At 51.4% G+C, this 57492-nt stretch carries 53 protein-coding genes, 2 tRNA genes and 1 riboswitch (1 of these 56 only partly in view); of the genes, 20 read left to right on the top strand and 35 right to left on the bottom strand.

The genetic code is table 11. The features are described 5' to 3' along the window. The 3 genes from nqrF to nqrM form a co-directional block, all read left to right on the top strand. Window positions 1-297, top strand: partial view of an NADH:ubiquinone reductase (Na(+)-transporting) subunit F gene (gene nqrF / locus BBP27_RS00275; RefSeq protein WP_003748808.1) — the 3' portion only. Its footprint begins 921 nt before the window's first position; the window shows 297 of its 1218 coding nt (coding positions 922-1218); its start codon lies off the left edge, out of view; the stop codon is at window positions 295-297. A gap of 132 nt (window positions 298-429) precedes the next feature. Continuing rightward, window positions 430-1500 carry an FAD:protein FMN transferase gene (locus tag BBP27_RS00270; RefSeq protein ID WP_003748810.1) on the top strand — a complete coding sequence of 357 codons (1071 nt, stop codon included), beginning with the start codon at window positions 430-432 and terminating at the stop codon, window positions 1498-1500. 17 nt (window positions 1501-1517) lie between these two features. Then, window positions 1518-1739 (top strand): (Na+)-NQR maturation NqrM, encoded by a 222-nt coding sequence (gene nqrM, locus BBP27_RS00265; RefSeq protein WP_003680888.1) that lies wholly within the window; start codon window positions 1518-1520, stop codon window positions 1737-1739. A gap of 227 nt (window positions 1740-1966) precedes the next feature. On the opposite strand, the gene rpmG is transcribed toward nqrM, so the two are convergent. The 6 genes from rpmG to BBP27_RS00235 form a co-directional block, all read right to left on the bottom strand. After that, window positions 1967-2122, bottom strand: coding sequence for a 50S ribosomal protein L33 (rpmG, locus tag BBP27_RS00260; protein WP_003684373.1), 156 nt, complete (start codon window positions 2120-2122; stop codon window positions 1967-1969). A gap of 30 nt (window positions 2123-2152) precedes the next feature. After that, entirely contained in the window at window positions 2153-2386 is a 234-nt protein-coding gene (gene rpmB / locus BBP27_RS00255) for a 50S ribosomal protein L28 (protein WP_002216391.1), read from the bottom strand. A 250-nt stretch (window positions 2387-2636) separates the two neighbouring features. Beyond that, complete coding sequence (gene brnQ / locus BBP27_RS00250; protein WP_003748813.1) at window positions 2637-3965, bottom strand: branched-chain amino acid transport system II carrier protein; 1329 nt, start codon at window positions 3963-3965, stop codon at window positions 2637-2639. A gap of 1 nt (window position 3966) precedes the next feature. After that, window positions 3967-4863: a segregation and condensation protein A gene (locus tag BBP27_RS00245; RefSeq protein WP_003748815.1), complete on the bottom strand. Its 897-nt coding sequence runs from the start codon at window positions 4861-4863 to the stop codon at window positions 3967-3969. A gap of 92 nt (window positions 4864-4955) precedes the next feature. Beyond that, complete coding sequence (locus BBP27_RS00240) at window positions 4956-5423, bottom strand: hypothetical protein (RefSeq protein WP_003748817.1); 468 nt, start codon at window positions 5421-5423, stop codon at window positions 4956-4958. 13 nt (window positions 5424-5436) lie between these two features. Further along, window positions 5437-6213 (bottom strand): tRNA threonylcarbamoyladenosine dehydratase, encoded by a 777-nt coding sequence (locus BBP27_RS00235; RefSeq protein ID WP_003748819.1) that lies wholly within the window; start codon window positions 6211-6213, stop codon window positions 5437-5439. A gap of 186 nt (window positions 6214-6399) precedes the next feature. On the opposite strand from BBP27_RS00235, the gene BBP27_RS00230 reads away from it, so the two are divergent. Further along, the gene (locus BBP27_RS00230) at window positions 6400-6864 is read left to right on the top strand and encodes a universal stress protein (protein WP_003748822.1); all 465 of its coding nucleotides are present in this window, start codon (window positions 6400-6402) and stop codon (window positions 6862-6864) included. A 78-nt stretch (window positions 6865-6942) separates the two neighbouring features. On the opposite strand, the gene hemL is transcribed toward BBP27_RS00230, so the two are convergent. Further along, window positions 6943-8226 carry a glutamate-1-semialdehyde 2,1-aminomutase gene (gene hemL, locus BBP27_RS00225; RefSeq protein WP_188211888.1) on the bottom strand — a complete coding sequence of 428 codons (1284 nt, stop codon included), beginning with the start codon at window positions 8224-8226 and terminating at the stop codon, window positions 6943-6945. 198 nt (window positions 8227-8424) lie between these two features. On the opposite strand from hemL, the gene BBP27_RS00220 reads away from it, so the two are divergent. The 3 genes from BBP27_RS00220 to BBP27_RS00210 all read left to right on the top strand — a co-directional run bounded on the left by BBP27_RS00220 (window position 8425) and on the right by BBP27_RS00210 (window position 11754). Further along, window positions 8425-8820: a hypothetical protein gene (locus BBP27_RS00220; RefSeq protein WP_188211889.1), complete on the top strand. Its 396-nt coding sequence runs from the start codon at window positions 8425-8427 to the stop codon at window positions 8818-8820. 71 nt (window positions 8821-8891) lie between these two features. Then, window positions 8892-10214 carry a tRNA (N6-isopentenyl adenosine(37)-C2)-methylthiotransferase MiaB gene (gene miaB, locus BBP27_RS00215; protein ID WP_188211890.1) on the top strand — a complete coding sequence of 441 codons (1323 nt, stop codon included), beginning with the start codon at window positions 8892-8894 and terminating at the stop codon, window positions 10212-10214. 229 nt (window positions 10215-10443) lie between these two features. Beyond that, the gene (locus BBP27_RS00210) at window positions 10444-11754 is read left to right on the top strand and encodes an NCS2 family permease (protein WP_188211891.1); all 1311 of its coding nucleotides are present in this window, start codon (window positions 10444-10446) and stop codon (window positions 11752-11754) included. 84 nt (window positions 11755-11838) lie between these two features. Here BBP27_RS00210 and BBP27_RS00205 read toward each other — a convergent pair whose 3' ends face one another. The 16 genes from BBP27_RS00205 to gcvT form a co-directional block, all read right to left on the bottom strand. After that, window positions 11839-12396 (bottom strand): ACP-like domain-containing protein, encoded by a 558-nt coding sequence (locus tag BBP27_RS00205; protein ID WP_003748832.1) that lies wholly within the window; start codon window positions 12394-12396, stop codon window positions 11839-11841. Window positions 12397-12789: 393 nt separating this feature from the next. Further along, window positions 12790-12864: transfer RNA gene (locus BBP27_RS00200), tRNA-Glu, on the bottom strand. A gap of 12 nt (window positions 12865-12876) precedes the next feature. Continuing rightward, window positions 12877-12953, bottom strand: a tRNA-Arg gene (locus BBP27_RS00195). Window positions 12954-13085: 132 nt separating this feature from the next. Next, window positions 13086-14444 (bottom strand): deoxyguanosinetriphosphate triphosphohydrolase, encoded by a 1359-nt coding sequence (locus tag BBP27_RS00190; RefSeq protein WP_150537236.1) that lies wholly within the window; start codon window positions 14442-14444, stop codon window positions 13086-13088. 57 nt (window positions 14445-14501) lie between these two features. After that, the gene (gene rho / locus BBP27_RS00185; RefSeq protein ID WP_003680905.1) at window positions 14502-15761 is read right to left on the bottom strand and encodes a transcription termination factor Rho; all 1260 of its coding nucleotides are present in this window, start codon (window positions 15759-15761) and stop codon (window positions 14502-14504) included. 244 nt (window positions 15762-16005) lie between these two features. After that, window positions 16006-16908: a DMT family transporter gene (locus tag BBP27_RS00180; RefSeq protein ID WP_188211892.1), complete on the bottom strand. Its 903-nt coding sequence runs from the start codon at window positions 16906-16908 to the stop codon at window positions 16006-16008. Between the two features lie 84 nt (window positions 16909-16992). Continuing rightward, window positions 16993-18681 (bottom strand): glutamine--tRNA ligase/YqeY domain fusion protein, encoded by a 1689-nt coding sequence (locus tag BBP27_RS00175; RefSeq protein WP_188211893.1) that lies wholly within the window; start codon window positions 18679-18681, stop codon window positions 16993-16995. Between the two features lie 105 nt (window positions 18682-18786). Then, entirely contained in the window at window positions 18787-19566 is a 780-nt protein-coding gene (locus tag BBP27_RS00170) for a DeoR/GlpR family DNA-binding transcription regulator (RefSeq protein WP_070836822.1), read from the bottom strand. A gap of 72 nt (window positions 19567-19638) precedes the next feature. Continuing rightward, window positions 19639-20352 (bottom strand): GntR family transcriptional regulator, encoded by a 714-nt coding sequence (locus BBP27_RS00165; protein WP_049348122.1) that lies wholly within the window; start codon window positions 20350-20352, stop codon window positions 19639-19641. A 259-nt stretch (window positions 20353-20611) separates the two neighbouring features. Next, the gene (locus BBP27_RS00160) at window positions 20612-21031 is read right to left on the bottom strand and encodes an OsmC family protein (RefSeq protein ID WP_003748849.1); all 420 of its coding nucleotides are present in this window, start codon (window positions 21029-21031) and stop codon (window positions 20612-20614) included. Window positions 21032-21142: 111 nt separating this feature from the next. Further along, a complete protein-coding gene (gene thiD, locus BBP27_RS00155) occupies window positions 21143-21952 on the bottom strand; it encodes a bifunctional hydroxymethylpyrimidine kinase/phosphomethylpyrimidine kinase (RefSeq protein ID WP_049328565.1) in 810 nt (269 codons plus the stop codon). A gap of 225 nt (window positions 21953-22177) precedes the next feature. Continuing rightward, window positions 22178-25030, bottom strand: a complete 2853-nt coding sequence (gene gcvP, locus BBP27_RS00150; protein WP_188211894.1) for an aminomethyl-transferring glycine dehydrogenase — start codon at window positions 25028-25030, stop codon at window positions 22178-22180. Between the two features lie 55 nt (window positions 25031-25085). Beyond that, window positions 25086-25637: a DNA-3-methyladenine glycosylase I gene (locus tag BBP27_RS00145; RefSeq protein WP_188211895.1), complete on the bottom strand. Its 552-nt coding sequence runs from the start codon at window positions 25635-25637 to the stop codon at window positions 25086-25088. Window positions 25638-25744: 107 nt separating this feature from the next. Next, window positions 25745-26131: a glycine cleavage system protein GcvH gene (gcvH, locus tag BBP27_RS00140; protein ID WP_070734733.1), complete on the bottom strand. Its 387-nt coding sequence runs from the start codon at window positions 26129-26131 to the stop codon at window positions 25745-25747. An 88-nt stretch (window positions 26132-26219) separates the two neighbouring features. Next, window positions 26220-26621, bottom strand: coding sequence for a hypothetical protein (locus tag BBP27_RS00135; protein ID WP_070774256.1), 402 nt, complete (start codon window positions 26619-26621; stop codon window positions 26220-26222). Between the two features lie 117 nt (window positions 26622-26738). Beyond that, window positions 26739-27839, bottom strand: a complete 1101-nt coding sequence (gene gcvT, locus BBP27_RS00130) for a glycine cleavage system aminomethyltransferase GcvT (protein WP_188211896.1) — start codon at window positions 27837-27839, stop codon at window positions 26739-26741. 210 nt (window positions 27840-28049) lie between these two features. Next, window positions 28050-28146: riboswitch (glycine riboswitch) on the bottom strand. A 206-nt stretch (window positions 28147-28352) separates the two neighbouring features. Between gcvT and ubiB the strand changes: the two genes are divergently transcribed. Beyond that, complete coding sequence (gene ubiB / locus BBP27_RS00125) at window positions 28353-29864, top strand: ubiquinone biosynthesis regulatory protein kinase UbiB (protein WP_107792191.1); 1512 nt, start codon at window positions 28353-28355, stop codon at window positions 29862-29864. 75 nt (window positions 29865-29939) lie between these two features. On the opposite strand, the gene BBP27_RS00120 is transcribed toward ubiB, so the two are convergent. The 6 genes from BBP27_RS00120 to BBP27_RS00095 form a co-directional block, all read right to left on the bottom strand. Continuing rightward, entirely contained in the window at window positions 29940-31310 is a 1371-nt protein-coding gene (locus tag BBP27_RS00120; RefSeq protein ID WP_107792192.1) for a chloride channel protein, read from the bottom strand. A gap of 77 nt (window positions 31311-31387) precedes the next feature. After that, complete coding sequence (gene argJ / locus BBP27_RS00115; RefSeq protein ID WP_049348113.1) at window positions 31388-32608, bottom strand: bifunctional glutamate N-acetyltransferase/amino-acid acetyltransferase ArgJ; 1221 nt, start codon at window positions 32606-32608, stop codon at window positions 31388-31390. Window positions 32609-32651: 43 nt separating this feature from the next. Next, on the bottom strand, window positions 32652-33353 hold the full coding sequence (locus BBP27_RS00110; RefSeq protein WP_049322517.1) for an LrgB family protein: 702 nt from the start codon (window positions 33351-33353) through the stop codon (window positions 32652-32654). Further along, window positions 33353-33697: a CidA/LrgA family protein gene (locus BBP27_RS00105; protein ID WP_049322516.1), complete on the bottom strand. Its 345-nt coding sequence runs from the start codon at window positions 33695-33697 to the stop codon at window positions 33353-33355. The genes BBP27_RS00110 and BBP27_RS00105 overlap by 1 nt, the downstream gene beginning before the upstream one ends. A gap of 183 nt (window positions 33698-33880) precedes the next feature. Continuing rightward, on the bottom strand, window positions 33881-34627 hold the full coding sequence (locus BBP27_RS00100) for a HesA/MoeB/ThiF family protein (protein ID WP_188211929.1): 747 nt from the start codon (window positions 34625-34627) through the stop codon (window positions 33881-33883). 49 nt (window positions 34628-34676) lie between these two features. After that, the gene (locus BBP27_RS00095) at window positions 34677-35141 is read right to left on the bottom strand and encodes a cyclic pyranopterin monophosphate synthase MoaC (protein WP_107857350.1); all 465 of its coding nucleotides are present in this window, start codon (window positions 35139-35141) and stop codon (window positions 34677-34679) included. 187 nt (window positions 35142-35328) lie between these two features. On the opposite strand from BBP27_RS00095, the gene ppc reads away from it, so the two are divergent. The 4 genes from ppc to tyrS all read left to right on the top strand — a co-directional run bounded on the left by ppc (window position 35329) and on the right by tyrS (window position 42981). Further along, window positions 35329-38031: a phosphoenolpyruvate carboxylase gene (gene ppc, locus BBP27_RS00090; protein WP_188211897.1), complete on the top strand. Its 2703-nt coding sequence runs from the start codon at window positions 35329-35331 to the stop codon at window positions 38029-38031. 142 nt (window positions 38032-38173) lie between these two features. After that, window positions 38174-39265 (top strand): redox-regulated ATPase YchF, encoded by a 1092-nt coding sequence (ychF, locus tag BBP27_RS00085; RefSeq protein ID WP_188211898.1) that lies wholly within the window; start codon window positions 38174-38176, stop codon window positions 39263-39265. A 485-nt stretch (window positions 39266-39750) separates the two neighbouring features. Next, window positions 39751-41610, top strand: a complete 1860-nt coding sequence (locus BBP27_RS00080; RefSeq protein WP_188211899.1) for an acyltransferase family protein — start codon at window positions 39751-39753, stop codon at window positions 41608-41610. Window positions 41611-41685: 75 nt separating this feature from the next. Beyond that, complete coding sequence (tyrS, locus tag BBP27_RS00075) at window positions 41686-42981, top strand: tyrosine--tRNA ligase (protein ID WP_003748882.1); 1296 nt, start codon at window positions 41686-41688, stop codon at window positions 42979-42981. A 173-nt stretch (window positions 42982-43154) separates the two neighbouring features. Here tyrS and hslO read toward each other — a convergent pair whose 3' ends face one another. Next, window positions 43155-44051: an Hsp33 family molecular chaperone HslO gene (gene hslO / locus BBP27_RS00070; protein WP_188211900.1), complete on the bottom strand. Its 897-nt coding sequence runs from the start codon at window positions 44049-44051 to the stop codon at window positions 43155-43157. A 260-nt stretch (window positions 44052-44311) separates the two neighbouring features. Here hslO and BBP27_RS00065 point away from each other — a divergent pair, with 260 nt between their 5' ends. Together BBP27_RS00065 and BBP27_RS00060 are read left to right on the top strand one after the other, a co-directional pair. Beyond that, window positions 44312-44941 (top strand): C40 family peptidase, encoded by a 630-nt coding sequence (locus BBP27_RS00065; RefSeq protein WP_188211901.1) that lies wholly within the window; start codon window positions 44312-44314, stop codon window positions 44939-44941. An 8-nt stretch (window positions 44942-44949) separates the two neighbouring features. Further along, the gene (locus BBP27_RS00060) at window positions 44950-45171 is read left to right on the top strand and encodes a hypothetical protein (RefSeq protein ID WP_036492912.1); all 222 of its coding nucleotides are present in this window, start codon (window positions 44950-44952) and stop codon (window positions 45169-45171) included. 81 nt (window positions 45172-45252) lie between these two features. Here BBP27_RS00060 and BBP27_RS00055 read toward each other — a convergent pair whose 3' ends face one another. From BBP27_RS00055 to dxs, 3 genes are read right to left on the bottom strand one after another with little or no spacing between them, the layout of a single operon-like run. Then, entirely contained in the window at window positions 45253-46653 is a 1401-nt protein-coding gene (locus BBP27_RS00055) for an L-serine ammonia-lyase (protein ID WP_114926357.1), read from the bottom strand. 35 nt (window positions 46654-46688) lie between these two features. Further along, window positions 46689-47699, bottom strand: a complete 1011-nt coding sequence (locus BBP27_RS00050) for a glycosyltransferase family 2 protein (RefSeq protein ID WP_049336384.1) — start codon at window positions 47697-47699, stop codon at window positions 46689-46691. Window positions 47700-47735: 36 nt separating this feature from the next. After that, window positions 47736-49625, bottom strand: a complete 1890-nt coding sequence (dxs, locus tag BBP27_RS00045; protein WP_188211902.1) for a 1-deoxy-D-xylulose-5-phosphate synthase — start codon at window positions 49623-49625, stop codon at window positions 47736-47738. Between the two features lie 133 nt (window positions 49626-49758). Between dxs and orn the strand changes: the two genes are divergently transcribed. From orn to BBP27_RS00015, 6 genes are all read left to right on the top strand, one after another. Next, a complete protein-coding gene (orn, locus tag BBP27_RS00040) occupies window positions 49759-50316 on the top strand; it encodes an oligoribonuclease (protein WP_188211903.1) in 558 nt (185 codons plus the stop codon). A 63-nt stretch (window positions 50317-50379) separates the two neighbouring features. After that, window positions 50380-50802, top strand: a complete 423-nt coding sequence (queD, locus tag BBP27_RS00035; protein WP_188211904.1) for a 6-carboxytetrahydropterin synthase QueD — start codon at window positions 50380-50382, stop codon at window positions 50800-50802. Between the two features lie 73 nt (window positions 50803-50875). Continuing rightward, a complete protein-coding gene (locus BBP27_RS00030; RefSeq protein ID WP_101755813.1) occupies window positions 50876-51247 on the top strand; it encodes a DUF1304 domain-containing protein in 372 nt (123 codons plus the stop codon). A 108-nt stretch (window positions 51248-51355) separates the two neighbouring features. Further along, complete coding sequence (locus BBP27_RS00025; protein ID WP_188211905.1) at window positions 51356-51991, top strand: 7-carboxy-7-deazaguanine synthase QueE; 636 nt, start codon at window positions 51356-51358, stop codon at window positions 51989-51991. A 332-nt stretch (window positions 51992-52323) separates the two neighbouring features. Further along, window positions 52324-53910, top strand: a complete 1587-nt coding sequence (locus BBP27_RS00020) for an L-lactate permease (protein ID WP_188211906.1) — start codon at window positions 52324-52326, stop codon at window positions 53908-53910. Between the two features lie 297 nt (window positions 53911-54207). Continuing rightward, entirely contained in the window at window positions 54208-54570 is a 363-nt protein-coding gene (locus BBP27_RS00015) for an ACP-like domain-containing protein (RefSeq protein ID WP_188211907.1), read from the top strand. A gap of 140 nt (window positions 54571-54710) precedes the next feature. Here BBP27_RS00015 and dnaN read toward each other — a convergent pair whose 3' ends face one another. Continuing rightward, a complete protein-coding gene (gene dnaN, locus BBP27_RS00010) occupies window positions 54711-55814 on the bottom strand; it encodes a DNA polymerase III subunit beta (RefSeq protein ID WP_004520410.1) in 1104 nt (367 codons plus the stop codon). A 106-nt stretch (window positions 55815-55920) separates the two neighbouring features. Continuing rightward, entirely contained in the window at window positions 55921-57492 is a 1572-nt protein-coding gene (gene dnaA, locus BBP27_RS00005) for a chromosomal replication initiator protein DnaA (protein WP_070584752.1), read from the bottom strand.

The raw sequence follows: 57492 nt of genomic DNA, 5'->3' as shown, positions 1-57492 counted from the left end.
GCACGCTCCAAACGCGAAATGTTCTATGTCGAAGACTTCGACCAACTCGCGGCAGAGTACCCGAACTTCACATGGCACGTTGCCCTGTCCGACCCATTGCCTGAAGACAACTGGGACGGTTACACAGGATTCATCCACAACGTGGTTTACGAAAACCACCTGAAAAACCACGAAGCACCGGAAGACTGCGAATTCTACATGTGCGGCCCTCCAATCATGAACCAGTCCGTGATCAAAATGCTCAAAGACTTGGGCGTGGAAGACGAAAACATCCTCTTGGACGATTTCGGCGGCTAACCAACAAAAAGGAAGAAACTTCGGTTTCTTCCTTTTTTATTGCCAGGCCGTCTGAAAATCATACTTTCAGACGGCCTGAACCTTTCTTTTACGATACAATAAAGGCTTCAAAAAATAATCCGCAAATCCCTTATGCCGTTTCTTTCCAATTCGTTTTACCGTCCGATAATCGGTTGCACCGTTGCCATCTTTTCCGCATTCACACTCTCTGCCTGTCAACCTGAAAAACAACAACAAACCATCACCCTGCAAGGCGAGACCATGGGCACGACCTATACCGTCAAATACCTTTCAGACGGCCAAGACAAACTCCCCTCCCCTGCCGAAATACAAAAACGCATTGATGACGCGCTTAAAGAAGTCAACCGGCAAATGTCTACCTACCAGACCGATTCCGAAATCAGCCAATTCAACCAGCTGCGTACCGTCAATCAGGCCATGCCCATTTCCCAAGACTTTGCCTATGTGACCGGCGAAGCCTTGCGTTTAAACAAACTAACGCACGGCGCACTGGACGTAACCGTCGGCCCTTTGGTCAACCTTTGGGGATTCGGCCCGCAAAAAGAAATCACGCACGAACCGACTGCACAAGAAATCCAACATGCTTCAGAAATGGTCGGTACGGACAAACTCAAACTTTCCCAAGATGGACAGCATCCCACACTTGCCAAAACCCATCCCGAAGTTTATTTAGACCTATCCTCCATCGCCAAAGGCTTTGGTGTAGATAAAACCGCCGCCGAACTTGAAAAACTCAATATCGGCAATTATTTGGTTGAAATCGGCGGCGAGTTGCATGGCAAAGGCCGCAATGCGCAAGGCAATCCTTGGCGTATCGGCATCGAGCAACCCAATATCGTTCAAGGCGGCGCCACTCAAATTACCATTCCATTGGACAATAAATCACTGGCCACGTCCGGCGACTACCGCATTTTCCATGTCGATAAGTCAGGCCGTCGCCTTTCCCATATCATCAACCCTAAAACCAAACAACCCATCAGCCACAACCTTGCTTCCATCAGCGTAGTAGCAGAAAACGCCACACTTGCAGACGGCCTTTCCACCGGATTGTTCGTTCTCGGAGAAACCGAAGCGCTTAAACTTGCCGAGCAAGAAAATCTCGCCGTTTTCCTTATCATCCGAACCCCGCAAGGCGGCTACCATACTAAAATGTCCAGCGCATTCAAAAAATTATTAAACTAACCTTCAGGAATACACACATGAAAACCCTCCTTCTGACTTTCGGCATCTTTATCATTGTCATCCTCGGCATGGCAGTCGGCTATATTTTCTCCAAACGCACCATCAAAGGCAGCTGCGGCGGCATTTCCTCTCTCGGTATGAAGAAAATGTGCGATTGCGACACACCATGCGATACCTTGCAAAAAGAGCTGGATAAAAAACAACATTCCGACAATCAAGGCATCAAGGTCGATCATTAAGTCTTTGTTGAATGTTTATTCATAACTCAAGGCTGTTTATCCCCCATCAGGCCGTCTGAAAAATAAAAGAGCGTAATCCCAATGGATACACGCTCTTTGTATTTTGTCTATTCCAAAGCAATCCAAAAATATCTTGCATACACATTTGAAACAAGCCCCCAAAAACCAATCAGAAAATAAAAAGAAAAGCTCCTGCAAAACAGGAGCTTTTCTTGGAAGAAACCGGATTATTTCAATTTAGTTTCTTTGTAAATAACGTGTTTACGGGCTACTGGGTCAAATTTTTTGATTTCCAGTTTGCCAGGCATAGTACGTTTGTTTTTAGTAGTTGTGTAGAAGTGACCAGTACCAGCGCTGGACTCCAGTTTGATTTTATCGCGCATTGCAGTAATCCTTAATTAATGGTGTTTAAATTAAGCTTCGCCGCGAGCACGCAAATCAGCCAATACGACATCAATGCCTACTTTATCGATGGTGCGCAATGCAGCGTTAGAAACGCGCAGGCGAACCCAGCGGTTTTCACTTTCTACCCAGAAACGACGTGATTGCAAGTTAGGCAAAAAACGACGTTTGGTTTTGTTGTTGGCGTGTGATACGTTATTGCCAGACATCGGGCGCTTACCGGTCACTTTGCAAACTCGTGCCATGGTTAGTCTCCAAACTTCTAAAATAGTAAAACGCGATTTATACCACGAAATCCGCCTTCAGTTCAAGTCGTTTACTGAAAAAACGGGATTTGTGGAAATAAATCTTCTCAATATGTTGCATCTGCGAAACGGTATCTCGCAAAGCCTTAACTTTTCAATTATAACGGATTTCTTCAAAAAAATCATCTGTCGTTTGCTTGGTCGGCGAAATAAATAGGCCGTCTGAACATTTCAGACGGCCTATTTATCATCATGCTTTTTTCTTCAACGCCGCATTCAAAATGCAGCCGAGTATAAAACAGGCTAAAGAAGGAACAACCCACCCTAAACCGATATTATAAAACGGCAATGCGCGCTCGATGGCGGCAGCGGTATCGGCATCCAATCCAAACGCAGCTTTATAGGCATCGAGCAAACCGACCATAAGGGCCGCCATCATGGTGCAGAAATAGACAATACGGCCGCCGCCGAACAGTTTATCCGTCAAAGCCAGCAGAATGATGACGATGGTCAGCGGATACAACAGCATCAGCATTGGGATGGAAAAATGCAAAATCGCTGACAGGCCTTTATTGGCCAACAGGATAGACACCACCGTATTCAGTATTACAAAGACTTTATAAGAAATACCCGGGCAAAGACGGTTGAAATATTCGGCGCATGAAGTAATTAAGCCAACCGCCGTACTCAGACAGGCAAGCAGCACCATGACGCCAAGCAACACAATACCGGCCGTACCGAAATAATGCTGTGCGGTTTTAGATAAAACCGACGCGCCGTTTTCCTGCAAGCCGATACCGGCCACGCCTGTCGCGCCCATATAACCGATAAACAGGTAAACCACTGCCAGGCAGGAAGCCGCCAACACACCGGAAATCGTCGTGGTCTTCAGCAAATCCGCACGGTTGTCCACGCCCATGGCGCGAACGGCATCAATGACGATAATGGCAAACACCAGCGAAGCCAGCGCGTCCATGGTGCCGTAGCCTTCCAAAATACCTTTAACCAACGGATGAGCGGCAAAATCGCCTTGTGCAGTCTGCGGCATACCCATCGGGTTAATAGCGGCATAGCCGACCAATATTGCAATTGCCAGCAATAAAACGGGCGTAAGGATTTTACCGATACGATCAACCAGTTTCCCCGGAGAAATCGACAGCCAATAAGTCATGCCGAAAAACACCAGACTGAATACGGCCAATGCGATGCTTTTCCAAGATTCATCAATGAAAGGAGAGATGGCGGTTTCAAAAGATACCGTTGCCGTACGCGGCATGGCAAACAAGGGGCCGATTGCCAGATAAAGCGCGGCGGCAAAAGTCACGCCGTACCAAGGCGCAACACGGGAAGCCAGCGCTTCCACATCGCGCGAGCCGGAATAGCCGACGGCAATCACGCCCAGCAATGGCAACCCCGCCCCGGTCAACAAAAAGCCGAACATTGCCGAAAGCCAGTTTTCGCCTGCCTGCTGTCCCAAATAAGCCGGGTAAATTAAGTTACCCGCGCCGAAAAACAGCGCAAACAGCATCAAACCCACCGCCCATAAAGAGGCCTTGCTGCGACTTGTCGTCGAATTCATTTTAGTTCTCTTTTTTCAAATACCCGTTATCGGCTTCATCGATTTCAAGGCCGTCTGAAAGCATTTCGGCTTCGTTTGTTTCCAAACCGTCTTTCAGGCTGATTTCGATTTCGCCATAATTTTCCGGCTGTACGATACGTACCAAGCCTTCTTTGGCCAATTCCAGCAATGCAATAAAATTGACCACCACATACGTCGCGCCCTGCTCCGGCTTAAACAAATCGCTGAATTTGCTGATGCCGCTTTCGTTCAAACGGCGCAAAATCGCCGTCATCTGCGCGCGCACGGAAATGGTTTCCCGCACCACTTCATGACTGCGCGTATGCTTGGCACGCGATAAAATACCCAACCAAGCCTGCGTCAAATCGGCAACGTACACTTCCGGCAACTTCGCTTCGACCGCAATTTCCAGCGGCAAATACGCCCAAGCAAAATCACGTCCGGCACGCGGCAACGCGTCCAAGCCTTGAGCCGCCAGTTTCATTTGTTCGTAAGCCAACAGACGGCGCACCAACTCGGCACGCGGATCCGCCTCTTCATCCTCAACTTCTTCAGGACGCGGCAACAGCAGGCGCGATTTAATTTCAATCAGCATCGCCGCCATCAGCAGGTATTCCGCCGCCAAATCAAACTGATACGCCTCCATTTGGGCAATATAGTGCAGATATTGCTCGGTAATCTTCACCATCGGAATATCGAGGACATCGATATTTTGCTTGCGGATAAGGTACAGCAGCAAATCCAACGGCCCTTGGAAGCTGCTCAATACCACCTTCAACGCATCGGGCGGAATAAACAAATCCTGCGGCACATCGGTAACAGGTTGACCGAACACCCACGCAACGGTATGTTCAGACGACGTTGCAGCAGTGGAAGAAATAAGGTGTTCTGAAGGCATGGTTAAAGGGTCTTTTTCTTTTTAAGTTTAGTAAGAAGTTTCATCAACAAAAGGCCGTCTGAAACGAGGACGACCTGTTTTTAATATAAAAATCAGCGTTTTTTACGATTGATTTGCAAAGAAACAATGGCAATGGCAAAGGTCTGCGCCAAGGCCATGCCCAACAACGGCAGGCTGGCGAAAACTGTACCCGTCAGTACCGAACCAATATCTCGGGACAACACAAAACCATCCCTCGCCAGCATCGCCACCATCAAAGCCGACAACAGCAAACTTTCGCAGCCGACCAAAAACCAAATCATTTTAACCGAACGGCGTTTGCGCCATTTCATGATACCGGCGTGCACAAGGCTGAAGATCACGATAGACAGAAACGGATAAAGAAAAGTGGTGAACGGGCGGGTATAACCGCTTTGCACACACAAATAATCGCCGGGCAGCGTATTGCATTCCATCACATCGAGAAACATCGGATCGACAGCATACATCAACACGCCGAACCATACCGCATAAATCAGGCTGGCGATAAAGTAGGCTTTAAAAAATCGGCTCTTCACCATCTTCCCCTACCCCTCACTTCCGCCCTGCGATATGCTCCACCGCAGCCTGCGCGCAATACAGCCCAAACGAAGCCGTCACCAGCATACTCGCCCCATAGCCCGCGCAGGACAAACCTTGCGGCGCGGCATCGGTCGAACACGCTTCGCCGGATTGCGGCGGCGTAATATTCTCGGTTGAATAAACGCAAGGCACGCGCATTTTTTCTTTGGTATCGCGGCTGAAGCCGTAGCGTTTGCGCAAGGTGTAGCGCAGGTTGGAAAGCAGCGGATCATGGGTAACGCGGCTCAAATCGGCGGTTTGAATCAACGCCGGATTTTTCTGTCCGCCCGCGCCGCCGCTGATAATAAACGGTTGTTTATGTTGCACGAAATACGCCGCCATCGCCGCTTTGACACGGATTTGGTCGATGGCGTCGATGACGAAGTCGAAAGGCCGTCTGAAAAGCTCGTCCAGATTGTCTTCGGTCACAAAATCTTCAATTTCCGTCACTTCGCATTGTGGATTGATTTGGGCAATGCGTTCGCGCAAAGCGGTAACTTTTGCCTTACCGAAATCATCGGTCAAAGCGTGCAATTGGCGATTGACATTAGACTCGGCAACATTGTCCAAATCAATCAGCGTTAAACGACCGATACCGCTCCTCGCCAACGCCTCCACCGCCCACGAGCCGACGCCGCCGACGCCGACCACGCACACATGCGCGCGCGAAAAGCGCGCCAGCGCTTCGTCTCCGTAAAGTCTGGCAATGCCGCCAAAGCGGCGCGAAGAAAGAAAAGCGGCGTCCTGCATAAGCAACCTTGTGATATATCAATAAATTAATGAAAAACGCGACAGGCGATTCGGACAGACATTATACTTGAAAGCAGATGGGCTGTTGTACCTGCCCGAAAGAGTTTATAATCGTTTCACATTCAGACAAGTTCTGATTTCATATTAAACGAAAGTGCCGCTACTCGGCGCAAAAGGAGAATGAATATGTACAAACATCTGGTTGTAGCCGTTGACGGTAGCGAGACCTCCCTCAATGCATTGAAACATGCCGCCGAACTGGCAAGCCTCAACAAAGCCCAACTGACTTTGGTTCACGTTGCCAACCCTGCCGAATACATGGCTTTGGCGCCTGAATTCCTGCAACACGAAAGCTACGAAGCCGCCGCCGTTGCCCAAGGTAACGAAGTTTTGGATTTTGCAGAAAAAACAGCGCGTGAAAACGGTGTTGAAAACATCGTGAAACACCTGTTGGTCGCCAACAAAGGCGCGCGCGAAATGGCGCAAGACTTGGTTGACTACGCCGACGAAAACGGCGCCGACCTATTGGTACTCGGCACACACGGCCGCACCGGCCTGATGCACCTGCTGATGGGCAGCTTCGCAGAAACCGTAATGCGCCAAAGCCACCTGCCTCTGCTGATTATCCGCAGCAAAGCCGAAGAAGCATAATCAAGCATTGATTTAAAATAGCGAAAGGCCGTCTGAATATTTTTCAGACGGCCTTTTTTCACATGACAGCTTCAGCTTTTATTTCGCCATTTCTTTGAACACTTCGTGTGCCGCAGCAATGGTTTCGTCAATCAGCTCGGGCGTATGCGCGGCAGAAACAAAGCCGGCTTCATAAGCGGACGGGCCGAAGGCAACATTGCGGTCAAGCATACCGTGGAAGAAATGTTTGAAACCTTCAATATTGGAACGCGCCATATCGGCGTAGTTTTGCGGTGCATGGTTGGCAAAATACAAGCCGAACATGCCGCCCACGCTGTCGGCCGTAAATTCAACGCCGTGCGCTTTAGCCGCGTCAGCGATACCGTTGGCGAGGCGTTGGGTCAGGGCAGTCAGGTTTTCATAGAAGCCTTCGCGCTGAATGATTTCCAGCGTTTTCAAACCGGCGGCAACCGCAATCGGATTGCCGGACAATGTACCTGCCTGATACACGCCGCCCAACGGGGAAATGCATTCCATGATGTCTTTACGGCCGCCGAACGCCGCCAAAGGCATACCGCCGCCGATCACTTTGCCCATGGTGGTCAAATCGGGTTTGATGCCGTGCAAAGATTGCGCGCCGCCCAGCGCCACGCGGAAGCCGGTCATCACTTCGTCGTAAATCAATACGGCACCGTGTTTTTCAGTCAATTCGCGCAAGGCTTTGACAAAGGCTTCAGACGGCCTAACCAGATTCATATTGCCGACAAATGGCTCCAAAATCACACAGGCAATGTCATTGCCACTTTGGGCAAAGGCTTCTTCCAGTTGGGCGATATTGTTGTATTCGAGTACCAAAGTGTGTTTGGTAAAGTCGGCAGGCACACCGGCGGAAGAAGGATTGCCAAACGTCAGCAGACCGCTGCCTGCTTTTACCAACAGGCTGTCAGAATGGCCGTGGTAGCAGCCTTCAAACTTGATGATTTTGTCGCGGCCGGTAAAACCGCGTGCCAGACGGATGGCGGTCATCGTCGCTTCCGTACCGGAGCTGACAAGGCGCAGCTGCTCGACCGACGGCATGATTTTGGAGATTTCTTCGGCAATGACAATTTCGCCTTCAGTCGGCGCACCAAACGACAAACCGCCCAATGCCGCTTCGCGCACAGCTTCAATAACTTCAGGATGGGCATGGCCGACAATCGCAGGGCCCCAAGAGCCGACATAGTCGGTATAACGCGTGCCGTTTTCGTCCCAAACATATGCGCCTTCTGCCTTTTTGATAAAGCGCGGCACACCGCCGACGCTGCCGAATGCGCGCACAGGAGAGTTTACGCCGCCGGGAATAATGGCTTTGGCGCGGTTGAACAAGCTTTCATTACGGTTCATGGTCAATTCTTTCGTAAGAGGTCGTCTGAAAATCAAATTGATGCCATTTTAACACCAAATCCTTTTCAGACGGCCCAAGCTTCAAAATAAGAATCGGGCGCAAAATCAAAATTATTCTTTAAAAACAAACACTCTATCCACATTTTTCCTGCTTGTGCTATAATCCGCGACCTATTGAAACAATAAAAGAAAAGCATCATGTTACGCGGATTCATACTCAGCCTCGCCCTTTTGGCGTCCTCCCTCGTCCATGCACAACGCAGCCTGCCCGACGATATGGACGTGGCCGTCTTAAAGACTGTCGATTTACCTTATCTGAAAGTCAGCAAAGGCGGTTTTTCTTGGACACGCCTGCTGACCTTGGGCATTGTGGACGGCAATGCGGCCAAACTGCAAATCACGCGCTTCACCAAAATCCACGATAAAAACGACCGTTTCATCCCCATGGGCCGCCTGCTGAATCAAACCGGCAAAGCCGTCGCGTTCAAATACAACGAAGAAAGCCGCCTCGTCCGCGAAATCTGGATTCTGACCGACGCCGAGGCCGACAGGTTTGCCGCACACGCCAAAGCGCAAAAACAGGCGGAAGAATAACTTTCAGACGGCCCGGGTATTCACAGGCCGTCTGAACCCTTTTACAACAAGCAAGTCAATCAAAACAAACCATGAAAAAAGTATTTATCCGCACCTTCGGGTGCCAAATGAACGAGTACGACAGCGAAAAAATGCTGTCCGTCCTCGCCGAAGAACACGGCGGCATCGAGCAGGTTACCCAACCTGACAACGCCGACATCATCTTGTTCAACACCTGCTCCGTGCGTGAAAAAGCGCAAGAGAAAGTCTTCTCCGACTTAGGCCGCGTACGTCCGCTCAAAGAAAAAAATCCCGACCTCATCATCGGCGTTGCCGGCTGCGTTGCCTCTCAAGAAGGCGAAAACATCGTCAAACGCGCTCCGTATGTGGACGTGGTTTTTGGTCCGCAAACGCTGCACCGCCTGCCCAAACTCATCGTCGATAAAGAAACCACCGGCCTGTCTCAAATCGACATTTCCTTCCCCGAAATCGAGAAATTCGACCACCTGCCGCCTGCGCGCGTAGAAGGCGGTTCGGCATTCATTTCCATTATGGAAGGCTGTTCCAAATATTGCTCTTACTGCGTCGTCCCTTACACCCGCGGCGAAGAATTCTCCCGCCCGCTCAACGACGTATTGACTGAAATTGCCGGTTTGGCACAACAAGGCGTTAAAGAAATCAACCTCTTAGGCCAAAACGTCAATGCCTATCGCGGCGAAATGGAAAACGGCGAAATCTGCGACTTTGCCACTTTGTTGCGCATCGTCCACGAAATCCCGGGCATCGAACGCCTGCGCTTTACCACCAGCCATCCGCGCGAATTTACCGACGCGATTATCGAGTGCTACCGCGACCTGCCCAAGCTGGTTTCCCACCTGCACCTGCCAATTCAAAGCGGTTCCGACCGCGTATTGAGCGCGATGAAACGCGGTTACACCGCTTTGGAATACAAATCCATCATCCGCAAGCTGCGTGCCATCCGTCCTGATTTGTGCCTCAGCTCCGACTTTATCGTCGGCTTCCCGGGCGAGACCGAGCGCGAGTTCGAGCAAACCTTGAAACTGGTCAAAGACATCGCCTTTGACTTGAGCTTCGTCTTTATTTACAGTCCGCGCCCCGGTACGCCTGCCGCCAACCTGCACGACGACACGCCGCACGAAGAAAAAGTGCGCCGCCTCGAAGCTTTGAACGAAGTCATCGAAGCCGAAACCGCACGCATCAACCAAACCATGGTCGGCACGGTTCAACGCTGCTTGGTCGAAGGCATCTCCAAAAAAGACCCCGACCAACTGCAAGCCCGTACCGCCAACAACCGCGTGGTCAACTTTACCGGCACACCCGACATGATCAACCAAATGATCGATTTGGAAATTACCGAAGCCTACACCTTCTCCCTGAAAGGCAAACCGGTATAAGCACACACAAACAAAGGCCGTCTGAAACTGTTCAGACGGCCTTTATCTTGGTTCGGCACGGCATTATCTGATTCATGTATTTTTATTACCCGAACAAAAGGCTTTTCAGTATAATACCGCCCGAAAATTCCCTTATCTGTTGAGAAGTTAAGGCCAAAAACCAAACTTTTTTCAGACCAATCCGACGATGCCGTCCCGCAAGCGGCTTTCCCAAAAGGAATATTTTTAAATGAGTTCTTCAAATCAAAGCGTTTTGGAACGATTGTTCAACCTGAGCGCCAATCAGACCAACGTCCGCACTGAAATCATGGCCGGTTTGACCACCTTCCTCGCCATGTGTTACATCATCATCGTCAACCCCCTGATTTTGGGCGAAACCGGCATGGATATGGGCGCAGTATTTGTGGCCACCTGTATCGCCTCCGCCATCGGTTGTTTCGTGATGGGCTTTGTCGGCAACTACCCGATCGCCCTCGCGCCGGGCATGGGTTTGAACGCCTACTTTACCTTTGCCGTCGTCAAAGGCATGGGCGTGGACTGGCGTGTGGCTTTGGGTGCCGTTTTCATTTCAGGCATCATTTTCATCCTGTTCAGCTTCTTTAAAGTGCGTGAAATGCTGGTCAACGCCCTGCCTATGGGCTTGAAAATGTCGATTGCCGCAGGTATCGGCCTCTTCTTGGCATTGATTGCGCTCAAAGGCGCAGGCGTGATTGTGGCCAATCCTGCCACATTGGTCGGCTTGGGCGACATCCATCAGCCTACCGCCCTGCTGGCGATGGCAGGCTTTGTCATGGTGGTTGCACTTGGCCACTTCCGCGTCAAAGGCTCCATTATCATTACCATTCTGACGCTGACCGCCGTCTCCACCGCCTTGGGCTTGAGCGAGTTCAAAGGCGTGGTCGGCGAAGTCCCGAGCATTGCGCCGACTTTCATGCAGATGGACTTCAAAGGCTTGTTTACCGTCAGCATGGTCAGCGTGATTTTTGTATTCTTCCTGGTTGACCTGTTTGACTCTACAGGCACCTTGGTCGGCGTTTCCCACCGCGCAGGCCTGTTGCAAGACGGCAAACTGCCGCGTTTGAAACGCGCCCTGTTTGCCGACTCAACCGCCATCGTCGCCGGTGCTGCCTTGGGTACTTCTTCTACCACCCCTTACGTTGAAAGCGCGGCAGGTGTTTCTGCCGGCGGCCGCACCGGCCTGACTGCCGTTACCGTCGGCGTACTGATGCTGGCCTGTCTGATTTTCTCGCCGCTGGTTCAAAGCATTCCTGCATTCGCTACCGCTCCTGCCCTGCTCTATGTTGGTGCGCAAATGTTGCGCAGCGCGCGCGAAATCGATTGGGACGACATGACCGAAGCCGCACCGGCATTCCTGACCATCGTCTTCATGCCGTTTACCTACTCGATTGCCGACGGTATTGCGTTTGGCTTTATCAGCTACGCACTCATCAAGCTCTTGTGCAACCGCACCCAAGACGTACCGCCTATGGTATGGATTGTTGCCGTATTGTGGGCATTGAAATTCTGGTTCTTGGGTTAAACCACCCCAAAAAAACAGGCCGTCTGAAAAGTTTTCAGACGGCCTGTTTTATTTTACCCAGCGTTTAAAGCTGTCGATAAAAAATTATTTTTTCACTTTTTTAGCGGCTGGTTTAGCGGCAGCTTTCGCGCCTTTGTCCAATACGCAGAAACGGGTAGCGATTTGGTCAACCACTTCTTGTTTGCCGTTTACTTCGGTAGTACCGCGGATAGTCAGCATGTTGCCGTCAACTTTGTCCACGTTGGCTGCAGTAGCTGCTTCAGCAATCCAAGCAACGTTGCCGCCCCAGAATGCGTTTACATCTTTGCTGCTGTCAGTGATACGGAACAGGTTTTCAGTAACTTGGCCTTTGTATTTTACTTGAGCGGCAACAACTTCATTGCCTTTGAAGCCGTACATGACGCTCAGAGGCTCTTTGCCGTCTTTACCGCATTTGTAGTGAACTTCTTTAGTACCGTCGATAGAGTCTACTTTCAAAGTATTAGGTACTGGAGCTTGAGCTTGTTGAGCCTGAGCTTGAGTTTGTTGTTGCGCAGTAGGAGCAGCTTTGGCTTCAGGTTTGGCTTTAGAACCGCTGCTACATGCAGTCAGGGCAACAGCCGCCAAAACGGCAGGAACGATTAATTTAACATTCATATTCATAATTGACTCCCAAATGGTTTCAATAAAAAACCGGCAAACGCCGGCTGACATTTACACATTAACAGAGATATTCCGTCTTGTCTTTATCTCAGACGGCATTTTTTAAGAAAAGTTCAAATAAATATTTTTATTTTCTAAAATCAAGAAATTATAAATATGAAATCATGTAAATTCAGGTTTGGAAATTTTTAAGATGAATACTATTGTCAATAAATCGGGTTTTGACAAGGGTAAAATAAGATTGAAAAACACATAGAACGACAAAAAGTCTGGGCAATTGATTTGACACACTTCTGTCTCTTGAGTTGCTAAGCGTTTCAGACGGCCTTAGAACACAAACAGTAAATGCAATAAAAAAACGCAATCTGAAACAGATTGCGTTTTTTTGAAAACTGGCACGCCCACGGGGAATCGAACCCCGGTTACCGCCGTGAAAGGGCGATGTCCTAACCGCTAGACGATGGGCGCGGATAAATCTTGTGGCGCACCCGGAGCGATTCGAACGCCCGACCCTCTGGTTCGTAGCCAGATACTCTATCCAACTGAGCTACGGGTGCATCCTCATCACTTCGCTAGTGCGTTGTGAATCAAGAAGACCGAATAATATAGGCTTTCCTAAAACCTGTCTACTCTTTTCACGAATATTTTTTATATTTTTATTTAACTATTTGAAATTAAACAATATAAGATTAACGTAAAATCCCTACTCCTGACAAATCCTGCGCCATTTTGGCGGCGGAATTATCGGTCATGCCGCCGACAAAATCCAAAATCTTCATATAGGCCTGATACAGACTGTCTTCAGGAAGAATCGGATTGTGCTTTTTCAATAATTCCAACGCCAAAGACTGACGCGTTGCCAACTGTTTTTCTGCAATCAGGGCATAAGCGGCAGGGACAAGCAAATCTAAGATAGAGCCTAAGCATGGGAACGTGGCGATTTCGGTCAAGAGCTTGGTGTGATGGCGGAAAATCCGTGTTTGCGCCAATTCTTTTGCTTTTGCCAAAGTATTTTGCACTTGCGGGCTACACAAAGCCAGCAAATCTTTGCCTTTGAATGTTCCGTCCAGTAAATCAGACTGATGCAGCATAAAGGTTTGTGCGACATCATCAATCGCCTTGCCGATCGCAATGCCGCGCAACATGGCGCAACGCTGACGGCTGGAGCTGGCGTGCCACGCGCTTTCGGCAAAGGTCAGCTCGGACAAAATACTTTCTACTTCCGTATCCGTGAGCAAATCCAATTCGACGGCATCTTCCAAGTCCAGCAAGGCATAGCAAATATCGTCGGCGGCCTCCATCAAATAAGACAAAGGATGGCGCGCCCAGCTATCTACTCCCGCGGAAACCAGCCCCAATTCGTCAGCAACTTGACGGATAAACGGCAACTCGGTTTGATAAATATTGAATTTCTTTCTGCCGTTTGGATGTTGCGTTGTCCACGGATATTTCAACAATGCGCCGATGGCTGCCGCAGTCAGGCGCATTCCACCCGCCTCCGGATACATTTCAAGGCTGGCGACGATACGCAGGCTATGCGCATTGCCTTCATAGGTTTGAATATCGTTGCGTTCCGCTTCATTTAATGTGTTCAGATAAATTTGATGTTCAGGCCGTCTGAACCAATCGCGCAAAGCATCTTCGCCGGTATGGCCAAACGGCGGATTACCCAAATCATGCGCCAAACAGGCAACCTGCACCACGGCACCAATATCGCTGGGCGTATTGCCCTGCGGCAAAAAACCGCCGTTGTGCAACATCACGCCCACGCGGTTGCCCAAGCTCCTGCCCACGCTGGCTACTTCAACACTGTGCGTCAGGCGGTTGTGCGTCAAGTCATGTTGCGCCAGCGGATGCACTTGCGTTTTTCGGCCAAGGCGGCGGAAGGCTCCGGAAAAAACGACCCGGTCGTAATCGATGTGAAAATCCGTACGCAAAGCATCAGCACCTTCCTGAGTCGAAGGGGTAACGGTGGGCACGATTTCGCCGTTTTTGGGACGGAAGCGTTGGGTGGACAATAAGTTTTGCCAATTCATTCGGGTATTCATAAGCGTTTCCTAAAATGAAGCAAAGGCCGTCTGAAACATATTCAGACGGCCTTATGTTTATTTACCGCGCATCAATTCAAAGAAATCGTCATTGTTTTTGGAGTCTTTGAGTTTGCCCACCAAAAACTCGGTCGCTTCGATTTCATCCATCGGATGGAGGAATTTACGCAAGAGCCACATGCGCTGCAACTGATCGTTCGGTACCAGCAATTCTTCGCGGCGCGTACCGGATTTATTGATGCTGATGGCCGGAAACAGGCGTTTTTCTGCCATGCGGCGGTCAAGGTGCAATTCCATATTGCCCGTACCTTTGAACTCTTCGTAAATCACGTCGTCCATGCGGCTGCCGGTTTCAACAAGCGCTGTCGCAATAATGGTAAGCGAACCGCCCTCTTCCACATTACGCGCGGCACCGAAGAAGCGTTTCGGACGGTGCAAAGCGTTGGCATCGACACCGCCGGTCAAAATTTTGCCCGAAGTCGGCACGACGGTATTGTAGGCACGCGCCAAACGGGTAATCGAATCCAGCAGGATGACCACGTCTTTTTTGTGTTCGACCATGCGTTTGGCTTTTTCAATCACCATCTCGGCCACTTGTACATGGCGTTGCGCAGGCTCGTCAAACGTAGAGGAAACCACTTCGCCGCGTACAGAACGGCTCATTTCGGTCACTTCTTCCGGACGCTCGTCAATCAACAGGACAATCAGCTCGACATCGGGATAATTGGCGGTAATGGCGTGTGCAATGTTTTGCAACATCACGGTTTTACCGGTTTTAGGCGGCGCCACCAACAATGCACGTTGGCCTTTACCGATCGGGGAAACCAAGTCGATGGCGCGGCCGGTCAGATTCTCTTCGGCTTTGATGTCGCGCTCGAGTTTGAATTGTTCGGTTGGAAATAAAGGCGTGAGGTTTTCAAAAAGGATTTTGTGTTTGCAGACTTCAGGCTGATCGCCGTTGATGGTATCGAGGCGGACAAGCGCGAAATAGCGCTCGTTGTCTTTAGGTACGCGTACGCTGCCTTCGATGGTGTCGCCGGTGTGCAGATTGAAGCGGCGGATTTGCGTGGGCGAAACATAAATATCGTCAGGACCGGCAAGGTAAGAAGTATCCGCGCTGCGCAAGAAACCGAAGCCGTCAGGCAGGATTTCGAGCGTACCGGAACAGGTAAAGCTGACATTCTGCTTCATCATCTGGCGGACGATGGCAAAAACGAGGTCTTGTTTGCGGAAACGGTTGGCATTTTCAATGCCATGTTCTTCTGCCATTTCCAAGAGTTTGGAAATGTGGAGGGTTTGGAGTTCTGAAACGTGCATAGTATTGATATATTTTGGATGGTATCAGAGAGATGGCACACAGGCCGTCTGAAAGTATGAAATCGTGCCGCAGGATACGGTAGATTTTTGAGAAAGTTGAATTTTAGGCAGTTGGAGGCAGGGTGTCAAATTTTTAAATCGAACGCTGAGCCGAGACCATAATCTTACCATGCAATAAGATTATGGCCGGCAACAGCTTGGCAATCGCAACCCTATCGCCAAAAATCCGAGTATTTACCCAACTTCAGACGGCCCTCTGCCCGTACCTCATCAGCGTCATGCCGCCGACCGCCGCCGCACAGCCTGCGACCAGCGAAATATGCAGTGGTTCGCCCAAAAACCACGCCGAAGACAGCACACCGAAAATCGGCACGAGCGTAATATATGCCGCCGCGCTGCCTGCGCCCAAAGTCTTTACACCTTCGAAATACCACGCATAGGCCAATACCGTCGCACCGATGACCAGCCACGCCAAGGCCGTCCAACCGCGCCCATCCATTGCCGCTATCGCTTCAAACGGTATTCCGTCCGTCCACAACGCCACCACCGACAACATCAACGCACCAATGAACGACGTTGCCGTCGTTACCGTCAGCGCGTCTATCCCGCGCAAAACCGCACGACCAATTAAGGTATAAGCCGCCCAACAGACCACGCAGCCGAAAATCAGCCACTCCCCCGCCTTGATGCCGCCCGACAATACCGTCAACGGCTGCCCTTGCGTTACCACCATAATGGCACCGCCGACCGCCAGCAGCATACCCGCCAAAATCTTCGCATTTAAACGCTCGCCGAAAAACCAAGTTGCCAACAGCAGCGTCAACACGGGGTTCACCGCCACAACCACCGCCGCTTTGCCTGCCGGCATAGTCTGCAAACCCAGCATAAAAAACACCGCATAGCCGCACACGCCGACGGAAGCGGCTGCCGTCAAACCCAGCCATTGCCGTGCCGACAAAGCCGCCAAAGTCGTGAACCTGCTACGCGCAAACAACCAGCCCAACAACAAAACCGAAGCCAAGACAAACCGAACCGCCCCGCCCGTCAGCGGCGGCAGCGACTGCCCCAACATCCGCCCCATCGGCCAGGACGCGCCCCACAACACCGCCATTCCCAGCAGTTTCAAATGTACAGAATAACGTTCCATCACATCCCTTTTATCGACAAAGGCCGTCTGAAAACCGGATTTCACGTTTTCAGACGGCCTTCCAGTATCGCTGTTACAAACAGATTACTTAGGCTGCCAAGAATCTTTCAGCGTTACCGTGCGGTTAAACACCGGCGTGTCTTTGCTGTGGTCTTTGCGGTCGGTGACGAAATAGCCGATGCGTTCAAACTGCCAACGGCTCTCCGCCGGCAAATCTTTTGCAACAGGCTCGGCGTAGGCAGTGATTTCCTTGATGGATTCAGGGTTGAGGAAATCGGTAAACGGCAGGTAGTTGCCGTCTTCGCCGCGCACGGCATCGGGACGCTCGACGGTAAAGAGGCGGTCATAGAGGCGGACTTTGATTTCTGCTGCGTGTTCGGCAGACACCCAGTGAATCACGCCTTTGACTTTTCGGCCTTCGGGATTTTTGCCCAAGGTATCGTGGTCGATGCTGCATTTGAGTTCGACTACATTGCCTGCCTCGTCTTTTACCACTTCATCGCACTTGATGACATAACCGTGGCGCAAGCGCACTTCACCGCCGGGAATCAGGCGTTTGAAGCCTTTGGGCGGATTTTCGGCAAAGTCGTCGGCTTCGATGTAGATGGTTTGTGAAACAGGTACTTCGCGATCGCCCATTTCTTCGTGGTTCGGATGGAACGCGGCACGGCGGCTTTGGGTTTTACCGGCTTCAAAGTTGGTCAGGGTGACTTTGAGCGGATTCAAAACCGCCATCAGGCGCGGGGCGGAGTTTTCCAGCTCTTCGCGAATCGCGCCTTCCAACACGCTCATATCGACCACGTTTTCAGATTTGGAAATACCGGCGCGTTTGGCAAACAGGCGCAGGCCTTCGGGCGTGTAGCCGCGGCGGCGTATACCGGAAATGGTCGGCATACGCGGATCGTCCCAGCCGGCAACGTGGCCGTCCGAAACCAGTTGGTTCAGCTTGCGTTTGGACGTGATGGAATACAGAAGCTCCAAACGGGAAAACTCGTATTGACGCGGACGGGTGGCGTGCAGCGCAGGAATGTTGTCCAACACCCAGTCGTACAGCGGGCGGTGGGCTTCAAATTCGAGCGTACACAAGGAATGCGTGATGCCTTCGATGGCATCGGAGATGCAATGCGTGTAGTCGTACATCGGGTAGATGCACCATTTGTCGCCGGTGTTGTGGTGATGGGCGCGGCGGATGCGGTAGATGACGGGGTCGCGCATATTGATATTGCCTGATGCCATGTCGATTTTCAGGCGCAGGGTTTTGCTGCCGTCCGGGAATTCGCCGTTTTTCATGCGCGTGAACAGGTCGAGGTTTTCTTCGACGCTGCGGTCGCGGTAAGGGCTGTTTTTGCCCGCTTCGGTCAGCGTACCGCGGTATTCACGCATTTCTTCGGGCGTCAAATCATCGACATAGGCCTTGCCGTCTTTGATTAAACCGACGGCGTAGTCGTAAAGCTGGTCGAAATAATTGGAAGCGAAACGCGGCTCGCCCGCCCAATGGAAACCGAGCCACTCGACGTCTTCTTTGATGGCGTTGACGTATTCATCGTTTTCTTTTTCGGGGTTGGTGTCATCGAAACGCAGGTTGCACAAGCCGTCATAAATATACGCCAAACCGAAGTTCAGGCAGATGGATTTGGCGTGGCCGATGTGCAGGTAGCCGTTAGGTTCGGGCGGAAAACGGGTTTGGATGGCTGTATGTTTGCCGCTTTTGAGGTCTTCTTCAATGATGGTGCGGATAAAGTGGTTGTCCGCGAATTGGTCTTTATTCAACATAATATTTCTTTGATGGGAAAATGATTTTCTGTTTTCAGACGGCCTAGGCATTCAATCAAGCCGTCTGAAAGGAATCGAATGATGGCTCAATTGTACCCGACTTGGCTACTTTGATACAGGGTCGGCAACCTGCCACGCTACGCCGCGCTCGTTTAGGGTTTTCTGCATGGCGGCGGATGGTGTGCGGTCAGTAAACAGCTTATCGAATGCGCCGATATCGCCCAGTCTGACCAAGGCATTGCTGTTGAACTTGCTGTGGTCGACGCCGAGATAGCGCACGCGGGCATTGTTCACCATTGCCTGCATGACGCTGACTTCCTTGTAATCGTCATCCAAAAGCGAGCCGTCGTTTTCTATGCCGTGGGTGCTCATGATGGCATAGTCGACTTTGAATTGGTTGATGAAATCGACGGTTGCCACACCCGTAATGCCGCCGTCCAACGGACGGACCACGCCGGAAGCGATGATGACCGTGTAGTCGGTACGCGCCGCAGTGATGGAGGCGGCGTAAATGTTGTTGGTGATAATCCGCAGGTTTTTACGCTGTCTGACCAACTCGGCGGCGACGGCTTCCATGGTTGTGCCGATGCTGATAAAGAGCGAGGCATTGTCGGGAATGGTGGAAGCAATCAGCCGGGCAATGGCGTTTTTTTCCTGCTGCTGATGGTTGCGCCGCTCCTGCCCTGCCGTTACGACTGAAACGTCGCCCAAAGATGCGCCGCCGTGATAGCGTTTGAGCTGTCCGGTTTCGCTCAATTCCTGCACATCGCGGCGTATGGTTTGCGGCGTCACATCCAAATTCGCCGCCAGCTCTTCCACCGTCATGAAGTTATGTTCGCGGATAAGGGTGAGGATATGTTCGTGTCTTTGGATTTTGGGTTTCATAGCGTTTTGCTTTGCAGGGATAAACCAATGGCCGTCTGAATATTTCAGGCGGCCTTTTTATTGTCAAACCGATTACATTTCGAGTTTCTGTTCCAAGCGTTCGATGCACGCGCTCAAGTGGCGGCGCATGACTTTGGTTACACGGTTGCGCTTGCCGGCCACCAACAAATCGAGGATTTCGCGGTGTTCATGGTGCGAATTGGAATTGATGGTGCGCTTTTCTTTGCGAAGCGGATCGGAAACGGCCACAATCAGTGAAGAACGCGCACACAAGGTATTCATGATTTCAAACAGGACGTCGTTGTCCAGCAACCTCGCCAATTCGACATGGAAGGCATTGGACAGGCGGTTCCAACCCACGCGGTCGCCGCTTTCGGAGGCTGCGGCCTCTTGCTCAATCATGGCGTAAAGCGGTTGCAGGCGCGTTTCCAAATCAGGCATATCAATGAGGACGCTCAAAATCATGCTTTCCATTTCGATACGCGTGTTGAACACGTCTTTCATTTCTTTCAAGTCCGGCACATGGACAAATGCGCCGCGATTGGGCTGCAAATCGACGATTTTGTCGTGCGCCAAAAGCGATAATGCGCCACGCACGGTATTGCGCGAGCAAACCATTTGCCGGCACAGCTCGGACTCGGTCAATTTTTTGCCCGGCAGCAGCAGATGGTCGGTAATCCCGTCCAAAATCAATGCATACACGCGGAAAAGCTCGGAATCGTGACGCTCTTCCAAAATAAGCGATGAAGTTGCAGGTGCAACGTTGGTATTATTTTCGTAATCCATAATGTTTCCCCAGTATTTGTGTTGAGGCGCAATGGCTTGCAGACCTGCATATTTCAGGGTTGGTTAAAATATAATTAAAAATTGTTGACAATGTTAAACGAAACTTGCACAATGAGGTCAACAAGCCAAGTTATAAAGGCTGATAGAGAGAGAGAAAAAGGAATAAAAAGCAAGCAGATATATTCATGTTAATGCGTGAATATATCTGCTTTTTTGTGGGCAGCCGTTTCACGCTCCGGCTTTTTCCTTGAAAACCGCCCTATTCTGCTTCGACGATTTCGAAGCTGTGGCTCATTTTTGCCGCTTTGCCCAGCATAATCGATGCGGAGCAATATTTTTCGGCGGACATCTGTACGGCACGTTCAATCGCACTTTCTTGCAAACCCCGGCCATACACTTTGAAGTGGATATGGATTTCGGTAAACACGCGCGGCGCGGTGTCGGCGCGTTTGGCAGTCACTTCAGCACGGCAGTCGGTGATTTTTTGGCGTTGTTTCTCGGCAATCATCACCACATCGATGCTGGAACAACCTGCTACACCCAACAACAGCATCTCCATCGGGCTCGGGCCGCGCTTGACTTCGCCTTCAGCCGCCGCGCCTTCCATCACAACGCTGTGTCCGTTTGCCGTTGTACCGACGAAGCACATTCCGTCTATCCATTTTGAAGTCACTTGCATGGTGTGTTTTTCATCCGTAAAAGCATTAATCCGATATTGTAAACAATTTCAAGTGATAAACCTAGTCAGGCCGTCTGAAAAATACAATCAATTACAATTGGCCTAAACGCATTATTCGTCCCGATACGCCCAATGATTGACCGGCCCGTGCCCTGCCCCGATGCCCAAAGGGTGGGAAATGGCGGCGGCAATATAGTTTTTTGCCGTTTGAACCGCCTCGGACACGCTAAACCCTTTTGCCAGCTCGGCAGTAATGCAGGCCGAAAACGTGCAGCCTGTGCCATGCGTATGCGGCGTTGGGAAACGTTTACTATTCAGCTCGATGGTTTCGTATGGCGTAAACAGCCAGTCGGTGCAATATTCGCTTTGGCTGTCGGCAAGATGGCCGCCTTTAATCACCACATTTTTCACACCCCAATCCTGAAGAATTTTGGCGGCACGTTCCGCATCTTGGCGGTTTTCAATATTGATACCCGTCAATGCCTGCGCTTCGGGCAGATTGGGCGTCAAGACGTCCGTATGCGGCAGCAGCAGGCGTTTCATGGCTTCGACGGCTGAGTTTTCCAACAACGGTGCGCCGCCTTTGGCAATCATAACCGGATCCAACACGCGTTTGCCGAAGTCGCATTCGGCGGTTTGTTCCGCCACGCACTCGATGATTTCCGCCGTACCCAGCATGCCGATTTTATAAGCGCGGATTTGAAAATCCTCCTGAATCGCGGCAATCTGCGCGGCAATCATGTCGGTCGGTATCGGATGCACTGCCGATACGCCCAAAGTATTTTGTGCGGTAACCGCGGTCAGTACGCTGGTGCCGAACACGCCGCGCATCTGAAACGTCTTCAAATCCGCCTGTATGCCTGCGCCACCACCGGAATCGGAGCCGGCAATCGTCAGCGTTTGAATAAAAAGTTCGTCCATCGTGTCCTCCTGTTTTTCAGACGGCCTTTTGCTTATCGTTGTTGAAAGCCGTTTTGGTTTTATCCGCAAACAAAGGCATGCGCCGTTTATCTTTCCGAAAGCCTTATTTGTTGTTTTATCCAAAACAAACGTACGTTCTCGGGCGGAATATCTTAACAAACAAAAGGCCGTCTGAAAACTATTTTCATTTTCAGACAGCCTGTTCAATTTTAAACCTATTCAGGCTTATTCTTCGTATGCGTCAATCGGCAAGCAGGAGCAAACCAGATTGCGGTCGCCATAGACCTCATCCAAACGTTTCACGCTCGGCCAGAATTTGTTTTCACGCACGAACGGCAACGGGAAGACGGCTTCTTCGCGGGAGTACGGGTGCGCCCATTCGCCGGTTACGTCGGCGGCGGTGTGCGGGGCGTTGACCAGCGGGTTGTCGTCTTTCGGCCATTCGCCGCTCTCGACTTTCAGCACTTCCTGCTTGATTTGTTTCAGGGCGGCGATGAAGCGGTCGAGTTCGGCTTTGCTCTCACTTTCGGTCGGTTCGATCATCAGCGTGCCGGCAACGGGGAAGGATACGGTCGGGGCGTGGAAGCCGTAATCCATCAGGCGTTTGGCGATGTCGGTTTCGGTAATGCCGCTTTCGGCTTTGAGCGGACGCAAATCGACGATACATTCGTGCGCGACGCGGCCGTTTTTGCCTGTGTAGAGAACGGGATAGTCTTCGCTCAGGCGTTTGGCGACGTAGTTGGCGTTGAGCAATGCCCAGCGCGTCGCCTGTTCCATGCCTTGTTTGCCCATCATGGTCAGGTACATCCAGGTAATCGGCAAGATGGACGCGGAACCGAAGGCGGCGGAGGAAACGGCGGTTTGCCCGGCACTTGCGCTATGCGTGTCGGTCAATGTATGACCTGGGGCAAACGGGGCGAGGTGGGCTTTCAGACCGATGGGGCCCATGCCCGGGCCGCCGCCGCCGTGGGGGATGCAGAAGGTTTTGTGCAGGTTCATGTGCAACACGTCCGCGCCGACTTCGGCGGGCTGCATGATGCCGATTTGGGCGTTGAGGTTGGCGCCGTCCATGTAAACCTGTCCGCCGTTTTCATGGATGATGCGGCAGATGTCGCGGATGCCTTCTTCGTACACGCCGTGGGTGGACGGGTAGGTAATCATGATGGCGGACAAGGCGTCGCGGTGTTGCTCGGCTTTGGCTTTCAAATCGTCGATGTTGACGTTGCCGTGTTCGTCGGTATCGACGACGACGACTTTCAAACCGAGCATGGCGGCGGTGGCGGGGTTGGTGCCGTGGGCGGATTTGGGAATCAGGCAGATGTTGCGCTGCGCTTGGCCTTGGGCTTCCTGATAGCGGCGGATGGCGAGCATACCGCTGTATTCGCCCTGCGCGCCGGAGTTGGGCTGGAAGGAAATCGCGTCAAAGCCGGTGATGGCTTTCAGGCTGTTTTCCATGTCGGTCAAGAGTTCGCGGTAGCCTGCGGTTTGGGTTTCGGGGGCGTAGGGGTGGATGTCGGAGAACTCCGCCCAAGTAATCGGCAGCATTTCGGCGGTGGCGTTGAGCTTCATAGTGCAACTGCCCAGCGAAATCATGCTGCGGTTCATCGCCAAATCGTGGTCTTCGAGTTTCTTCAGGTAGCGCAGCATTTCGTGTTCGGTGTGGTAACGGTTGAACACGGGATGTTGCAAGATATTGTCTTGGCGCAGGAATTCGGTTTTCAGACGACCTTTGACGTCGTCTGAAAGCGTGAAGGTGTTGTTGCCGGTGAAGGCGTAGTACAACACGGCAAGGTCTTCGCGCACGGACGTTTCGTGGAAGGCGGCGGCGATTCGGGTGTCGCTGACGCGGCGCAGGTTGTAGCCCAATTCCAAAGCGGTTTGGAACACTTTGTCCGCTTTTTCTTTGCTGCCGAAATCGACGGTAACGGTATCGAAGAAGACTTCGTGAACGACTTTGAGGCCGTCTGAAACCAGCGCGTCGGCAAAGGCGGAAGCCAGCGCGTGAATGCGGTTGGCGATGCGTTTTACGCCTTCGGGGCCGTGATAAACGGCGTACATGCCCGCCAAGTTCGCCAGCAATGCCTGCGCGGTACAAATATTGGACGTGGCTTTTTCGCGGCGGATGTGTTGCTCGCGGGTGGACAACGCCATGCGCAGCGCGGGTTTGCCCGATGCGTCTTTGGATACGCCGATGATGCGGCCCGGGGCGGAGCGTTTGAACTCGTCTTTAAAGGCGAAATAAGCGGCGTGCGGCCCGCCGAAGCCCATCGGTACGCCGAAGCGTTGTGTGTTGCCCAGCGCGATGTCCGCGCCCAATTTGGCAGGCGATTTCAGCAAGACCAAGCTCATGATGTCGGCGGCAACGGCGACAATCGTGCCTTTGGTTTTCAGACGGCCGATAACGTCCTGCAAGTCTTGCACGTCGCCGTCTTTGCCGACGTATTGGAACAGCGCGCCAAAGTATTCGCCTTCATCCGCTTGGGCAAAATCGCCGACCACCAGCTCAAAGCCGAAATATTTGGCGCGGGTTTTCATCACGTCCAACGTCTGCGGATAAACGCGCTCGTCCACAAAGAAACGCTCGGATTTCACCTTGCCCACGCGATGCGCCATCGCCATCGCTTCGGCGGCGGCGGTCGCCTCGTCCAACAAAGACGCGCCTGCCACAGGGAAACCGGTCAAATCGATACACACTTGTTGGAAGTTCAGCAACGCTTCCAAACGACCCTGCGCGATTTCCGCCTGATACGGCGTGTAGGCGGTGTACCAGCCCGGATTTTCCAACACGTTGCGCAAAATCACGTTCGGCACGCGGGTCGGGTAATAGCCCAAACCGATATAGGACTTGTTGATCACGTTTTTCGACGCAATGCCTTTCAATTTCGCCAATGCGTCCGCCTCGGTCAAGGCTTCGGGCAAATCGAGTTCGGACGGCATACGGATGCTTTGCGGCACGGTGTTGCCGACAAAATCGTCCATGCTCTTCTCGCCGAGCGCTTCCAAAAGCGCAGCCTCGTCGCCAAAGCTCAAATGGCGCGCGGCAAATTCGTTCGGGTTGAATAATTCAGATAGTTTCATTTCTACTCCTTTTTTGTTATCGGTATCAAAACCGCTTTTTCTTTCAGATGTTGTTTCAGACGGCCTCCGCCCACTTCGGACGACATGCCAATATTTCCCTATAAACCGGACAGCTTTCCGCATGCGCGCCGGGCAGGTAGCCGGTACTCATCAGAAATTCGCCGACGATTTCGCCGCCGACAAATTTGAAATGTTTTTTAAACAGCTTCACCCATTCAGCCTTGTCGAGCGGATGGTGTGCATCCAGCCAGTTTTTGAATGAGCCGTATTCTTGCTGTATTTGTTTGATTTGTCGCGCGTTATAAATGGCTGCATTAATTTTCAGGCGATTGCGGACGATGCCTGTATCGGCAAGCAGCCGCTCAATATCGGCTTCGTCAAATGCGGCGACCGTCTCGATGTCGAAACCTTTAAATGCCGTCTGAAATGCCTGCTGCTTCTTCAGCATCAGCGTCCAACTCAATCCTGCCTGATTGATTTCCAACACCAGCCGCTCAAACAATTCATTGTCGTCCTCAATCGGAAAACCGTATTGCGTGTTGTGATAATGTTGGTTGGGGTTGTCCGTATCGTTGGGTAGCGTGGCGACAAATTCGCAGTAATTCATGTTTATTGAGGAAAAATTGAAACAAAGGCCGTCTGAAAGTATTTTTCAGACGACCTAAGACCTGCACCATCAAACAGGCGTAAAACCTGTTTGGATGTTTGCAAAAATCAAGCTACTTCGCCTGCGTATTGTTCGGCAGTCAACAGACCGTCGTAATCGGCAGGGTTGGCAGGTTTGATTTTGAAGAACCAGCCTGCGCCGTAAGGGTCGCTGTTGGCAGTTTCCGGCGCGCTGGGCAAATCTTCGTTGACGGCAACGACTTCGCCTGCAATCGGCGCGTATACGTCGGACGCTGCTTTCACAGACTCAACCACACCGGCTTGCTCTTCGGCAGCCAGGTTTGCACCGACTTCGGGCAGCTCGACGAACACGATGTCGCCCAACAGCTCTTGCGCGTGGTGGGTAATACCGACAGTGATGGTACCGTCTTCTTCAAGGCGCAGCCATTCGTGGCTGGCAACGTATTTCAATTCGGCTGGGATGTTGTTGCTCATGGTTTGGTTCTCCTTTAAGAACGGTTTAATTTAGCTAGTAGTGAATCTCGCGATACTCTCCTACTAAGTGTAAGTGTATAAGCAAACCTTACAAACAAAAAACTTTATGAATCCTAGTATCTGAATATTGATATGGGCCATGAATAGAAGCCGACCAGCCATGTAAATCAACAATTCTTTCCAAATGTTTGAATTGCACTTTCCAATCTACATAAACTCTCCATTCTTCAAAATCAATATCTTTCACAATACCCAACGCTCTAACTTCCATTTTTTGTTCAGGTACACTATGAATTTTCTTTACTGCTATCTTATCTCCAATAGAAATCTCCTTGAATTTTTCAATCTGCCTTTCTATTGAATTTGGTCCTTTACTTTCTTCCCCCGTTGGAACCTTCTTATTCCAACAATACCAATAACCCCGTTCTATAAAGCTCTCTAAGGCATCATCCACACCACCAAACATGGCACCTACAATCCAATAATTCATCACAACAAACTTTCTTTTTTATTTGAATACCATTTCTAACTTCTTAATTTAGGTAAATCAATACCCATTTTTTATTTCAGACGACCTTTACTTTGACAAAGGTCGTCTGAAACCGCATCAGTCAAACTGTTTCTGTCCGTTGCGCACAAACGGCAGCTTCAGTACGCGCACATCGACTTCCTTGCCGCGAATCAGCACTTTGGCAGTATCGCCGTCAAATTCTTTCGGTACGCGGGCGATGGCGATGGATTGTTTCAGGCTGGGCGAGAATACGCCGCTGGTGGTTTCGCCTTTGCCTTTGTCGGTCAACACTTCCATATGCGCGCGCAGGATGCCGCCTTTGTCGAGCAGCAAACCGACTTGTTTGACGGCAACGCCTTTTTCTTTCAATGCCAGCAAGGCGGCTTTGCCGACGAAATCGCGGTTTTCGTCTTTCAAATCAACCGTCCAACCCATGCCTGCTTCGAGCGGGCTGGTGTCGTCGTCCATATCGTTGCCGTAGAGGTTCATGCCGGCTTCCATGCGCAGGGTGTCGCGTGCGCCGAGGCCGCAGGGCTGTACGCCGGCTTGTTGCAGGGCTTTGAAGAATGCGACGGCTTCGGTGCCGGGCAGGATGACTTCGACGCCGTCTTCGCCGGTGTAGCCGGTGCGGGCGACAAACCAATCGTTGCCCAAATCCGCGCCTTGGAACGGTTTGAGATTATGGACGACATCCGCCCATTCAGGTTTGACGGTCAAAAGTTTTTCGATGGCTTTAGGACCTTGTACGGCGAGCATGCCGAGGTCGTAGCGCGGATTGAAGGCAACGCCGAACTCTTGTCCGACTTTGTGGAATTGGGCAGTGTCTTTTTCGCGGGTCGCGCCGTTGGATACGATGCGGTATTGGGTTTCGGCTTCGTTGGTGCGGTAAACAATCAAGTCGTCAATCACGCCGCCGTTGTCGTTGAGCAGCGCGGAATAAAGGGCTTTGCCGACAAAAGCAAGTTTGGCGACATCGTTGGCAATCAATTTGCGGAAAAAGGCTTTGGCATTTGCGCCTGCTACGTCGGTAACAAGCATGTGGGATACGTCGAACATACCGGCGTCGGTGCGCACGGCTTCGTGTTCGGCGATTTGTGAACCATAATGGATGGGCAGCTCCCAGCCGGCAAAATCTACCAGCTTCGCGCCTGCATCTTGATGGGCTTGATAAAACGGGGTGGTTTTCAGGGCAGTCATTCTCAAGTTTCTCCGGATTTATTGTTCAGATGCCGCCCGCGCACCTATGCGCGGATGACCCTATCTGTCCTTGAACCTGAGATTTTCGGCCGTATCCGCTGGATGGCAAACCAGTCTGCTCACTGTTTTGCGCGGTTGTCTGAATGGTGGTTCAGACGGCCTTCTCCCCTTCGGTGGACGTTATTCAAACGCCGCTCTCCAGATTGTTTGTTTCAATGTGCAGTCCCTGATACCTGAGCGATTTAAGGGTGTCTGCGCCTTCGGTGGCCACATGTAGTTGGATGTAGCTCTCTCCTGCACATTTCCCGATTATGGCTTGAATCGGCGGTTTGGGCAAGTGGCCGACGAATATTTATGATGTGAATATTCATCTTTTTATCAAAACGGCCGACCGCAAACCTTTGCGAAATTGCCGGATATGCGGCAAACATTTTTGCAAAAGTCTCAGGCCGTCTGAAGCCCTTACCCGTTTTTCCTATATAATTCTGTTTTTTCGATTTATCCGCGCCCACCATGAACCGCCTCAAACGCATCAAAACCATCCTCTGCACGCTCTACCGCTACCGCCTTGCCGAGCTGATTGCCTCGCTGGTCCGTCCGGGCTGGGCGCGGACTTTCCTCAATATGCTGCCGCAGTCATCCAAGTTCAAACACGAGACGCCTGCCGTGCGCCTGCGTCTGGCTTTGGAAAGCCTGGGGCCGATTTTCATCAAATTCGGACAGGTATTGTCCACGCGCCCCGATTTGATTCCGCATGATTACGCGGTCGAACTGGCCAGGTTGCAAGACAAAGTGCCGCCGTTTGACGCGCAGCTTTCGCGCTCGCAAATCGAAAAATCTTTAGGCCAATCCATCGACACTTTATACGCGGAATTTGAAACCGAACCCGTCGCCAGCGCGTCCATCGCCCAGGTACACAAAGCCCGCCTGCATTCGGGCGAACAGGTCGCAGTGAAAGTCTTGCGCCCTAACCTTTTGCCCGTTATCGAACAGGATTTGTCGCTGATGCGCTTTGGTGCAGGCTGGGTGGAGCGTTTGTTTTCAGACGGCAAGCGTTTGAAGCCGCGCGAAGTGGTGGCCGAATTTGACAAATACCTGCACGACGAATTGGACTTGATGCGCGAAGCCGCCAATGCCAGTCAGCTCGGACGCAATTTCCAAAACAGCGATATGCTGATTGTACCCAAGGTGTTTTACGACTACTGCACCAGCGACGTACTGACCATCGAATGGATGGACGGCACGCCGGTATCCGATATTGCCAAACTCAAGGCCGATGGCATCGATTTGCACAAACTTGCCGATTACGGCGTGGAAATCTTCTTTACGCAAGTTTTTCGAGACGGTTTTTTCCATGCGGATATGCATCCCGGCAATATTTTGGTCGCCGCCGACAACCGCTACATCGCCCTCGATTTCGGCATCGTCGGCACGCTGACCGATTACGACAAACGCTATCTCGCCATCAACTTCCTTGCCTTTTTCAACCGCGATTACCACCGCGTCGCCACCGCCCACATCGAATCAGGCTGGGTGCCTGCCGACACGCGCGCGGAAGAATTGGAAGCGGCTGTCCGCGCCGTGTGCGAGCCTGTGTTCAACAAACCGATTTCGCAGATTTCCTTCGGCTTGGTGCTGATGCGCCTGTTTGAAGTCAGCCGCCGCTTTAATGTCGAAATCCAACCGCAGCTGGTATTGCTGCAAAAAACGCTGCTCAACATCGAAGGCTTGGGACGCCAGCTTGATCCCGATTTGGACTTATGGAAAACCGCCAAACCGTTTTTGGTGAAATGGATGAACGAACAGGTCGGCCCCAAAGCCCTTTGGCGCAATCTCAAAAACGAAGCCCCCGACTGGGCGCAAATCATCCCTTCTCTGCCGCGCAAAATCAATGCGTTGGTTGATGAAAACCGCCAGCAGGAAATGCGCGATGCCTATGTGCACTTGGTCAAAGTGCAGCAACGCCAAAGCCTGTGGCTGGGTATGATTGCGGTTGTTTTGTTGCTGATTTTACTGTTTAAATAAACCGCAATACAGATTTAAACGACATAATAAAGGCCGTCTGAAATTTAGTTTTCAGACGGCCTTTTATATGCCTATCTATTCTTTTTTCTCATGCGGAACATGTCCGCTTTCGGCTTCAATATGCCGCCTGAAGCGCAAACCTGCGGCATGGTAAAACGGATGCGGCGAGAATTGGCGCGAGACTTGCGAAGCGAAGATGCACGTCAGCAGCATCCAAAACAGCAAATTCTGTCCCCCCGTCATTTCCATTACCACTACGGCGGCAGTCAACGGCGACTGGGTCGCGGCGGCAAGGAATGCGGCCATGCAGAGCAAAACCGCGACGTTGGACGCGTCGCCCAGTTGCGCGAAAGAGGCCATGTGTTCGCCTATCATCGCACCGATGGTTAACGACGGAGTGAAGATGCCGCCGGGAATGCCTGCCCAGTAGCTGAACACGGTTGCCGCCCATTTTGCGGCAGCCAAGCCGATTGGTGCTTCATACGCGCCTTTGAGTGCGGCGGCGGCTTCGTGATAGCCCGTGCCATAGGTTTTGCCTTGATAAAACGTACCGAGCAGCGCCAGCAAAATGCCCATTACAAAGGCGACCACCAACAAATGACGGCGGATGAAACTGCGCCAGCGCACCGGTGCGAATGCCGCCGCGCCGCGATACAAAAAGCTGCCGAACAATCCGCCTGCCACGCCGCAGACGATGCCCGACACCGCGGCCCACATCAGCATATTTGGCAACTCATGCCCTTGAAACCCTGAAAAATACGGGTTGTTGCCCTGTATCGCCACTTGAATGAAACCGGCCGCCAACACGCCCATCAGGATTTGGCGCTCCCAACGCAAAAGCACGCCGCGCCCCAATTCTTCGATGGCAAACACCACGCCGGCCAAAGGTGCGTTAAACGCCGCCGCCAAACCGCCGGCCGCGCCTGCGGCAATCAAATCGTTTTCCTGCATGCCCCTAAACGCCAGCCCGTGCTTTTTACACCACGCGCCCCAAGCGTTCATGACCGCCGCACCCACTTGTACAGACGGCCCTTCCCTACCGATCGACGCCCCCAAAATCATGCCCAAAAACGTCAGCGGAATCTTAAAAAAGGTTTCGCCCAGACGAATCAGACGGGTTTTCTGCGCGCCATACGGCAAAGACAACGAAGCAATGACCTGCGGAATACCGCTGCCGGAAGTGTACGGCGCAAATTTGCGCGTAAACCATGCCAAAAGCGGCAAACCCAGCGGCAAAGCCACCCACGCAAACCACGGATATTTGCCCGCCAACAAAGCGTTCCATTCCAAAGCCAAATCCGCCAAACGCGCAAACAGCAAAGCCGTCAGGGCAACCAGCGCCGAGCCTGCCAGCAAAAACAGAAAGGCCATGCTTTTTTTCGACAAGCGTTTGGTTTGGCGGATTTTGTGGGCGAGGCGCGCCGCCCAAGTCTGTGGAAATTTCATCATAAACACGCAGTAAATATGTTCAGACGGCCTTGATGCTTTTCTCAAAGGCCGTCTGAAAACAAGGATAAAGGTTTTTAAGAACGGTAATCCGCGTTAATAGACACATACTCGTGCGACAAATCGCAGGTATAGACGACCGCCTCCGTATCGCCACGTTGCAAATCGATGCGGACGGTGATTTCCGGACGGTTCATCACGGCTTGCCCTGCCTCTTCGGTATAGCTTTCCGCGCGGCCGCCGTTTTCGGCCACCAACACGTCATCCAGCCACATTTTCAAAGCATCGACATCCAGGTCTTCAATACCGGCATAGCCGACGGCGGCCAACAAACGGCCCAAGTTCGGGTCGGAGGCAAAGAACGCGGTTTTCACCAAAGGCGAATGGGCGACGGCATAAGCCACCTTACGCGCCTCTTCGCGGGTTTTCGCGTTTTGCACTTCAATCGTGATGAACTTGGTTGCGCCCTCGCCATCACGGACAATCGCCTGCGCCAATTCCAAAGCCAGCGAACCGAGCAAGGCTTTGAGCTGCGCATAGCGCGGATCGGCGGTATTGTCGATTTCGCTCTGACCGCAACGGCCTGTCGCCATAATCACGAAGCTGTCGTTGGTGCTGGTATCGCCGTCCACGGTAATCGTATTGAAACTTTCGTCTGCGATTTCTTGCGTCATCAGCTGCAAAATCGGCTGGGACACTTTGGCATCGGTGGCAATAAACGACAACATGGTCGCCATGTTCGGATGAATCATCCCCGAACCTTTGGCGATGCCGGTGGCGCGGACTGTGTGTTTTTCGCCGACCAAGCCTTGGCGCGAAGCGGCTTTCGGTACAGTGTCCGTCGTCATGATGGCACGCGCCGCGTCCGACCAGAATGCAGGGCGCACTTGCGGCAAAGCGGCCACGATTTTATCCACAGGCAAGGGTTCTAAAATCACGCCGGTCGAAAACGGCATCACCTGATTGGATTGGCAGCCGACCTGTTCCGCCACGGCCGCGCACACTTTAATCGCGTCCAGACGGCCTTGCGCGCCGGTACCTGCATTGGCATTGCCCGTATTAACGACTAAGGCACACACACCGTCTTGGTCAAACAGATGCGACTTGGCGATATGCACCGGCGCGGCGCAGAAACGGTTTTGCGTAAACACCGCGCCCACCGTATGTCCGCCGCCCAACACCATCAGCGTCAAATCGTCGCGGTTTTGCTGCTTGATGCCGGCACGACCCGTAAACAGACGAATGCCGTCGATTTCCAACAATTCGTCTGCACGTTTTTCAGTCAAATTTACAGCCATATCATTTTCTCCTGTTTTACACTGTTTTCAGACGGCCTAAACGCTATACGCCCAATAAGGGAATCAAAATAGGCACCAATACCGCCGTCAATACGCCGTTGAGCGTCAAGCCCAAGCCGGCATAGGCGGCCATACGGCGGCCGTATTCCAAAGACGCCGCAATCCCCATCGCATGGGAGGCCGTCCCTAAAGACATCCCCACTGAAGAAGGCATATACAACGCCCCTTTCAACACTTTATATCCGGCCATCTGTCCAAAAAGTCCGGCGATAATTACCGTTGCCGCTGTAATCGCCGGAATACCGCCGACCGATGCCGTGATTTCAATCGCAATCGGGTTGGTCACCGATTTGGAAGCCAACGACAAAACCACATCGCGCGACGCGCCCAGCCATTTGGCGAAATACACGCCCGTAACAATGCCCGTCACGCTGCCCGCCAATTGCGACAACACCACCGGCAACCACTGGCTGCGGATACGGTCCCAATTTCGATAAAGCGGCACGGCCAGCAATACGACCGCCGGTTTCAACCAAAAATCGATAAACTGCGCCGCGTCGTGATACAGCTCGTAATCGATGGCAAATACCTTCAAATACCCCATCAACACCAGCGTGCTGATCAATACCGGATTGCACAAAACGTTTCCCGTGCGCACCCGAATCTGCACCGCCAAAGCATAAACGGCCAAAGTCAGAAACAGCATAAGCACGGGCATACGCAACAAATTGTCGATATCGCCCATCACATCAGCCTCCTGACCCACTCATGCACTTTGCCCGTGACCAACAACACGCACACCGTACTGGCGATGGTGGCCGTCAAAATCGAAAACCAGTCGTTTGCAATCACATCCAAATAGCTGATGACGGCCACGCAAGGCGGCACCAAAAACAAAGTCAGGTTCGCCATCAAAATGTCCGCCAGCTCTTCCACCCAAGACAATTTGACCCAGCCGGCCTGAAGCGCGGCAAACAGCAAACCCATGCCGACAATGCTGCCCGGCAGTTTCAACCCCAAAATCCAAACGGCCGCCTCGCCCAAAGTCAGGCAACCCAATACCACCAATAAGGCACGAATAATATTCATTAAGCCGGTTTCTCCCTATCTTTTTCAGACGGCCTCAAAAAATTTATTAATCATTGAATCATATCGTGCCACAGGCCGTCTGAAAAGGGAAGAAACGCCTTCTTTCAAGTTTAATGAAAGATAAGCATGATTACTCCGGCGGATTGGCTTCGGAGCAGTGAAACCTTTGCCCTGCTTTTGTCTTTAACGGCCGCCGCAAACCGGACATTCGGGATTGCGCCTTACCCCGTATTGCCGCCATTGTCCGCTCAATGCGTTGTAGGTGGAAAGTTTGCCGTGTGACGGCGTGCCGATACCGAGCAGCACTTTGAGCGCTTCGGCGGCTTGGGTCGTTCCGATAACGCCGACCAAGGGCGAAAAAACGCCGAACAATGCACAAGCGCCGTCGTCGGCTTGTTCGCCGTCAAACAGGCAGGCATAACAAGGCGTATCGGGAAGGTCGGGCCGGTACACGGCGATTTGTCCGTCAAAGCGGACGGCCGCGGCGGAAACCAAAGGCGTGCGCGCGGCAACGGCGGCGCGGTTAACCGCCTGGCGCGTGGGATAGTTGTCGGAACAATCGAGGATGATGTCGGCGGCGTTTGCCAATTCGACAAGCTTGGCCTCATCGAGAAATTCGGCTATGGCGGTAATGTGTGTTTGGCTGTTGATCTGTTTCAGACGGCCTTGCATGACCAAAGCCTTGTTTTTGCCGATGTCGGCTTCGGTAAACGTGATTTGGCGTTGAAGGTTGGTCTCGTCGACGGTATCGGCATCGGCAATCGTCAGGCAGCCGATACCGGCGGCGGCAAGATACGGCAAGGCCGCCGCACCCAGCCCGCCGCAACCGACAACGAGCGCATGGGCGGCCAAAAGTTTTTCTTGGCCTTCGATACCGATTTCATCCAGCAGGATATGGCGGCTGAACCGCAAAAGTTGTTGATCGTTCATCATAACAATAAGGCCGTCTGAAACCGAATATTCAGACGGCCTGAGTGATTTAGAAATTAATATTTTCGTAGGCGTTGTCAAACAGGAAAGGACGTCCTTCGCTGCTGGTTTCGGATTCGAGGCGGATGCCGCTGAGCATCATATTGCGGTCAACGTCTTTCATCATGTCGTAAACGCTCAAAAGTGCCAAATTGAGGCCGGTCAGGGCTTCGGTGGCAATGCTGCCGTTGCTGTGCGCTTGGACGGTCAATGTGGCTTTCAGGCAGGCCAGCTCGACGTTAATATCGAAATCAACCTGCACGCCGATGATGCGGCCGGGCAGGTGCAGCGGAATCAGGTTGCCGCTTTGTTTGATGTTTTGAATGGCGGCAACGCGGGCGATGGTCAGGATGCTTGCCTTTTCGGTTGCATTCTCTATCAACACCCGTATCGCCTGCTGGCTCATGTTGATGGTGCCGACGGCGACGGCGGTGTGTTGCTCAGGAAAATCGGGCTGGTTGGGGAATTCGATCATGGGGTTCTCGCCTCTGTTTTGACAGTCAATATTTTACGGCATTTTACAGACACCGGCCACGCGGCGGATACGGACGGCTGTTTTCCGGTTTGAAATGTATCGGACGGCAGCATTGGCAGTTTACAAAAATTTGCTATACAATGGATTCGGGACAAACCCAAATTAACATTTAAATAAGAGAAAAATCATGCAACTGCATATCTTAAACAATCCCAAAGATGCCGCTTTGGCAGCGGATGCGGAATTTTTAAAACAGTCTCTGTTCAATCTGCTGCATGAGGAAGCATCGCCTTTGGTGGTCGAAACCGTTAAGTTGTTATCGACTTCAGACGACAGCGCCGCCTTGATTGAGAAGGTGTGGCCGCAACTGGACGAACAGCAAACCCACGATTTAACCCTGGCCTGCGGTCTGTTCGCACAAATTCTGAACATCGCCGAAGACGTGCACCACGAACGCCGCCGCCAAATCCACGAAGAAGCCGGCCACAGCGGCGCGGAAGGCAGCCTGACGGAAACCGTGCGCAAGCTCAAAGCCGGAAAAGTCAACGGCAAAGCGTTGCAGCAACAACTGGACAACACGGTCGTTACCGCCGTTTTGACCGCGCACCCGACCGAGGTGCAACGCCAAACCGTCTTGAGCTTCAACCGCCGCATCCGCGCGCTGCTGCCGCAACGCGAACGCTGCACTAATCCTGATGCACTGGCTCAATTGCGCCGCGAAATCGACACCGTGCTTTTGGGCTTGTGGCAGACCAGCGAAACGCGCCGCCACAAACTCAGCGTCAACGACGAGATCAACAACGGTGTATCCATCTTCCCGATGAGCTTCTTTGAAGCCCTGCCTAAACTCTACCGCACAATGGAACGCGATTTTCAGACGGCCTATCCCGGTGTCCGCGTTCCGAATATTCTCAAAATCGGCGGCTGGATCGGCGGCGACCGCGACGGCAACCCGTTCGTTTCTGCCGAAACCTTGCGTTTTGCGTTCAGACGGCATGCCGACGCCGTATTCCGTTTCTATCGCGGCGAACTCGACAAACTCTACCGCGAGCTGCCGCTCTCCATCCGCCGCGTCAAAGTCAACGACGATGTAATGGCACTTTCCGCCCAGTCTCCCGATGAAGAAATCGCCCGCACCGAAGAACCCTACCGCCGCGCCATCGCCTACATCATGGCCCGCGCCATGGGCAAAGCGCGCTCACTCGGTTTGGGCATGGGCTGCAAATTCGGCTTCCTCGAACCCTATGCTTCGGTTGAAGAATTCCTCAACGACCTGAAAAAACTGCAACGTTCGCTCTACGAAAACGGCAGCCAACTGCTGGCAGAAGGCCGTCTAGCCGACATTATCCGCAGTGTGTCCGTGTTCGGTTTCCACATGATGCCGCTCGACCTGCGCCAACACGCAGGCAAACACGCCGATGTGGTTGCCGAACTTTTCCAACACGCAGGCTTGGAAGACTACAACAGCCTGAACGAAGAGCAAAAACAAGCCGCCCTGTTGCGCGAATTAAGCCATCAACGCCCGTTGTACAGCCCGTTCATCACATACAGCGACCATACCCGCCACGAACTGGCGATTTTCAACGAAGCGCGCAAAATCAAAGACGAATTCGGCGAAGATGCCGTGACGCAAAGCATTATTTCCAACTGCGAACAACCCAGCGACCTGCTCGCCTTGGCATTGCTGCTGAAAGAAAGCGGCCTGTTGACAGTGGAAAACGGCAAACCGCGCAGCCGTATCAACATCGTACCTCTGTTTGAAACCATCGAAGCGCTCGAAAACGCCTGCCCGGTCATGGAAACCATGTTCCGCCTCGACTGGTATGACGCCCTGCTCGAAAGCCGCGGCAACATCCAAGAAATCATGCTCGGCTACTCCGACTCCAACAAAGACGGCGGCTACGTTACCAGCTCATGGTGTCTGTATCAGGCCGAGTTGGGCTTGGTCGAACTCTTCAAAAAATACAATGTCCGCATGCGCCTGTTCCACGGCCGCGGCGGCAGCGTAGGCCGCGGCGGCGGCCCGTCTTACCAAGCCATTTTGGCGCAACCCGCAGGCAGCGTTGCCGGACAAATCCGCATTACTGAGCAAGGCGAAGTCATTACCGCCAAATACGCCGACCCGGGCAATGCCCAACGCAACTTGGAAACCTTGGTCGCCGCGACTTTGGAAGCCAGCATCCTGCCGGACAAAAAAGACCCTGATGCCAAACTGATGCAGGATTTGTCGGACGTATCGTTCAAATACTACCGCGAACTGATTACCCACCCCGACTTCATCGACTACTTCCTGCAAACCAGCCCGATTCAGGAAATTGCCACCCTCAACCTCGGCAGCCGCCCCGCCAGCCGCAAAACCCTGGCGCGGATTCAGGACTTGCGCGCGATTCCGTGGGTATTCTCCTGGATGCAAAACCGCCTCATGCTGCCGGCTTGGTACGGTTTCGGCAGCGCAGTGGAAACCTTGTGCGAAGGCAAACCCGAAACCCTCGCCGCCCTGCGCGAACACGCCCAAAGCAACCCGTTCTTCCAAGCCATGCTCTCCAATATGGAACAAGTCATGGCAAAAACCGACATCACTTTGGCGGAAAACTATGCCGGCTTGAGCGAATCGCCCGACAAAGCAAAAGTCATCTTCGGCATGATCAAGGAAGAATACCAACGCAGCCGCAAAGCACTGCTCGACCTGCTGCAAACCGAAGAGCTTCTGCGCGACAACCGCAGCCTCGCCCGTTCGCTTGCCTTGAGGATTCCATACCTGAACGCCCTCAACGGCCTGCAAGTCGCCATGCTCAAACGCCTACGCAAAGAGCCCGACAATCCGCACGCCCTGCTGATGGTTCACTTGACCATCAACGGCGTAGCGCAAGGTTTGCGTAATACCGGTTAAAGCAGTACGGAAAAAAAGGCCGTCTGAAACAGTTTTCAGACGGCCTTTTTATGATGAACATACACCAGCATTGCGACTGTTTTGAGTACCTCCACAATATGCTATAATCCGCCGTTAAACTTTTAACTTTTCAGGAAAAACCATGAGCTTGAAATGCGGCATCGTCGGTTTGCCCAACGTCGGCAAATCCACCCTATTTAACGCGCTGACCCAATCGGGTATCGAAGCGGCAAACTATCCTTTCTGTACCATCGAACCCAACGTCGGCATCGTTGAAGTCCCTGATCCGCGTATGGCCGAATTGGCAAAAATCGTCAATCCGCAAAAAATGCAGCCTGCCATCGTCGAATTCGTCGACATTGCCGGTTTGGTTGCAGGCGCGAGTAAAGGCGAAGGCTTGGGCAACCAGTTCCTCGCCAACATCCGCGAGACTGACGCGATTGTTAACGTTGTACGTTGCTTTGACGACGACAACATCGTTCACGTTGCAGGCAAAGTCGATCCGATTGCCGACATCGAAACCATCGGTACAGAATTGGCACTTGCCGACCTCGCCAGCGTCGAAAAAGCCATCGTCCGCGAAGAAAAACGCGCACGCTCAGGCGACAAAGACGCACAAAAACTGGTCGAGCTGTGCAAAAAACTGCTGCCGCATCTGGACGAAGGCAAACCCGTCCGCTCCTTCGGTTTGGACGCAGAAGAACTCGCCATGCTCAAGCCGCTGTTCCTGCTGACCGCCAAACCTGCCATGTACGTCGGCAACGTTTCCGAAGACGGTTTTGAAAACAATCCGCACCTCGACCGCCTGAAAGAATTGGCTGAAAAAGAAAACGCGCCTGTCGTTGCCGTTTGTGCCGCGATGGAGAGCGAAATTGCCGAGTTGAAAGACGATGAAAAAGCCGAATTCCTCGCCGAAATGGGCTTGGAAGAACCGGGCTTGAACCGCCTGATTCGTGCCGGCTACGACCTCTTGGGCCTGCAAACCTACTTTACCGCCGGTGTCAAAGAAGTCCGCGCCTGGACTATCCACAAAGGCGACACTGCGCCGCAAGCCGCCGGCGTGATTCACACCGACTTTGAACGCGGCTTCATCCGCGCCCAAGTTATCGCCTACGAGGACTTCATCGCTTTAGGCGGCGAAGCCAAAGCCAAAGAAGCCGGCAAAATGCGTGTGGAAGGCAAAGAATACGTCGTACAAGACGGCGATGTGATGCACTTCTTGTTTAACGTATAAACCCGGTAAAACGCTTTTTCAGACGGCCTTTTCTAAGATTAAGGCCGTCTGAATTTATTTTCAGACGGCCTCACGTCTTGAAATATCAACAAAACAAGACATTATCTCCATAATAAATACGGGCATGACCCGTAATTTTTCTCTCTTTAAATCTCTCATCTCTTACCAACACCTTACCTAAAAATAGCGTAAGGTTACATCATCAATAACAATATCATTGATATGACAATAAATAATTAAACAATACCACATCGTATTGATTCATTATAAAAACAACATATTAAATATTATGTTGAAACTATCAACTTTATTCCTACTCTAATCCATTACTATTCAAACGCATATCATCAGCAATCATTCTAAGAAGGCAAACAAACTGCCCTGTTCCGACAAACGATGGCCGACCTCCGAAATACTGCCATTCTCGGCAGGAATCACTTTTCAGACGACGCCATTAATATAAAACTAATTAAAATCAAAATATTATGAGCAAAGTTTTATCTTACCGCCCAGATATTGATACATTGCGTGCCGTTGCTGTTCTATCCGTTGTCGTTTTCCATATTGAAAAAAACTGGCTGCCTGGCGGCTTTCTTGGTGTTGATATCTTTTTTGTCATTTCCGGCTTTCTGATCACGATGATTATCCATCGTGAAATGAGCAGCGGGATTTTCTCGTTCAAAAAGTTTTACATCCGCCGTATCAAGCGGATACTGCCCGCATTTTTTACCGTATTGGCGGCAACGCTGATCTGCGGCTTTCTTTTATTCACCAAAGATGATTTTTCCCTTTTATGGAGGACCGCCCTGTCCACCTTGGGGTTCATCTCGAATATCTTTTTTGCAAAGGGTCAGGGCTATTTCGACCCCATACAAGAAGAAAAACCTTTGCTTCATATTTGGTCTTTATCGGTCGAAGAACAATATTATTTCGTCTTCCCGATATTGCTGTTACTGGTGGTCCACAAAAGCTGGCGCACTCAGTTTGTCTTCCTCATCACGCTATGCGTATTCAGCATTTTGGCTTCTTTTATACCGACTTCGCTGGATAAATATTACCTGCCCCATCTGCGCGCCTGCGAAATGCTGATCGGCTCATTAACAGCCGTGTGGATGCAATACCGGCAACAACAAGGGCTGGATACCGGCAAACCATATGCGGCGGCAGGCGCATTGCTTTCCGTATGCGTACTGTTTGCCTGCCTGTTTGCCTATACGGAAAAAACCGCCTATTTTCCGGGGCCTGCCGCCATCATTCCTTGTTTGGCTGCCGCCGCATTCATTTATTTCAATCAATTTGAACACCGGCTGAAACAATTTTTCCAATGGAAGATTACCGTCGGCATAGGCTTGATTTCCTATTCACTGTATCTGTGGCATTGGCCTGTATTGGCTTTTATGAGATACATCGGTTCAAACAATCTGCCTTCGTATTCGACTGCAGCCGCGATTGTCTTAATGTTTGCACTCTCTCTGCTTTCTTATTATTTTGTCGAGAAGCCGTTTAAAAAGTGGAAAGGCTCTTTTGCCCAATCTGTGGCATGGATTTATGCCGTCCCCATGCTTGTTTTGACCATAACGCCTTTTCTTGCCATGAGGCTTCCGTTTATGGAGCAGTACGATCATATGGGATTGGCGCGTTCCTACACTTCTTGCCACAACAATACCGACAAACAATGTGTTTGGGGCGATACCGACAAACAGCCGGAATTACTGATTTTGGGCGATTCGCATGCCGACCAATATAAAACGTTTTTTGATACCGTCGGCAAAAAAGAAAAATGGTCGGCAACGATGGTCACGGCGGACAGTTGTGCCTATGTAGAAGATTATGCCGCCCCCATATTCAAGCAAAACGCCTCCTGCCGTGCCGTTTACGAGTATGCCAAAGAGCATCTGCCCCAATACTCAAAAGTGCTTTTGGCCATGCGCTGGGGCAGCCAAATGCCTGAAAACAGCCATTCCCTTGCTTACGATGCCGATTTTTTCAAAAAATTCGACCTCATGTTGCAAAAACTTTCTTCAGAAAAACAAGCCGTTTACCTGATGCTGGACAACCCTAATCTGTCCTACAACGGCTTGCGTGCCTATATTTTGTCTTACCGCATACCTGGATTTAATCAAACTCTTGTTATTGATGAACAAAACACTTTTAAAGGAAATGAACGCATCAAAAAATTAGCCGAAAAATATGCCAATATGTATATTATCGATGCCGCTGCCTATATTCCACAGAATTTTAAAATCAACGGATTGCCGGTTTATTCCGATAGAGACCACATCAACCCTTACGGCGGCAGAGAACTGGCCAAGCGTTTTTCTGAAAAACACACGCTTCTTCAGTAAGCCATAGCCATTCATCCGATGAAATTTGCTACAATTAGCAGTTTGTAAAACTGCTAATTTTTTTGGAAGACATCAATGAGCGTCATCAAAGACCTACAATCGCGTGGCTTAATCGCGCAAACTACCGACATCGAAGCCTTAGACGCTTTGCTAAACGAACAAAAAATTTCCCTCTATTGCGGTTTTGACCCGACAGCCGACAGCCTGCACATCGGCCACCTGCTGCCTGTATTGGCATTGCGCCGTTTCCAACAAGCCGGCCATACGCCGATTGCTTTGGTGGGCGGCGCGACCGGCATGATCGGCGACCCAAGCTTTAAAGCGACAGAACGCAGCTTGAATTCCGCCGAAACCGTTGCCGGCTGGGTGGAAAGCATCCGCAACCAACTGACCCCTTTCTTAAGCTTTGAAGGCGATAACGCCGCCATTATGGCCAACAACGCCGACTGGTTCGGCAGCATGAACTGCCTCGACTTCCTGCGCGACATCGGCAAGCATTTTTCCGTCAACGCCATGCTGAACAAAGAATCCGTCAAACAGCGTATCGAACGCGACGATGTGGGCATTTCCTTTACCGAGTTCGCCTACTCCCTGCTGCAAGGCTACGACTTTGCCGAGTTGAACAAACGCCACGGCGCGGTTTTGGAAATCGGCGGCTCCGACCAATGGGGCAACATCACTGCCGGTATCGACCTGACCCGCCGCCTGCACCAAAAACAAGTATTCGGCCTGACCCTGCCTTTGGTTACCAAATCAGACGGCACCAAATTCGGCAAAACCGAAGGCGGCGCGGTATGGTTGAACGCGAAAAAAACTTCTCCGTATCAGTTCTACCAATTCTGGCTGAAAGTGGCCGACGCCGATGTGTATAAATTCCTGAAATACTTTACCTTCCTGTCTATCGAAGAAATCGATGCCATCGAAGCGAAAGACAAAGCCAGCGGCACCAAGCCAGAAGCGCAACGCATTCTTGCCGAAGAAATGACCCGTCTGATTCACGGCGAAGAAGCCCTTGCCGCCGCCCAACGTATTTCTGAAAGCCTGTTTGCCGAAGACCAAAGCCATCTCACCGAAAGCGACTTCGAGCAGCTGGCACTCGACGGCCTGCCGACTTTTGAAGTTTCCGAGAGCCTCAACGTGGTGGAAACTTTGGTGAAAACCGGTTTGGCGTCTTCCAACAAAGAAGCACGCGGTTTTGTCAACAGCAAAGCGGTTTTGCTCAACGGCAAACCTGCCGAAGCCAACAATCCGAACCATGCCGCTGAAAAACCTGACGATGCCTACATGCTGACCGACGAACACAAACGTTTCGGTAAATACACCATCGTCCGCCGCGGCAAACGCAACCACGCTTTGTTGGTTTGGAAATAATCTTTAAACATTAAACGCATCGTTTAAAACAATCATGCCGTCTGAAATCAGCCACGCTTTTTCAGACGGCATTTTCTATTGATGATATTCAGTTTTCCCAAAAAGAAAGGACAGGTTTTACACCTGCCCTTCTATTAAATAATCCAATTTTTTAAGCAACTTTTATCGCGCGATTACTGCAAACGCTCATTTTCTTGACGGACGGCATTCACCACGTCCGCGCCAAACAAAGCGTTGACATCGGTTTCATCAAACACATATTTGCTATGGCAGAAATCGCAGTCAATTTGAATGCTGCCTTGTTCCGCCACCACGCCGCCGACTTCCTGACCGCCAAGCATCAACAGCATATCGCTGACTTTGCCGCGTGAGCAGGTGCAGGCAAATTCAATGGCTTCCGGTTCAAAAACGCGGGGCGGGGTTTCATGGTAAAGGCGGTAAAGGGCGTGATGAGCGTCCAAACCGGTCAATTCTTGCGGAGTAAGCGTTTGCGCAAGCGTAGTCACATGCTCCCAAGCGGCATCATCCAATTCTTCTTCCGGCAGGCGTTGTAGCAATAATGCGCCTGCGGCTTGGTCATCGGCGGCAAGCGTAATATAGGTATCGAGCTGCTCGGAACGTTTCATATAGTTGACCAGCATTTGCGCAATGCTGTCGCCTTCCAGTGGCACAACACCTTGCCAAGGGTCGGCATCTTTAGGCTGATGGGTCAAAACGAACACGCTGTTGTCGCCCAACAGCGCAGTCAGGCTTTCGTCATCACGGATTTCAGCGGTTTCGTCCCAACGGGCGGTAGCGCGAACAGTATTTTCAGAAGTCGCTTCCACCACCAACATTTTCAGACGGCCCTGACCTTGAACCTGAACAATCAGCGTGCCTTCGTTTTTAAGGTTGGCAGACAATAAAGAGCCGGCGGCCAGCAACTCGCCCAAAGCGCGGCGGATGGCGACAGGATAATGTTTTTGGTTGACGATGTGTTGCCAAACCTTTTCGAGGCGGATGTGCATACCGCGGATAGGCATATCGTCAAAGATAAAGCGTGTACGGATATCGCTGTGATTTTGTGTCATGTCAGTCTCTGAAAATAAATCAATGAATGCCGCTTATATGGTTGCAGCGGCGGATAAATCAAGCGAAACCGCGCCTGATGTTTTTCTAGTTCTTTTGGAAACAAGGGTTTAACGCAAAATAACAGCAGTTTTTTTGCCAAAAAGACAGTTTTTTAATACAATCAAGCAGATAACAAGAGAATGATACGGGATAACATCTCAGAAACCGGCAATGTGCCTGCAATCGGCAGGGAATGCCTTCTGAAACGGAAGTTTGTACAATGAATTTTTTACTCCGGCTCGCAGCAGTTTGGACTTCGGTCGCCATGCTCGCGAGCGTCAATTTTTCTTACGCCGATGATTTGGAAAACCTGATTACCACCCGTCAGCGTGTTTTAAACCAATTCAACGACAATGCCAACGTTTACGGCAATACGCGTCAGGCAACCCCTGTCCATCCCACCAATACCTATCCTGCCGCAAACAACAATACGCGCGCACCTTCGGGCAACGCAGATGAGTTAATCGGCAGCGCCATGGGCTTGCTCGGCGTGGCCTACCGCTACGGCGGCACATCGGCCTCTACCGGCTTTGACTGCAGCGGCTTTATGCAACACATCTTTAAACGCGCCATGGGTCTGAACCTGCCGCGCACTTCTGCCGAACAAGCGCAAATGGGCGTTGCCGTGAGCCGTTCGGAATTGCAGCCGGGCGACATGGTCTTTTTCCGCACCATGGGCCGCGGCCGTATTTCCCACGTCGGCCTCTACATCGGCAACAACAATTTCATTCACGCACCGAGGACGGGCAAACGTATCGAAATTACCAGCCTCGGCCACAAATATTGGAGCGCGAAATACGCCTTCGGCCGCCGCGTGAAGAAAAACGATCCTTCCCGTTTCTTAAACTGAGGTGAGCTATGGCAATGCCGCAAATGCCCAAATGGTATGACGACGACGGTCAAATCGTTTCCTGCACCGAAAAAGTCAAAGTCATGACCGAAAACTTGAACGAACTCTACCAAATGGCTCAGGACGCTTTTGAAGACGCCCTGCTGATGGGTTGCTCCGAAAAACAGTTGCGCGAATACTTCCGCGACTTAATGGCCGGGCTGGAAAACCCTTATCAAAAAAACGGTTAGTGATTCGATCCATACAAAAAAAAGGCCGTCTGAAAATTTTTCAGACGGCCTTTTTTATCGGGCAGATCCCCTACCCTATTGCTAACATTCCACCACGCGCACGGATACCGGTATGGCTTTTTTCTGCAAGGTGATAGCCAGGCCGGCGAGTGAGGTTTCTTTGTAGGTTGCCTTCATATCGCGGCCGGTTTGCAGCATGGTTTGAATCACTTCATCAAGTGAAACTTTTTTGTCTGTGCCGTCTTCCAAAAGCGCGAGGGTGGCGAGCTTGAGGGCTTTTTCGGCGGCGATGCCGTTGCGCTCGATACAGGGGATTTGCACCAAGCCACCGACAGGGTCGCAGGTCAGGCCCAAGTGGTGTTCCATGGCCATTTCGGCGGCGTTTTCCACTTGTTTCGGTGTTCCGCCGATAACTTCAGCGTATGCACCCGCCGCCATAGAACACGCTACGCCGACTTCGCCTTGACAACCAACGTCCGCACCGGAAATCGACGCATTGGTTTTGTACAAAATACCGATGGCACCGGCAGTCAGCAGGAAATCTTCGACACGCGATTGGTTGGCGTGTGGATTAAATTTACGGAAATAGTGCAAGACGGCAGGGATAATGCCAGCCGCGCCGTTGGTGGGTGCGGTGACGACGCGGCCGCCGGCGGCATTTTCTTCATTGACCGCCATGGCGTACACCATCGGCCAAAGTTGGGTATTGACGATTTCGCTCTCGCGCAGGACTTTGAGTTTGGCTGCCAACTGCGGCGCGCGGCGACGGACGTTCAGGCCACCCGGCAACTGCCCTTCCGCACCCAAGCCGCGCTTGATGCAGTTTTCCATCACATCGGCCACGGCAGCCACACGGCGGCGGACTTTCGCTTCATCGCAACCTGCCAACGCCGCTTCATTGGCCAACACGACTTCGGAAATATTCAACTGGTTCAGACGGCATTGTGCCAGCAACTCGTCGCAGTTTTTGTATGGATACGGCACATCGGCATTTTCCTGCGCCTCTTGTGCAAACCCTTCGTCTGTTACGATAAAACCGCCACCGACCGAATAATAAATCTGTTCTTTCAGCTTCTGGCCGTCTGAATTGTAGGCGATAAAGTTCAAACCGTTCGGATGTTTGGGCAACACTTTGTCGCCGCGGATATCCAAATCTTTTTCGGGATTGAAGACCATTTCACGGCCGTTGAGTTTTAAAACGTGCTGCGTGCGGATACGTTCCAAGCGTTGAGGGATGTCTGCAAGCGGGATATCGTGCGGCAGGCTGCCTTCCAAACCAAGCAATAATGCGTCGAATGTGCCGTGTCCGATGCCGGTCAAAGCAAGCGAACCGTACACTTCAATGACAATGCGCGCCACTTGTGTATCTAAGTTTTCGGCATTCAGCAAATCAGCAAAAGCGGCCGCAGCCTTCATCGGGCCGACGGTGTGCGAGCTGGACGGGCCGATGCCGATTTTGAAAATATCAAAGATGCTGATCATAACTTTCCTATTATTGTGTGTGCGGGCTGTGTTTTTCAGACGGCCTTAAGGCCTAAAGAGGAATCTTGTGCTCCGCTTGCCAATGCAAGTACCAAATGTCCGACAGTCATCAAAGGATCGCCTGCTTCCGGCGAGGTGTATTTCAGCATCAGCGGTTTTTTACGCAAGGGTTCGTAACGGCTGACTCTACAATGCGAGTCTTCCAAACTTGTAGAACCGGAGCGGTATCTGTATGCCAACAGCCGTAAATTATTCAAGTCCATCTTCATGCCGTTATCCAACAATTCGCGCAACTGGTTTTCCCAGGCAATATCATTGCTTCCGTCTTTAATGGCAATCAAGATGGACTTTTCGAGGATTTTTTTGATGTGCTGGTTCAAGGAGCGGATTGGGAAATGCCCCAGCCACAACAAATCGGTCTCTGCAAATTGTGCGGAAAACTGCTCGATAAACCAGGAATGTAAACCTCGATAATTCGGCGAATGAAACAGGGTTGATTTAACCTTGTTGCCATCTTTATCCAACATGTAATGGCAGCCGATAATCACGCTGCAAGATTCGGCAGCCCATCTGGGAATAATGACTTTGGGGGTAAAGAGCGTTTCGAGGCGTTGCTCGGTAAATTGTGTGGTGAAATCGGGGTTGTATTGCAACGATGTCGGCAAATAGCCGCGCCAAAGGTACATGCCGATCCTGTTTTCTCCGATGACATCCAAGAGTTGTTCCAGCATGGTACGGCTAGGACATAAAATAAATTCGTCCGCATCCAGCGGAAATACGAAATCTATCACTTCATCTTTTGCTACAAGCTGCTTCATCAACTGGTTTACCAATTGGTCTTGATTGAACTTGAGCGCTTGATATTGATAGATAAATACCGGTAAACCTTCTTCTTTCAATTGAATCAGGATTTCCCTTGTGCCATCGCTGCTGCCATGATCGATGATGTGCATTTCATCCATCAGCTCGAGATTATGACGGACAAACGATTCGATAACGTCGTTTTCGTTGCGCACCATACTGATGCTGATTAATTTTTTTCCCATAAATTATGCAATGTATTGATAGGTTTTAATCATTTTTCAGACGGCCTTGATCCAACCGGCAATGCGTTTTTCAATCGCTTCGGCACTCAAACCCAAGTCGTCTAACAGTTTTTTCGGGTCGCCGTGTTCGGTAACTTTGTCTTCTACACCCAGCAGCAATACCGGTTTGCAGATGCCGTGTTTCGCCAACACTTCCAACACCGCGCTGCCTGCGCCGCCTTGTTCAGCGTTTTCTTCGGCAGTAACGATGTAATCATGGCTTCGGGCAAGACGGACGATCAGCTCTTCATCTATCGGTTTGACAAAGCGCATATCGGCAACGGTCGCGTTCAGCTTGTCGGCAGCAACCAATGATGGGGCAACCATGCTGCCAAAGGCGATAACGGCAATTTTCTCGCCTTCGCGACGGATAATGCCTTTGCCGATTTCAACGGTTTCCAGGCCGTCTGAAACGGTTGCACCCGTGCCTGTACCGCGCGGATAACGGACGGCGGACGGAGAGTCTGCCTGATAGCAGGTTGAGAGTAGCAGGCGACATTCGTTTTCGTCACTTGGTGCGGCAATAATCATGTTCGGCACGCAACGCAAAAAACTCAAGTCGTACAAACCGGCATGGGTCGGGCCGTCTGCACCGACAATACCGGCGCGGTCGATAGCGAACAAAACAGGCAGGTTTTGCAAGGCAACGTCGTGCACCAACTGGTCGTAAGCGCGTTGCAGGAAAGTGGAGTAAATCGCTACAACAGGCTTGATGCCTTCGCATGCCAAACCGCCGGCAAAGGTAACGGCGTGTTGCTCGGCGATGCCGACGTCGAAATAGCGGTCGGGGAATTGCTGTTCAAACTCAACCAAGCCGCTACCCTCGCGCATGGCAGGCGTGATGGCAACCAAACGCTCGTCCGCCGCCGCTTGGTCGCACAGCCATTGGCCGAACACTTGCGTATAAGTCGGTTTGGCCGCGGCAGGTTTCACTTCCGGGGCAGGCACTTCGCTCGGCAGCTTGGCGACAGCGTGGTATTTGACGGGGTCGTTTTCGGCGAATTTGTAGCCGTTGCCTTTTTTGGTGATGACGTGCAACAACTGAGGGCCTTTGCGGCCGCGCAAGTCTTTTAATACGTCCACCAGATTTTCAACGTTGTGGCCGTCCACAGGGCCGGTGTAACGGAAACCGAAGTTTTCAAACAAAGACAGCGACTGTTTGGCGTGTTCCGCTTCGCCTGCCAAGGTTTTGATTTTATTTTCAACTTTTTGGGCAAGCTCCATCGCGCCGGGCAATTTGTCCAATACTTTGCTCGATTGGGCTTTGATGGTGCTCAACAGGCCGTGCATATCGCGCACGACGTTGCTGGCGAGGTATTTCGGCAATGCGCCGACATTGGGGGAAATCGACATTTCGTTGTCGTTGAGGATGACCAGCAAATCGACATCCATATCGCCTGCACAGTTCAGGGCTTCAAACGCCTGACCCGCCGTCATGGCTCCGTCGCCGATGATGGCGACGCTGCGGCGGTTGTTGCCCAACTGTTTGTCCGCAACGGCCATGCCCAAAGCCGCGCCTATGGATGTGGAAGAATGCCCCACGCCGAACGCGTCATATTCCGACTCGCTGCGTTTTGGGAACCCCGCCAAACCGCCGTATTGGCGCATGGTGTGCATTTGATTTTTGCGGCCGGTGAGGATTTTGTGCGGATAGCTTTGATGGCCGACATCCCAGACCAAATGGTCTTCTGGCGTGTCGTACACATAATGCAGTGCAACCGTCAGCTCGACCGCGCCCAAGTTACTGGCGAAATGGCCGCCCGTCTTACCGACGGAATCCAACAGAAATTCGCGCAATTCGGCGGCGACTTGCGGCAGCTGTTTTTTCTCCAGACGGCGCAAATCCTGAGGCGTATCGATAATATCGAGCAAAGGGCTTGGGTTCATGATTTTTGGCGGTGAATTTTTGTGTAACGGACGATTATATCAAGAGATTGCACAACTTGTTACAAATGCTTTCAGACGGCCCGAACCTTTATCCTTTATAATACTGCCAACTGAAAACACAAGGCCGTCTGAAATGACCCAAAACGCAAACAATCTCTGCTGGCTCGATATGGAAATGACCGGCCTCAACCCGGAACACGACCGCATTATCGAAGTCGCCATGATCATTACCGACTCCGATTTGAACGTACTGGCGCAATCGGACGTTTACGTCATCCATCAAAGCGACGAGTTGCTCGACGGCATGGACGAGTGGAACACCGCCACCCACGGCCGCACCGGCCTGACCCAACGCGTGCGTGAATCCAAACTGACCGAAGCCGAAGTCGAGCAAAACCTGTTGAACTTCATGTCCGCATGGATACCCGAGAAATCCACGCCCATGTGCGGCAACTCCATCCATCAAGACCGCCGCTTCATGGTCAAATACATGCCGCGCTTGGAAGCCTATTTCCACTACCGCAACTTAGACGTGTCCACGCTGAAAGAATTGGCCAAACGCTGGAATCCGGCCGTCGCCAAAAGCGTGGTCAAACGCGGTTCACACAAGGCATTGGACGACATCCTCGAAAGCATCGAAGAAATGCGCCATTATCGCGAGCATTTCCTCAAACTCCCTTCCGAACAATAATCCCAAGGCCGTCTGAAACAGGTTTTACACCGTTCAGACGGCCTGATCGGCTTCCTTCATCTCATGAAAATCACCAAAATCTTTACCTTCGATTCCTCGCACATGCTCGACGGGCATGACGGCAAATGCCAAAACCTGCACGGCCACACCTACAAACTCGAAATCACCGTCTCCGCGCCCGTTATCCAAGGCGGCGCAAAAGACGGCATGGTGATGGACTTTACCGACCTGAAAGCCATCGTCAAACAACACATTACCGACCCGTTCGACCATGCCTTCATCTATCACGACAACAACGAACGCGAAAGCCAAATCGCCGCGCTTTTGGAAGGCTGGAACATGAAAACCCTGCGCCTGCCCTGCCGCACCACCGCCGAAAACATGAGCGTAGAAATGTATGGCCGTCTGAAAAACGCCGGTGTCAAAGTGTGCAGCGTGAAACTATGGGAAACGCCGACTTCGTGTGCGGAATATGAAGGGGAATAAACCGGCATTTTGTATTTTTCAGACGGCCTGTTCCCCAAACACACCCATCCGCTAAACATCAAAAGGAATCTTCATGAAAATCATCTCCACCCTCCTTGTCCTCTTCGTCGCTGTCGAACACTTCTACATCGCCTGGCTCGAAATGACGCAAATCCCAAGCGAAAAAGCGTCAGAGCTGTTCAACATGCCTTACGAGTTTATGGAACAAAAACGCGTACAAACCCTGTTTTCCAACCAAGGCCTGTACAACGGCTTCCTCGCCATCGGCTTGGTATGGGCGCGCTTTGCCGCACCCGACAACGCGGTTTACGGCGCGACCATCCTGTTCCTCGGCTTCGTCCTCATCGCCGCCGCATGGGGCGCGTTTTCATCCGGCAACAAAGGCATTTTGTTCAAACAAGGGTTGCCGGCATTTTTGGCCGCCGCAGCCGTCATTGCCTCTTAAGCACACACCAGCCATTCTTTCCTATTGAACCGACAGAAAGAATGGCTGCCTCAACCTATTTCTCAAAACGCTTCACCACAACAATTAGAACCCGCACACCCGACATTCATGACCATTCAAATCACACCAAACAATCCCCAATACCGCATTGTCGAAATCTTTGAAAGCCTTCAAGGCGAAGGCTGGAATACAGGCATGCCCGCCGTTTTCATCCGTTTGGGCAAATGCAATCTCGCGTGCAGCTGGTGCGATACTGACTACCTCAAATTCGGCATGATGAGCCTGTCCGATATTTTAGGCCGTCTGAAAACCTACACGGCGCGCAACATCATCATTACCGGCGGCGAACCCACCATCCAACCGCATTTGGATACCCTGCTCAATGCACTCAAAGCCGAAGGCTATTTTCTGTGTATCGAAACCAACGGCCTCAACCCCGCTCCACCGCAAATCGACTACGTTGCCACCAGCCCTAAGGCCTGCTATGCCGCCAAATATGAATCCAGTTGCATCAAGAAAGCCGACGAAGTGCGTATTGTTGCCGACGGCGATGTCGTTGCGTTTTGCCAAGAGATGGAACGCAAAATCCGCGCCCAACATTACTACCTCTCGCCTTGCGAGCAAGACGGTGTGATGAATATCTACGACAGCATCCGCCAAATCGGTGTGTTAAACAGCCGACCCAATGCCCCCGTCCATTGGCAACTGAGCGTACAAACGCATAAATGGGCAGGAATAGAATAATTCGTTTGAAATCAATTAAAAACAAAATCTTTACAAAATATTGAATGTAAATACCATTCGATATTCGACCAAATGCACTACTGGCAATGCTCTCAGGCCGTCTGAAAACCCAATTTCAGACGGCCTTTTTTGTTACAAAACTCTTGACCGATTACATAAGATTACGTAAAGTGTGCAACAGTTTTCATAAATTGGTAAAACCAATTTACCTGATAACTGGTTGCATCTAAAAAGGTGGCAATCCTTATTCGAAAAACATCTATTACTCAACACATCGCATCAAACCGCCATTGATTGACGGTTATGATGCTTGTTGCCCCGAGGATAATCCCATGGCTCTCTTTCTCAGTATTTTTCCCATCGTGCTGCTGATCTGGCTGATGGTTAAGAAAAACAGTATGCCGTCCTACGTCGCACTGCCGATTACCGCCGCGCTGATTTATGCCATCAAACTGTTTTATTTCGGCGACAACGCCATGTTGCTCAATGCAACAGCCGCGTCCGGCCTCGTCTCTACCCTGACCCCGATTACCGTGATTTTCGGTGCCATTATGTTTAACCGCATGATGGAAACCACCGGCTGTATCGACGTCATCCGCAAATGGCTGGCTACCATCAGCCCGAATCCGATTGCCCAGTTGATGATCATCGGCTGGTCTTTCGCCTTTATGATTGAAGGCGCATCCGGTTTCGGTACACCTGCCGCCATTGCCGCGCCAATCCTGATGAGCTTGGGCTTTAACCCGTTAAAAGTAGCTATCTTCACTTTGGTCATGAACTCCGTACCCGTATCCTTCGGTGCAGTAGGTACCCCGACTTGGTTCGGCTTCGCGCCTTTGGGCTTGGATCAAAAGAGCATTATGGAAATCGGTATGCAAACCGGCGTAATGCACTTCTTTGCTGGTTTCATCATCCCTGTTATCGGCTTGAGCTTCATCGTACCTTGGGCTGAAATCCGTAAAAACTTAGGCTTCATCGGTATCGCCGTATTCTCCTGTACCCTTCCTTACGTTGCATTGGCAATGGTCAATGAAGAATTCCCATCTTTGGTTGCCGGCGCAATCGGCCTGATGGTGTCCGTATTCGCAGCAAACCGCGGCTGGGGCTTGAGCAAAGATTACGCCAAAGACCCGAATGCAGAAAAAGTACCTTTCGCACAAGTTGCCAAAGCACTGGCTCCTTTGGGTATGCTGATCGGTATGCTGGTGGTCACCCGTATCAAACAGTTGGGCATCAAAGGCCTGCTGACCAGCAAAGAAGAATGGTTCAGCTTCCAACTGCCGTTTGATTTATCCAAAATCACCGTCAGCGACTCCCTGACCATCACCTTCGGCAACATCTTCGGTCAAGGCGTAAACGCTTCCTATCAAACCCTCTACGTTCCGGCTTGGATTCCGTTTGTCTTCACCGTTTGGATTTGCATCCTGCTGTACAAAACCAAATTCAAAGATGCGTGGTCTTTCTACGCTGCAACCTTCAACCAAACCAAAAAACCTCTGCTTGCCCTGATGGGTGCGCTGATTATGGTTCAACTGATGATGGTTGGCGGCGATGACTCCATGGTGAAAATCATCGGTAAAGAATTTGCCAATATGGCCGGCGAACATTGGGTGTACTTCTCCCCATACTTGGGCGCAATCGGTGCATTCTTCTCCGGCTCCAACACTGTATCCAACCTAACATTCGGTCCGATTCAACAACAAATCGCGCTTGATACCGGCCTGTCCGTTACCCTCATCCTCGCCCTACAATCCGTCGGCGGCGCAATGGGCAACATGGTCTGCATCAACAACATCATCGCCGTGTGCAGCGTGTTGAACGTGAACAACGCCGAAGGTGCCATCATCAAGAAAACTGTCATCCCAATGACCATCTACGGCATCATCGCCGTGACTGTGGCTGCAATTTTCTTCTTGTAAACCGCTTCATATCAAAGGCCGTCTGAATATTCAGACGGCCTTTTTTGTATTCTTTCGCTATATTTCTTAAAGAATCATTAATGTATATATTCCGCAACAATCCGCATAACCACTTTGCAACACCAAATTACAAACAACTTTCTATTAATAAACAATCGGGTAAGCATAAGTAAACACTGTTTTGCAATTTACCTAATTGCCACTACCGACAAAACGCCTAAAATACGCTTCATCTGCAAACGGAAACCCTTTCTCACTTTGCAAGATAACACACAACCCTCATATGGAGCTTAGATCATGAAATTACTTTCTGTTATCACTGCAGCCGCATTGGCTACTGTTTCCTTCTCTGCTGCCGCTGCACCTGCCGGCTTCGTTTCTTACCGTTGTGACGGTGGCAAATCACTGAACGTGATGTACGGCTTTGACCGTAGCGGCCGTGCAGTTACTGCCGACGTAAACGCCGGTGGCAAAAAAGCCTCTTTGGTTGTCGACAAAAAACGTTCTGACAGCACTGGCACTACTTTCACCAACCGTCAAGGTTATGCAATGTCTGCCGGTTTCATCGACAAAAACACCCACACTACTTCTGAAGTAGTTGGCGTGAACGCCCCTAACGGCTCATTCCTGGTGAAAAACTGCGAACCACGTCCACGTTAATCCCAGTTTTCCTATTTAACCGAATCATCCCGGTTTAATCAAAAGGCCGTCTGAAAAACAATTTTCAGACGGCCTTTTGATTCAATCCTATAAAAAAGAGCGTGTACCATACACGCTCTTTTTGTTTGTTCACACACCAATTAAATACGCATCGGCATTACGATGTATTTGAAATTCGGATTGTTCGGCACGGTAAACAGCGTTGAACGGTTGGCATCGCCGAAAGCAAGCTGCATATCGTCGGAGTGGATGTTACGCAACACATCCATCAAGTAGCCAATATTGAAACCGACTTCGAGTTCTCCGCCCTGGTAAGCGATTTCCAACTCTTCGCGCGCTTCTTCCTGCTCATTGTTGCTACATACGACACTCAGCAAACCAGGCTGCAGGAACAGTCGCGCGCCGCGGAATTTTTCATTGGCAAGAATGGCCGCACGTTCGAGCGCACCCAAAAGCTGGGTACGGGATACAAGGAAAATCTTGTCATTATCTAAAGGAATCACTCGGTTAAAGTCAGGGAACTTGCCGTCGATGACTTTGCTGACAATGGTCGTGCCATTGCATTGGAAGCGTACTTGATTATCCAAAAGCTCAACGGTGATGGACTCGGACGGATTGTTCAACAGCTTGAAGAGTTCCAATACCGTTTTGCGCGGCAGGATTACTTCCGTTTTTGGCAGTTCTGCTTCAATTTGGCTGGCCGCATAAGCAAGGCGGTGACCGTCGGTTGCAACAAGGCGCAGTTGGTTTCCTTCAACCTGCATCAGCAAGCCGTTGAGATAATAGCGGATATCTTGAACCGCCATGCTGTATTGCACTTGCGAAAGCATGGTTTTGAAGGTTTCTTGAGTCAGCGAGAAAGTCGCGCTGACGTCGCTGCCGACGTTCATCAACGGAAAGTCTTCAGCCGGCAGGGTTTGCAGGGCAAAACGGGATTTGCCCGCGCGCAGAGTCAAACGGTTGTCCGCCCAATCCAGTGACACCAGCGCACTGTCAGGCAGGGCGCGCAAAATGTCTTGGAATTTTTTAGCGTTGGTCGTAATACGGAAATCGCCTGCCTGACTTTCAGGGCCGGCGGTATTGATTTGGATTTCCAAGTCGGTTGCCAAAAGTTTGGTTTGTCCGTCTTTGCTTTCCAGCAACACATTGGACAAAATCGGCAGAGTATGGCGACGTTCGACAATACCGGTAACGGCTTGCAACGGCTTGAGCAGACTGTCGCGATCGGCTTGTAAAATCAGCATGTTCCATTCCTTTGAATTTGAAATCGGTTGATTTGGGTATTTTAAAATATTTTTTGTATTCAGACGGCCTCACATTGACATCAGGCCGTCTGAATATTGCATTGGGTCAGTTCTGAATCAAAATCAGCAGTTTTTCGTAGTCTTGCGCCAATTCGGGATCTTCTTCACGCAGTTTCGCCACCGCTTTAACACCGTGCATCACAGTCGTGTGGTCGCGACCGCCAAAGGCATCGCCAATAGAAGGCAGACTGAGCGTGGTCAGCTCTTTGGTCAGGCTCATGGCAACTTGGCGCGGGCGGGCGATGTTGCGCGTGCGTTTTTTGCCCAATATATCGCTGATTTTAATACGGTAGTATTTGGCTGTCGCATCTATGATGATGTCGGCAGTAATGACTTTGTGTTTCTCGGCAATAATATCCTGCAAAGCCGTGCGCGCCAAATCCATGTCGATAACAGGGCGATTCATAAAACGGCTGCTGGCGCTGACACGGTTAAACGCACCTTCCAGCTCACGAACATTGGAGCGGATCAGATTGGCAATAAACAGAGCAGCTTCGTCTTCGATACTGATACCGGCTGCTTCTGCCTTTTTCTGCAAAATCGCCACGCGCATTTCCAATTCGGGCGGTTCGAGTTCCAAAGTCAACCCCCATGAGAAACGGGATTTGAGACGGTCGTCCATACCCTCGATTTTGGCAGGCAATACGTCGCACGTCAGAATCAGCTGTTTTTTCTCGTTGTGGAAATGGTTGTACAGATAGAAGAATTCTTCCATCGTACGGTCTTTGCCTTTGATGAACTGAATATCGTCGATAATCAGCAGGTCATATTGTTTGTATTGTTGCTTGAACACATCATAAGTGTTGTTGCGCACCGCCTTCATAAAGCTGCGGATATAGTCGTCCGAGTGCATATAGCGCACTTTGGCATCAGGACGGTTTTTCAGCAATTCGTTGCCGATGGCCTGCACCAAGTGGGTTTTACCCAAACCGGTACTGCCGTATAAAAAAAACGGGTTGTAGCCCTGCCCCGGATTTTCAGCAATCGCTTGGGCGGCTGCGGCGGCAAGGCGGTTGCCCTTACCTTCCACCAAAGTTTCAAATGTATAGTCGCGCGACAAATTGGTCTGTTCGTAGCGCGCTTCTTCCGCATCGTGTTGCGCGTCGGTTTTGGCTTTGGCAACTGCTTTAGATTCAGCCGGAGCAGCAGTTTGCACTTGAGGCTCATCATGCGGCAGGTTTTTTATGCGTTGCGCCAAAATCTCGGCAGCCGTCATGGCAGCGACAGGCTTGGAAACCGTTTCAGACGGCCTATCTTCTTCCATTACAACAGCAGTTTGCAAAGGCATTTGAACAGGCTCTACACACTCTTCAACTTCAATGACTTCTTGCACTTGCACCGGCGCAACAGCCTGAGCCGCCATTTCATAATGCACACCTACGCCCGGCTTAAACGCGAAAGCAGCCTGCTGAGGCACCAATTCGGCACGCACGGCGTCAATTTTGGTGGCAAACTGGCTTTTGAGCATATTGCAGGCAAATTGGTTTTTACCATACACCACCCATGCGCCGTTTTCTTCACCCACGGTCAAAGGCGCAATCCATTGCGCAAACTGCCCGGCAGGCAACATTTCGTGAAGGCGGCAAAGGCACAGCGGCCAAAATTCAGCTAACGTCAT

Origin of the sequence: Neisseria sp. RH3002v2g (assembly GCF_014596425.2) — a bacterium.
Classification (GTDB): domain Bacteria; phylum Pseudomonadota; class Gammaproteobacteria; order Burkholderiales; family Neisseriaceae; genus Neisseria.
This window is presented reverse-complemented; position numbering and strand designations above follow the sequence as displayed.

Excerpts from the sequence above, each read along its gene's own strand:
- BBP27_RS00270 (WP_003748810.1), top strand. The coding sequence starts at position 430 with ATGCCGTTTCTTTCCAATTCGTTTTACCGTCCGATAATCGGTTGCACC.
- nqrM (WP_003680888.1), top strand. The coding sequence starts at position 1,518 with ATGAAAACCCTCCTTCTGACTTTCGGCATCTTTATCATTGTCATCCTC.
- rpmG (WP_003684373.1), bottom strand. The coding sequence starts at position 2,122 with ATGCGCGATAAAATCAAACTGGAGTCCAGCGCTGGTACTGGTCACTTC.
- rpmB (WP_002216391.1), bottom strand. The coding sequence starts at position 2,386 with ATGGCACGAGTTTGCAAAGTGACCGGTAAGCGCCCGATGTCTGGCAAT.
- brnQ (WP_003748813.1), bottom strand. The coding sequence starts at position 3,965 with ATGAATTCGACGACAAGTCGCAGCAAGGCCTCTTTATGGGCGGTGGGT.
- BBP27_RS00245 (WP_003748815.1), bottom strand. The coding sequence starts at position 4,863 with ATGCCTTCAGAACACCTTATTTCTTCCACTGCTGCAACGTCGTCTGAA.
- BBP27_RS00240 (WP_003748817.1), bottom strand. The coding sequence starts at position 5,423 with ATGGTGAAGAGCCGATTTTTTAAAGCCTACTTTATCGCCAGCCTGATT.
- BBP27_RS00235 (WP_003748819.1), bottom strand. The coding sequence starts at position 6,213 with ATGCAGGACGCCGCTTTTCTTTCTTCGCGCCGCTTTGGCGGCATTGCC.
- BBP27_RS00230 (WP_003748822.1), top strand. The coding sequence starts at position 6,400 with ATGTACAAACATCTGGTTGTAGCCGTTGACGGTAGCGAGACCTCCCTC.
- hemL (WP_188211888.1), bottom strand. The coding sequence starts at position 8,226 with ATGAACCGTAATGAAAGCTTGTTCAACCGCGCCAAAGCCATTATTCCC.
- BBP27_RS00220 (WP_188211889.1), top strand. The coding sequence starts at position 8,425 with ATGTTACGCGGATTCATACTCAGCCTCGCCCTTTTGGCGTCCTCCCTC.
- miaB (WP_188211890.1), top strand. The coding sequence starts at position 8,892 with ATGAAAAAAGTATTTATCCGCACCTTCGGGTGCCAAATGAACGAGTAC.
- BBP27_RS00210 (WP_188211891.1), top strand. The coding sequence starts at position 10,444 with ATGAGTTCTTCAAATCAAAGCGTTTTGGAACGATTGTTCAACCTGAGC.
- BBP27_RS00205 (WP_003748832.1), bottom strand. The coding sequence starts at position 12,396 with ATGAATATGAATGTTAAATTAATCGTTCCTGCCGTTTTGGCGGCTGTT.
- BBP27_RS00190 (WP_150537236.1), bottom strand. The coding sequence starts at position 14,444 with ATGAATACCCGAATGAATTGGCAAAACTTATTGTCCACCCAACGCTTC.
- rho (WP_003680905.1), bottom strand. The coding sequence starts at position 15,761 with ATGCACGTTTCAGAACTCCAAACCCTCCACATTTCCAAACTCTTGGAA.
- BBP27_RS00180 (WP_188211892.1), bottom strand. The coding sequence starts at position 16,908 with ATGGAACGTTATTCTGTACATTTGAAACTGCTGGGAATGGCGGTGTTG.
- BBP27_RS00175 (WP_188211893.1), bottom strand. The coding sequence starts at position 18,681 with ATGTTGAATAAAGACCAATTCGCGGACAACCACTTTATCCGCACCATC.
- BBP27_RS00170 (WP_070836822.1), bottom strand. The coding sequence starts at position 19,566 with ATGAAACCCAAAATCCAAAGACACGAACATATCCTCACCCTTATCCGC.
- BBP27_RS00165 (WP_049348122.1), bottom strand. The coding sequence starts at position 20,352 with ATGGATTACGAAAATAATACCAACGTTGCACCTGCAACTTCATCGCTT.
- BBP27_RS00160 (WP_003748849.1), bottom strand. The coding sequence starts at position 21,031 with ATGCAAGTGACTTCAAAATGGATAGACGGAATGTGCTTCGTCGGTACA.
- thiD (WP_049328565.1), bottom strand. The coding sequence starts at position 21,952 with ATGGACGAACTTTTTATTCAAACGCTGACGATTGCCGGCTCCGATTCC.
- gcvP (WP_188211894.1), bottom strand. The coding sequence starts at position 25,030 with ATGAAACTATCTGAATTATTCAACCCGAACGAATTTGCCGCGCGCCAT.
- BBP27_RS00145 (WP_188211895.1), bottom strand. The coding sequence starts at position 25,637 with ATGAATTACTGCGAATTTGTCGCCACGCTACCCAACGATACGGACAAC.
- gcvH (WP_070734733.1), bottom strand. The coding sequence starts at position 26,131 with ATGAGCAACAACATCCCAGCCGAATTGAAATACGTTGCCAGCCACGAA.
- BBP27_RS00135 (WP_070774256.1), bottom strand. The coding sequence starts at position 26,621 with ATGAATTATTGGATTGTAGGTGCCATGTTTGGTGGTGTGGATGATGCC.
- gcvT (WP_188211896.1), bottom strand. The coding sequence starts at position 27,839 with ATGACTGCCCTGAAAACCACCCCGTTTTATCAAGCCCATCAAGATGCA.
- ubiB (WP_107792191.1), top strand. The coding sequence starts at position 28,353 with ATGAACCGCCTCAAACGCATCAAAACCATCCTCTGCACGCTCTACCGC.
- BBP27_RS00120 (WP_107792192.1), bottom strand. The coding sequence starts at position 31,310 with ATGAAATTTCCACAGACTTGGGCGGCGCGCCTCGCCCACAAAATCCGC.
- argJ (WP_049348113.1), bottom strand. The coding sequence starts at position 32,608 with ATGGCTGTAAATTTGACTGAAAAACGTGCAGACGAATTGTTGGAAATC.
- BBP27_RS00110 (WP_049322517.1), bottom strand. The coding sequence starts at position 33,353 with ATGGGCGATATCGACAATTTGTTGCGTATGCCCGTGCTTATGCTGTTT.
- BBP27_RS00105 (WP_049322516.1), bottom strand. The coding sequence starts at position 33,697 with ATGAATATTATTCGTGCCTTATTGGTGGTATTGGGTTGCCTGACTTTG.
- BBP27_RS00100 (WP_188211929.1), bottom strand. The coding sequence starts at position 34,627 with ATGAACGATCAACAACTTTTGCGGTTCAGCCGCCATATCCTGCTGGAT.
- BBP27_RS00095 (WP_107857350.1), bottom strand. The coding sequence starts at position 35,141 with ATGATCGAATTCCCCAACCAGCCCGATTTTCCTGAGCAACACACCGCC.
- ppc (WP_188211897.1), top strand. The coding sequence starts at position 35,329 with ATGCAACTGCATATCTTAAACAATCCCAAAGATGCCGCTTTGGCAGCG.
- ychF (WP_188211898.1), top strand. The coding sequence starts at position 38,174 with ATGAGCTTGAAATGCGGCATCGTCGGTTTGCCCAACGTCGGCAAATCC.
- BBP27_RS00080 (WP_188211899.1), top strand. The coding sequence starts at position 39,751 with ATGAGCAAAGTTTTATCTTACCGCCCAGATATTGATACATTGCGTGCC.
- tyrS (WP_003748882.1), top strand. The coding sequence starts at position 41,686 with ATGAGCGTCATCAAAGACCTACAATCGCGTGGCTTAATCGCGCAAACT.
- hslO (WP_188211900.1), bottom strand. The coding sequence starts at position 44,051 with ATGACACAAAATCACAGCGATATCCGTACACGCTTTATCTTTGACGAT.
- BBP27_RS00065 (WP_188211901.1), top strand. The coding sequence starts at position 44,312 with ATGAATTTTTTACTCCGGCTCGCAGCAGTTTGGACTTCGGTCGCCATG.
- BBP27_RS00060 (WP_036492912.1), top strand. The coding sequence starts at position 44,950 with ATGGCAATGCCGCAAATGCCCAAATGGTATGACGACGACGGTCAAATC.
- BBP27_RS00055 (WP_114926357.1), bottom strand. The coding sequence starts at position 46,653 with ATGATCAGCATCTTTGATATTTTCAAAATCGGCATCGGCCCGTCCAGC.
- BBP27_RS00050 (WP_049336384.1), bottom strand. The coding sequence starts at position 47,699 with ATGGGAAAAAAATTAATCAGCATCAGTATGGTGCGCAACGAAAACGAC.
- dxs (WP_188211902.1), bottom strand. The coding sequence starts at position 49,625 with ATGAACCCAAGCCCTTTGCTCGATATTATCGATACGCCTCAGGATTTG.
- orn (WP_188211903.1), top strand. The coding sequence starts at position 49,759 with ATGACCCAAAACGCAAACAATCTCTGCTGGCTCGATATGGAAATGACC.
- queD (WP_188211904.1), top strand. The coding sequence starts at position 50,380 with ATGAAAATCACCAAAATCTTTACCTTCGATTCCTCGCACATGCTCGAC.
- BBP27_RS00030 (WP_101755813.1), top strand. The coding sequence starts at position 50,876 with ATGAAAATCATCTCCACCCTCCTTGTCCTCTTCGTCGCTGTCGAACAC.
- BBP27_RS00025 (WP_188211905.1), top strand. The coding sequence starts at position 51,356 with ATGACCATTCAAATCACACCAAACAATCCCCAATACCGCATTGTCGAA.
- BBP27_RS00020 (WP_188211906.1), top strand. The coding sequence starts at position 52,324 with ATGGCTCTCTTTCTCAGTATTTTTCCCATCGTGCTGCTGATCTGGCTG.
- BBP27_RS00015 (WP_188211907.1), top strand. The coding sequence starts at position 54,208 with ATGAAATTACTTTCTGTTATCACTGCAGCCGCATTGGCTACTGTTTCC.
- dnaN (WP_004520410.1), bottom strand. The coding sequence starts at position 55,814 with ATGCTGATTTTACAAGCCGATCGCGACAGTCTGCTCAAGCCGTTGCAA.
- dnaA (WP_070584752.1), bottom strand. The coding sequence starts at position 57,492 with ATGACGTTAGCTGAATTTTGGCCGCTGTGCCTTTGCCGCCTTCACGAA.